The 57044-nt window shown below is 44.4% G+C and carries 61 protein-coding genes, 1 tRNA gene and 1 riboswitch (1 of these 63 running past the window's edge); of the genes, 15 read left to right on the top strand and 47 right to left on the bottom strand.

Annotation, left to right across the window (positions count from 1 at the left end; genetic code table 11):
* The 5 genes from CSV64_RS07780 to CSV64_RS07755 form a co-directional block, all read right to left on the bottom strand.
* Window positions 1-684: the 5' portion of an acyl-CoA dehydrogenase gene (locus CSV64_RS07780; protein ID WP_083034930.1), read on the bottom strand. 456 nt of this gene lie to the left of the window's left edge; the window shows 684 of its 1140 coding nt (coding positions 1-684); the start codon lies at window positions 682-684; its stop codon lies off the left edge, out of view.
* A gap of 316 nt (window positions 685-1000) precedes the next feature.
* On the bottom strand, window positions 1001-2137 hold the full coding sequence (locus tag CSV64_RS07770) for an acyl-CoA dehydrogenase (protein WP_099634599.1): 1137 nt from the start codon (window positions 2135-2137) through the stop codon (window positions 1001-1003).
* Between the two features lie 32 nt (window positions 2138-2169).
* Window positions 2170-3021: a 3-hydroxybutyryl-CoA dehydrogenase gene (locus CSV64_RS07765; RefSeq protein WP_099634600.1), complete on the bottom strand. Its 852-nt coding sequence runs from the start codon at window positions 3019-3021 to the stop codon at window positions 2170-2172.
* Window positions 3022-3036: 15 nt separating this feature from the next.
* The gene (locus tag CSV64_RS07760) at window positions 3037-4227 is read right to left on the bottom strand and encodes an acetyl-CoA C-acetyltransferase (RefSeq protein ID WP_099634601.1); all 1191 of its coding nucleotides are present in this window, start codon (window positions 4225-4227) and stop codon (window positions 3037-3039) included.
* Window positions 4228-4383: 156 nt separating this feature from the next.
* Complete coding sequence (locus CSV64_RS07755; RefSeq protein ID WP_099634602.1) at window positions 4384-6648, bottom strand: (Fe-S)-binding protein; 2265 nt, start codon at window positions 6646-6648, stop codon at window positions 4384-4386.
* 408 nt (window positions 6649-7056) lie between these two features.
* Here CSV64_RS07755 and CSV64_RS07750 point away from each other — a divergent pair, with 408 nt between their 5' ends.
* Entirely contained in the window at window positions 7057-8256 is a 1200-nt protein-coding gene (locus tag CSV64_RS07750) for an iron-containing alcohol dehydrogenase (RefSeq protein WP_099634603.1), read from the top strand.
* A 55-nt stretch (window positions 8257-8311) separates the two neighbouring features.
* Here the strand turns inward: CSV64_RS07750 and CSV64_RS16645 are convergent, their stop codons facing one another.
* From CSV64_RS16645 to CSV64_RS07680, 14 genes are all read right to left on the bottom strand, one after another.
* Window positions 8312-8668 carry a hypothetical protein gene (locus CSV64_RS16645; RefSeq protein WP_099634604.1) on the bottom strand — a complete coding sequence of 119 codons (357 nt, stop codon included), beginning with the start codon at window positions 8666-8668 and terminating at the stop codon, window positions 8312-8314.
* 97 nt (window positions 8669-8765) lie between these two features.
* Window positions 8766-9347 carry a cob(I)yrinic acid a,c-diamide adenosyltransferase gene (locus tag CSV64_RS07740; RefSeq protein WP_099634605.1) on the bottom strand — a complete coding sequence of 194 codons (582 nt, stop codon included), beginning with the start codon at window positions 9345-9347 and terminating at the stop codon, window positions 8766-8768.
* A gap of 1 nt (window position 9348) precedes the next feature.
* Window positions 9349-9732 carry a bifunctional adenosylcobinamide kinase/adenosylcobinamide-phosphate guanylyltransferase gene (locus tag CSV64_RS07735; protein ID WP_099634606.1) on the bottom strand — a complete coding sequence of 128 codons (384 nt, stop codon included), beginning with the start codon at window positions 9730-9732 and terminating at the stop codon, window positions 9349-9351.
* Entirely contained in the window at window positions 9684-10277 is a 594-nt protein-coding gene (locus CSV64_RS07730; protein ID WP_099634607.1) for a histidine phosphatase family protein, read from the bottom strand. The genes CSV64_RS07735 and CSV64_RS07730 overlap by 49 nt, the downstream gene beginning before the upstream one ends.
* Window positions 10238-11002, bottom strand: coding sequence for an adenosylcobinamide-GDP ribazoletransferase (gene cobS / locus CSV64_RS07725; RefSeq protein ID WP_099634608.1), 765 nt, complete (start codon window positions 11000-11002; stop codon window positions 10238-10240). Before cobS ends, CSV64_RS07730 begins: the two co-directional genes overlap by 40 nt.
* Before the next feature lie 12 nt (window positions 11003-11014).
* Window positions 11015-11833: a cobyric acid synthase gene (locus CSV64_RS07720; protein ID WP_099634609.1), complete on the bottom strand. Its 819-nt coding sequence runs from the start codon at window positions 11831-11833 to the stop codon at window positions 11015-11017.
* Window positions 11830-12402, bottom strand: a complete 573-nt coding sequence (locus tag CSV64_RS07715) for a bifunctional adenosylcobinamide kinase/adenosylcobinamide-phosphate guanylyltransferase (protein WP_099634610.1) — start codon at window positions 12400-12402, stop codon at window positions 11830-11832. Before CSV64_RS07715 ends, CSV64_RS07720 begins: the two co-directional genes overlap by 4 nt.
* Window positions 12384-13457 carry a threonine-phosphate decarboxylase CobD gene (cobD, locus tag CSV64_RS07710; protein ID WP_099634611.1) on the bottom strand — a complete coding sequence of 358 codons (1074 nt, stop codon included), beginning with the start codon at window positions 13455-13457 and terminating at the stop codon, window positions 12384-12386. The genes CSV64_RS07715 and cobD overlap by 19 nt, the downstream gene beginning before the upstream one ends.
* Window positions 13444-14397, bottom strand: a complete 954-nt coding sequence (gene cbiB / locus CSV64_RS07705) for an adenosylcobinamide-phosphate synthase CbiB (protein ID WP_099634656.1) — start codon at window positions 14395-14397, stop codon at window positions 13444-13446. Before cbiB ends, cobD begins: the two co-directional genes overlap by 14 nt.
* Window positions 14397-15869 (bottom strand): adenosylcobinamide amidohydrolase, encoded by a 1473-nt coding sequence (locus tag CSV64_RS07700; protein WP_099634612.1) that lies wholly within the window; start codon window positions 15867-15869, stop codon window positions 14397-14399. Before CSV64_RS07700 ends, cbiB begins: the two co-directional genes overlap by 1 nt.
* A 2-nt stretch (window positions 15870-15871) precedes the next feature.
* Complete coding sequence (locus CSV64_RS07695) at window positions 15872-16864, bottom strand: FecCD family ABC transporter permease (RefSeq protein WP_099634613.1); 993 nt, start codon at window positions 16862-16864, stop codon at window positions 15872-15874.
* Window positions 16857-17843 (bottom strand): ABC transporter substrate-binding protein, encoded by a 987-nt coding sequence (locus CSV64_RS07690; RefSeq protein WP_099634614.1) that lies wholly within the window; start codon window positions 17841-17843, stop codon window positions 16857-16859. The genes CSV64_RS07695 and CSV64_RS07690 overlap by 8 nt, the downstream gene beginning before the upstream one ends.
* A 140-nt stretch (window positions 17844-17983) precedes the next feature.
* Window positions 17984-18110, bottom strand: a riboswitch (cobalamin riboswitch).
* Window positions 18111-18774: 664 nt separating this feature from the next.
* Window positions 18775-20442: an arginine--tRNA ligase gene (argS, locus tag CSV64_RS07685; RefSeq protein WP_099634615.1), complete on the bottom strand. Its 1668-nt coding sequence runs from the start codon at window positions 20440-20442 to the stop codon at window positions 18775-18777.
* Entirely contained in the window at window positions 20439-20855 is a 417-nt protein-coding gene (locus CSV64_RS07680; RefSeq protein WP_099634616.1) for a YwiB family protein, read from the bottom strand. Before CSV64_RS07680 ends, argS begins: the two co-directional genes overlap by 4 nt.
* Before the next feature lie 158 nt (window positions 20856-21013).
* Here CSV64_RS07680 and CSV64_RS07675 point away from each other — a divergent pair, with 158 nt between their 5' ends.
* Window positions 21014-23068 carry a transglycosylase domain-containing protein gene (locus CSV64_RS07675; RefSeq protein WP_099634617.1) on the top strand — a complete coding sequence of 685 codons (2055 nt, stop codon included), beginning with the start codon at window positions 21014-21016 and terminating at the stop codon, window positions 23066-23068.
* Between the two features lie 175 nt (window positions 23069-23243).
* On the opposite strand, the gene CSV64_RS16540 is transcribed toward CSV64_RS07675, so the two are convergent.
* Together CSV64_RS16540 and CSV64_RS07670 are read right to left on the bottom strand one after the other, a co-directional pair.
* Window positions 23244-23465 carry a hypothetical protein gene (locus tag CSV64_RS16540; RefSeq protein WP_143565203.1) on the bottom strand — a complete coding sequence of 74 codons (222 nt, stop codon included), beginning with the start codon at window positions 23463-23465 and terminating at the stop codon, window positions 23244-23246.
* A 264-nt stretch (window positions 23466-23729) separates the two neighbouring features.
* On the bottom strand, window positions 23730-24248 hold the full coding sequence (locus tag CSV64_RS07670; protein ID WP_099634618.1) for a YwhD family protein: 519 nt from the start codon (window positions 24246-24248) through the stop codon (window positions 23730-23732).
* 67 nt (window positions 24249-24315) lie between these two features.
* On the opposite strand from CSV64_RS07670, the gene CSV64_RS07665 reads away from it, so the two are divergent.
* Entirely contained in the window at window positions 24316-24501 is a 186-nt protein-coding gene (locus CSV64_RS07665; protein ID WP_099634619.1) for a 2-hydroxymuconate tautomerase, read from the top strand.
* A 48-nt stretch (window positions 24502-24549) separates the two neighbouring features.
* Here CSV64_RS07665 and CSV64_RS07660 read toward each other — a convergent pair whose 3' ends face one another.
* Window positions 24550-25056, bottom strand: coding sequence for a YwgA family protein (locus CSV64_RS07660; protein ID WP_099634620.1), 507 nt, complete (start codon window positions 25054-25056; stop codon window positions 24550-24552).
* Window positions 25057-25073: 17 nt separating this feature from the next.
* The gene (locus CSV64_RS07655; protein ID WP_099634621.1) at window positions 25074-26363 is read right to left on the bottom strand and encodes an HD domain-containing protein; all 1290 of its coding nucleotides are present in this window, start codon (window positions 26361-26363) and stop codon (window positions 25074-25076) included.
* A gap of 713 nt (window positions 26364-27076) precedes the next feature.
* On the opposite strand from CSV64_RS07655, the gene CSV64_RS07650 reads away from it, so the two are divergent.
* Window positions 27077-27715 (top strand): RsfA family transcriptional regulator, encoded by a 639-nt coding sequence (locus CSV64_RS07650; protein ID WP_099634622.1) that lies wholly within the window; start codon window positions 27077-27079, stop codon window positions 27713-27715.
* Window positions 27716-27734: 19 nt separating this feature from the next.
* On the opposite strand, the gene lipL is transcribed toward CSV64_RS07650, so the two are convergent.
* Window positions 27735-28571 (bottom strand): octanoyl-[GcvH]:protein N-octanoyltransferase, encoded by an 837-nt coding sequence (gene lipL, locus CSV64_RS07645; RefSeq protein ID WP_099634623.1) that lies wholly within the window; start codon window positions 28569-28571, stop codon window positions 27735-27737.
* A gap of 66 nt (window positions 28572-28637) precedes the next feature.
* A complete protein-coding gene (gene pta, locus CSV64_RS07640; RefSeq protein WP_099634624.1) occupies window positions 28638-29609 on the bottom strand; it encodes a phosphate acetyltransferase in 972 nt (323 codons plus the stop codon).
* A gap of 216 nt (window positions 29610-29825) precedes the next feature.
* Here pta and hemQ point away from each other — a divergent pair, with 216 nt between their 5' ends.
* The gene (gene hemQ / locus CSV64_RS07635; protein ID WP_099634625.1) at window positions 29826-30575 is read left to right on the top strand and encodes a hydrogen peroxide-dependent heme synthase; all 750 of its coding nucleotides are present in this window, start codon (window positions 29826-29828) and stop codon (window positions 30573-30575) included.
* Window positions 30576-31273: 698 nt separating this feature from the next.
* Entirely contained in the window at window positions 31274-31618 is a 345-nt protein-coding gene (gene gerQ / locus CSV64_RS07625) for a spore coat protein GerQ (RefSeq protein WP_099634627.1), read from the top strand.
* 38 nt (window positions 31619-31656) lie between these two features.
* On the opposite strand, the gene CSV64_RS07620 is transcribed toward gerQ, so the two are convergent.
* From CSV64_RS07620 to CSV64_RS07600, 5 genes are all read right to left on the bottom strand, one after another.
* Window positions 31657-32037 carry a DUF423 domain-containing protein gene (locus CSV64_RS07620; protein ID WP_099634628.1) on the bottom strand — a complete coding sequence of 127 codons (381 nt, stop codon included), beginning with the start codon at window positions 32035-32037 and terminating at the stop codon, window positions 31657-31659.
* Between the two features lie 98 nt (window positions 32038-32135).
* Window positions 32136-32399: a YwdI family protein gene (locus CSV64_RS07615; protein WP_099634629.1), complete on the bottom strand. Its 264-nt coding sequence runs from the start codon at window positions 32397-32399 to the stop codon at window positions 32136-32138.
* Window positions 32396-32572 (bottom strand): uracil-DNA glycosylase, encoded by a 177-nt coding sequence (locus CSV64_RS16845; protein WP_099634630.1) that lies wholly within the window; start codon window positions 32570-32572, stop codon window positions 32396-32398. The genes CSV64_RS07615 and CSV64_RS16845 overlap by 4 nt, the downstream gene beginning before the upstream one ends.
* A 23-nt stretch (window positions 32573-32595) precedes the next feature.
* Window positions 32596-33273 carry a uracil-DNA glycosylase gene (locus CSV64_RS07605; RefSeq protein WP_099634631.1) on the bottom strand — a complete coding sequence of 226 codons (678 nt, stop codon included), beginning with the start codon at window positions 33271-33273 and terminating at the stop codon, window positions 32596-32598.
* 5 nt (window positions 33274-33278) lie between these two features.
* On the bottom strand, window positions 33279-34034 hold the full coding sequence (locus tag CSV64_RS07600; RefSeq protein WP_099634632.1) for a DUF4230 domain-containing protein: 756 nt from the start codon (window positions 34032-34034) through the stop codon (window positions 33279-33281).
* A gap of 195 nt (window positions 34035-34229) precedes the next feature.
* Here CSV64_RS07600 and thiD point away from each other — a divergent pair, with 195 nt between their 5' ends.
* The 3 genes from thiD to bshB2 all read left to right on the top strand — a co-directional run bounded on the left by thiD (window position 34230) and on the right by bshB2 (window position 36219).
* On the top strand, window positions 34230-35063 hold the full coding sequence (gene thiD, locus CSV64_RS07595; protein ID WP_099634633.1) for a bifunctional hydroxymethylpyrimidine kinase/phosphomethylpyrimidine kinase: 834 nt from the start codon (window positions 34230-34232) through the stop codon (window positions 35061-35063).
* 117 nt (window positions 35064-35180) lie between these two features.
* A complete protein-coding gene (locus tag CSV64_RS07590) occupies window positions 35181-35531 on the top strand; it encodes a YojF family protein (protein WP_099634634.1) in 351 nt (116 codons plus the stop codon).
* 13 nt (window positions 35532-35544) lie between these two features.
* Window positions 35545-36219 carry a bacillithiol biosynthesis deacetylase BshB2 gene (bshB2, locus tag CSV64_RS07585; protein WP_099634635.1) on the top strand — a complete coding sequence of 225 codons (675 nt, stop codon included), beginning with the start codon at window positions 35545-35547 and terminating at the stop codon, window positions 36217-36219.
* A 41-nt stretch (window positions 36220-36260) separates the two neighbouring features.
* Here the strand turns inward: bshB2 and CSV64_RS07580 are convergent, their stop codons facing one another.
* The 5 genes from CSV64_RS07580 to CSV64_RS07560 all read right to left on the bottom strand — a co-directional run bounded on the left by CSV64_RS07580 (window position 36261) and on the right by CSV64_RS07560 (window position 41769).
* Complete coding sequence (locus tag CSV64_RS07580; protein ID WP_143565204.1) at window positions 36261-37370, bottom strand: hypothetical protein; 1110 nt, start codon at window positions 37368-37370, stop codon at window positions 36261-36263.
* Window positions 37371-37415: 45 nt separating this feature from the next.
* A complete protein-coding gene (locus CSV64_RS07575; protein WP_099634637.1) occupies window positions 37416-38063 on the bottom strand; it encodes a YczE/YyaS/YitT family protein in 648 nt (215 codons plus the stop codon).
* A 76-nt stretch (window positions 38064-38139) separates the two neighbouring features.
* On the bottom strand, window positions 38140-38628 hold the full coding sequence (gene ybaK, locus CSV64_RS07570; protein ID WP_099634638.1) for a Cys-tRNA(Pro) deacylase: 489 nt from the start codon (window positions 38626-38628) through the stop codon (window positions 38140-38142).
* A gap of 113 nt (window positions 38629-38741) precedes the next feature.
* Window positions 38742-39311, bottom strand: coding sequence for a hypothetical protein (locus CSV64_RS07565; RefSeq protein WP_099634639.1), 570 nt, complete (start codon window positions 39309-39311; stop codon window positions 38742-38744).
* A gap of 526 nt (window positions 39312-39837) precedes the next feature.
* Window positions 39838-41769: a cation:proton antiporter gene (locus CSV64_RS07560; RefSeq protein WP_233190453.1), complete on the bottom strand. Its 1932-nt coding sequence runs from the start codon at window positions 41767-41769 to the stop codon at window positions 39838-39840.
* 112 nt (window positions 41770-41881) lie between these two features.
* On the opposite strand from CSV64_RS07560, the gene CSV64_RS07555 reads away from it, so the two are divergent.
* Window positions 41882-42919 carry a glycosyltransferase family protein gene (locus CSV64_RS07555; protein WP_099634640.1) on the top strand — a complete coding sequence of 346 codons (1038 nt, stop codon included), beginning with the start codon at window positions 41882-41884 and terminating at the stop codon, window positions 42917-42919.
* A gap of 29 nt (window positions 42920-42948) precedes the next feature.
* Window positions 42949-43137 (top strand): SE1832 family protein, encoded by a 189-nt coding sequence (locus CSV64_RS07550; protein ID WP_085428085.1) that lies wholly within the window; start codon window positions 42949-42951, stop codon window positions 43135-43137.
* Between the two features lie 545 nt (window positions 43138-43682).
* Here the strand turns inward: CSV64_RS07550 and CSV64_RS07545 are convergent.
* Together CSV64_RS07545 and CSV64_RS07540 are read right to left on the bottom strand one after the other, a co-directional pair.
* On the bottom strand, window positions 43683-44228 hold the full coding sequence (locus CSV64_RS07545) for an RNA polymerase sigma factor (RefSeq protein ID WP_099634641.1): 546 nt from the start codon (window positions 44226-44228) through the stop codon (window positions 43683-43685).
* A 114-nt stretch (window positions 44229-44342) separates the two neighbouring features.
* Window positions 44343-45593 carry a hemolysin family protein gene (locus CSV64_RS07540; RefSeq protein ID WP_099634642.1) on the bottom strand — a complete coding sequence of 417 codons (1251 nt, stop codon included), beginning with the start codon at window positions 45591-45593 and terminating at the stop codon, window positions 44343-44345.
* Window positions 45594-45837: 244 nt separating this feature from the next.
* Here CSV64_RS07540 and CSV64_RS07535 point away from each other — a divergent pair, with 244 nt between their 5' ends.
* On the top strand, window positions 45838-47220 hold the full coding sequence (locus tag CSV64_RS07535; protein ID WP_099634643.1) for a dipeptidase: 1383 nt from the start codon (window positions 45838-45840) through the stop codon (window positions 47218-47220).
* Window positions 47221-47859: 639 nt separating this feature from the next.
* Here CSV64_RS07535 and CSV64_RS07530 read toward each other — a convergent pair.
* From CSV64_RS07530 to CSV64_RS07505, 6 genes are all read right to left on the bottom strand, one after another.
* Window positions 47860-48456: a nitroreductase family protein gene (locus tag CSV64_RS07530; protein ID WP_099634644.1), complete on the bottom strand. Its 597-nt coding sequence runs from the start codon at window positions 48454-48456 to the stop codon at window positions 47860-47862.
* A gap of 104 nt (window positions 48457-48560) precedes the next feature.
* On the bottom strand, window positions 48561-49046 hold the full coding sequence (locus CSV64_RS07525) for an amidase domain-containing protein (RefSeq protein ID WP_233190454.1): 486 nt from the start codon (window positions 49044-49046) through the stop codon (window positions 48561-48563).
* Window positions 49047-49091: 45 nt separating this feature from the next.
* Window positions 49092-49820 carry an amino acid ABC transporter ATP-binding protein gene (locus tag CSV64_RS07520; protein WP_099634646.1) on the bottom strand — a complete coding sequence of 243 codons (729 nt, stop codon included), beginning with the start codon at window positions 49818-49820 and terminating at the stop codon, window positions 49092-49094.
* Between the two features lie 25 nt (window positions 49821-49845).
* Window positions 49846-50514: an amino acid ABC transporter permease gene (locus CSV64_RS07515; protein ID WP_099634647.1), complete on the bottom strand. Its 669-nt coding sequence runs from the start codon at window positions 50512-50514 to the stop codon at window positions 49846-49848.
* Between the two features lies 1 nt (window position 50515).
* Window positions 50516-51337 carry a transporter substrate-binding domain-containing protein gene (locus tag CSV64_RS07510; protein WP_099634648.1) on the bottom strand — a complete coding sequence of 274 codons (822 nt, stop codon included), beginning with the start codon at window positions 51335-51337 and terminating at the stop codon, window positions 50516-50518.
* A gap of 302 nt (window positions 51338-51639) precedes the next feature.
* Window positions 51640-51712 (bottom strand) — tRNA-Ala (locus CSV64_RS07505).
* A 73-nt stretch (window positions 51713-51785) separates the two neighbouring features.
* Between CSV64_RS07505 and CSV64_RS07500 the strand changes: the two genes are divergently transcribed.
* Complete coding sequence (locus tag CSV64_RS07500) at window positions 51786-52802, top strand: DUF2804 domain-containing protein (protein WP_099634649.1); 1017 nt, start codon at window positions 51786-51788, stop codon at window positions 52800-52802.
* Window positions 52803-52904: 102 nt separating this feature from the next.
* Window positions 52905-53360 (top strand): YusW family protein, encoded by a 456-nt coding sequence (locus CSV64_RS07495; RefSeq protein ID WP_099634650.1) that lies wholly within the window; start codon window positions 52905-52907, stop codon window positions 53358-53360.
* Between the two features lie 360 nt (window positions 53361-53720).
* Here CSV64_RS07495 and CSV64_RS07490 read toward each other — a convergent pair whose 3' ends face one another.
* The 4 genes from CSV64_RS07490 to CSV64_RS16640 form a co-directional block, all read right to left on the bottom strand.
* Window positions 53721-54251: an SF0329 family protein gene (locus tag CSV64_RS07490; RefSeq protein WP_099634651.1), complete on the bottom strand. Its 531-nt coding sequence runs from the start codon at window positions 54249-54251 to the stop codon at window positions 53721-53723.
* Window positions 54252-54422: 171 nt separating this feature from the next.
* On the bottom strand, window positions 54423-54863 hold the full coding sequence (locus tag CSV64_RS07485) for a terpene synthase (RefSeq protein ID WP_099634652.1): 441 nt from the start codon (window positions 54861-54863) through the stop codon (window positions 54423-54425).
* A gap of 437 nt (window positions 54864-55300) precedes the next feature.
* The gene (locus CSV64_RS07480) at window positions 55301-55537 is read right to left on the bottom strand and encodes a hypothetical protein (protein WP_099634653.1); all 237 of its coding nucleotides are present in this window, start codon (window positions 55535-55537) and stop codon (window positions 55301-55303) included.
* Between the two features lie 154 nt (window positions 55538-55691).
* The gene (locus tag CSV64_RS16640) at window positions 55692-55835 is read right to left on the bottom strand and encodes a hypothetical protein (protein ID WP_158233035.1); all 144 of its coding nucleotides are present in this window, start codon (window positions 55833-55835) and stop codon (window positions 55692-55694) included.
* Window positions 55836-56039: 204 nt separating this feature from the next.
* On the opposite strand from CSV64_RS16640, the gene CSV64_RS07475 reads away from it, so the two are divergent.
* The gene (locus CSV64_RS07475; protein ID WP_099634654.1) at window positions 56040-56543 is read left to right on the top strand and encodes a DUF2798 domain-containing protein; all 504 of its coding nucleotides are present in this window, start codon (window positions 56040-56042) and stop codon (window positions 56541-56543) included.
* The last annotated feature ends 501 nt before the right edge of the window (window positions 56544-57044 follow it).

Below are 57044 nucleotides of genomic sequence, written 5' to 3'. Positions count from 1 at the left end.
TTCTTCTCCAAGAAGATTTTCTTTCGGTACGCGACAGTTATCTAGTACGACTTCCGTTGTTGGAGATGAACGAATGCCCATCTTCTTCTCTTTCTTACCTACAGAGAATCCTTCGAATGTGCTTTCTACAATGAATGCGCTTGTTCCTTTATGTTTGGATTCCGGATCCGTTACAGCGAAGACAATATATGTGTCAGCAATTCCGCCATTTGTGATGAAGATTTTCGAGCCGTTTAGCACGTAGTCGTCACCGTCAAGCTTTGCTGTAGTTTTCATGCCGCCTGCGTCTGATCCTGAGCCTGCCTCTGTTAAACAGTATGCCCCCATCTTTGAACCTTCTGCAAGTGGACGTAAGTATTTTTGTTTTTGTTCTTCGTTGCCGTATTTGAATAGTGGCCATCCTGCTAGAGATGTGTGTGCAGACAAGACGACGCCTGTAGATGCGCAGACACGGGATAGTTCTTCTACTGCGATGACGTAGGCTAGGAAGTCGCTGCCGATGCCGCCGTATTCTTCTGGCCATGGAATGCCTGTGAGTCCGAGTTCGGCCATCTTGTGGAAGATGTCCATGTCGAATGTTTCGTCTTCGTCTCGTTGTGCTGCTGTTGGTGCTACCTCTTTTTGTGCAAAGTCGCGTACCATTTTTCTGATCATTTCATGTTCTTCTGATAATTTAAAGTCCATTGTTCTCCCACCCTTTTGTTTGTTTGATTAATGAATGAAATTGCTAAAGCTTAAGTTAGGCTTGTGGTTTGGGGATTGGAGTTCCAGACAGGGACGCTTTCCGGAGGGCGTGGCTTGAGCCGCTTCCCTCACTGCGTTCAGTCCAGGGTCTCAAGGCGCACGCTGATCCTCCCGGAGTCGCCCTGTCTTCCACTCCAATCCCTACTTATAACTTGTTGAAGCAAACTTACATCATTAAATTATTAAGTTGTTGTGAATCACTCACAGCCGTAGTTTGTGCTAACCGCGCCATGCGCTCCCCTAAGCGCTTCTACCTTTAGTTTGTGAGGTGTTTGGCGATGACTACTTTTTGAATTTCGCTTGTGCCTTCGTAGATTTGGCATACTTTGGCGTCGCGGAAGTAGCGTTCTACTGGGTAGTCTTTGGTATAGCCGTAACCGCCGAATACTTGGACGGCTTCTATGGAGTTGTCTACGGCTGCTTGAGATGCAAATAGTTTGGCCATGGAGGCTTCTTTGCCGCATGGTTTGCCTTCTGAACGTAGCCACGCTGCGCGGTAGACTAGTAGTCGGGCCGCTTCTGTTGCGGTGGCCATGTCGGCTAGTTTGAAGCCTATTCCTTGGTTAGCTGCGATTGGTTTGCCGAATTGTTCGCGTTCTTTTGCATAGGCAACTGAGGCTTCGAGTGAGGCTTCTGCTATGCCTAGTGCTTGAGCCGCGATACCGATTCGGCCAACGTCGAGGTTGGCCATGGCGATTTTGAAGCCGCCTTCTTCTTCACCCAATCTATTTTCCACTGGCACTTTCATATTGTCGAAGCTGAGCGCGACGGTTCGTGAGCCGTGAAGGCCCATTTTCTTTTCGTCTTTGCCTATGGATAATCCCGGCGTATCTCGGTCGACGATGAATGCAGTGATACCATACGTTCCTTTTTCAGGAGCCGTGTTAGCAAAGACGATGTAGACGTCCGCTTCCCCGCCATTTGTAATGAACATTTTGGAGCCGTTGATCACGTAATGGTCGTCGACTCGCTTCGCTTTCGTTTTCAATGAACCTGCGTCTGAACCGGACGATGCTTCTGTCAGACAGAATGCACCGAGGTATTCACCGGATGCCATTTTCGGCAAGTACCGATTTTTTTGTTCATCCGTACCGAAGTAAAGGATTGGATTCATTCCAACAGAAGTATGGACAGACAACACGACGCCCATGACGGCGCTGACTTTCGATAGTTCGTGAATCGCGATGATATATGACAGGAAGTCCATCTCTGAACCTCCATATTGTTCAGGCGCTGTAATTCCCATCAATCCAAGTTCGCCCATTTTCTCTAGTAGTTCACGTGGAAACTCCCCATCTTCCATCCGGGGTATCCAAGGCTCGATCTCGTTCTTTGCAAAGTCACGAACCATTTGGCGCATCATTTGTTGTTCTTCTGTTAATGTAAAATCCATCCTTTTCACCTCTTGCTTTCAACTTAATTCATTTATTCGTATGAATAAAAACCGCGGCCTGTTTTCTTGCCGTACCAACCTGCTTTGACGTATTTACGCAACAACGGGCATGGACGATATTTCGAGTCGCCGAATCCTTCATACAATGTTTCCATAATGTACAGACATGTATCGAGTCCAATGAAATCTGCTAGTTGCAGAGGACCCATTGGATGATTCATTCCCATTTTCATGACGTCGTCAATCGCTTCTTTCGTTGCGACCCCTTCGTATAATGTGAAGATGGCTTCGTTGATCATCGGCATCAAGACGCGGTTCGCAACAAATCCTGGTGCGTCATTCACTTCAACTGGTGTTTTATTGAGTTTCTTCGTCATCTCTTCAACTGCTTCGTAGACATCATCATCTGTCGCGAGTCCGCGGATGACTTCGACAAGCTTCATGACCGGTACTGGATTCATGAAGTGCATGCCGATCACTTTTCCTGGACGTTTAGTCGCTGCACCGATTTCCGTGATGGGTAACGAAGATGTGTTCGTTGCCAAAATCGTATGTTCTGGTGTGATTTCATCTAGCTCTGCGAAGATTTTCGTTTTGATTGCCATATTTTCAACTGCCGCTTCGATGACGATGTCGGCATCTTTGGCATTTTGCATATCTAGTGATTTCGTGAAACGACCTAGGACTGCTTGTTTCTCTTCCTCTGTCATGCGTCCTTTTTCCACGTTGCGTTCTAAGTTCTTTGTGATGACTGCAAAACCTCGGTCGTATGCTTCTTCATTGAGATCATGAAGGGTTACTTGATAGCCTGCCTGCGCGCAGACTTGAGCAATTCCTCCGCCCATTTGCCCTGCACCGATCACGAATACTTTTTCAATTGTCATCTGGAATGCCCCCGGTCAGTTAGTTTTTGGTACTTCGATCATGATCGCATCGCCTTGGCCGCCACCTGAACAGATTGCTGCGATCCCGATTCCACCACCGCGACGATTTAATTCATTCGCCAGTGTCAGAACGACACGCGCTCCACTTGCACCGATCGGGTGTCCTAGTGCAACTGCGCCACCATTGACGTTGACTTTTTCTTCGTCTAGTCCAGCGATTTGTGAGCTTGCAAGCGCAACGACTGCAAATGCTTCATTGATTTCATATAGATCGATGTCGTCTGCCGTTTTTCCTGTTTTCTCAAGTAACGCCTTGATGACATGACCTGGTGTTTCAGGGAATCGTTCCGGTTCGATAGCTACTTCCGCGTGACCTAGAATAATAGCAAGCGGTTCTTTGCCTTGCTTCTTCGCTTCCTCTTCATTCATTAACACCACAGCACATGCACCGTCGTTGATGCCGGGTGCGTTTCCTGCTGTGACACTTCCGTCTTTACCGAAAGCCGGACGGAGTTTCGCCAACGCTTCAAGTGAGCTGCCTCTACGTGGGCCTTCATCTTCTGTCACAACGATTGGATCACCTTTACGTTGTGGAACGCTAACGCCAACGATTTCTTCTGCGAACAATCCGTTATCGATCGCTGCAAGCGCGCGCTCATGACTACGTAGTGACCATTCATCCTGCGTTTCACGGCTTACAGAAAAGTCATTTGCTGTACTGTTTCCGTATGTGCCCATGTGGACATTGCCTTCAGAGAATGAACACGTCAGTCCATCATAAATCATGCCATCAACCAATGTGCTATCGCCCATTTTCAAGCCTGAACGGACATTTGCGTAATACGGTGCGTTAGTCATTGATTCCATCCCACCAGCGACGATCGTTGTCTCATCCCCAAGACGGATCAGCTGATCAGCTAGTGTGATACTGCGCATTCCGGAAGCGCATACTTTGTTAATCGTTTCAGTTTTGACGCCATACGGAATGCCGCCTTTGACAGCTGCTTGACGTGAAGGAATCTGGCCTTGCCCTGCTTGTAAAACAGTCCCCATGATGACTTCGTCCACTTGATCACCTTGTACGCCAGCACGTGCCAACGCTTCTTTGATAGCAATACCGCCTAGATCACTTGCTGTTTTCGATTGCAATGCCCCGCTTAATTTCCCAAATGGTGTTCTAGCACCTTGTAAAATCACTGTTCTCATTTTCCCATTCCCCCTAGTAGTTTACTGACTGAACGCTCGCTCGATATCTTACTACTAAATAAGAGGGTGCATAGCCCCTCTTATTTATAGTTCATTCAATTGTTAGCGCTTTAGATATCTTAATTGTACGGTATTGACACGATATTCGCAATAATTTTAATTCTGTTTTCCGTCGTCGTTTTTCGGTGTTTCATCCTCTGTTTCAACCGTTACAGCTAACTCAGGCTCTGACATCACTTCTTCCGACTCTACTACTTGTTCCACAACTACTGTTTCTTCTATCACTTCTTCTACTTCAGGTTCAGCGATCGTTTGGTGTTCGCCAAAGATCGAGCGTTCTAATAGTTCAGCAATATCGTATGTGCCGACTTGTTCTTCGACTTCAACAGCTTTCGTTCCGTCTGATAACATCGTCAAGCAATACGGACAGCCAGATGAAATGATTCCCGGGCTGACTTCAAGCGCTTGTTCAGTTCGTGCGACGTTGACGCGCTGGCCTGCGTCTTCTTCCATCCACATCATACCGCCACCCGCTCCACAGCACATGCCGTCTTCGCGGTTACGTTCCATTTCTACCAACTGAACGCCTGGAATCGCTTTAAGGATTTCTCTTGGCTGATCGTAGACATCGTTGTAGCGGCCTAAGTAACATGAATCGTGGAACGTGATCACTTCATCGATTGCATGTTTCGGTACTAGTTTGCCTGACATAACCAGTTCGTGAAGCAACTCGGTATGGTGTTTTACGATGACTTGCAGACCGAAATCTGGGTATTCATTTTTGAAGATATTGTATGCGTGCGGATCAATCGTAACAATTTTTGAAACATCCGCTTTTTCAAATTCGGCGATATTCGCTGTTGCGAGCTCTTGGAATAAGAATTCATTTCCTAGACGACGTGGTGTATCTCCGGAGTTCTTCTCTTTGTTACCAAGAATCGCGAAGCTTACCCCTGCTTCATTCAATAAATGTGCGAACGATAAAGCGATTTTCTGTGAGCGGTTATCAAACGCGCCCATAGAACCAACCCATAGTAAGTATTCGAAGTCTTCTCCAGCTTTCTTCGCTTCTTTCACTGTTGGGATGTGCAAGTCTGGACGTGCATCTCTCCAGTTTTCTTTCTCTTTACGGTTAAGGCCCCATGGATTACCTTGACGTTCGATGTTTGTCATCGCGCGCTGTGCATCCGGATCCATCTTCCCTTCCGTCATCACAAGATAACGACGAAGGTCGATAATTTTATCTACGTGTTCATTCATTACCGGACACTGGTCTTCACAGTTACGGCACGTCGTACATGCCCAGATCTCTTCTTCTGTGATGACATCGCCGATCAATGAAGGATTGTATAGTTCATCCATTGTCATTCCTTCTGCCGTAGCAGCGAGCGCCAATTGATTTCCTTGTGAGTTTTTAAACATGAGTTGAGGTACCCACGGCTGTTGCTTCGTCATGATTGCTCCTGTGTTTGTCAGGTGGTCACGAAGTTTCGTGATCAAGTCCATCGGTGACAGCATTTTACCTGTACCTGTTGCCGGACACATATTCGTACAGCGTCCACATTCTACACATGCATAGAAGTCGATCATTTGCGCTTGTGTGAAGTCGGTGATCTTGCCTACACCAAGTGGCGGCATATCTTCTTCGTCTTCAATTTCTTCCAGCGCCTCAAAATCGATAGGCTTCAAACGACCAGCGTGATCCAAGCGATGGAAATACACGTTTGCTGGACCTGCGATCAAGTGCGCGTGCTTAGATTGTGGTACATACACCAGGAACGTCAGCAATGTCAGTAAGTGCACCCACCAGCCGATAAAGAATATCGTGACGGCTACGCCTGTCGGAACACCGCTAAATACCGTTGCGATGATCGATGCCATTGGCTCTGTCCATGTTGTGCCTTCATTATGCCAAATCATGTTCGCGCCGTTTGCGACTAGTGTGGAGAGCATGAGGAGTCCAATGAATATAAGAACTAAACCTGATTTCCAGCCGCGCTTTAGACGAACTAGCTTTTCCATGTAGCGACGGTAGAATGCCCATACAACCGCTACTAGGATGACGAATACGACAATCTCTTGGAAGAATGTAAATGCCGGATACAACGGGCCAAGTGGCAGATGTGATCCCGGTTTTAAGCCTTTCCAGATGAGGTCGATTGCCCCAAATTGAACGAGTAGGAAACCATAGAAGAACATGACGTGGATGGCCCCACTCTTTTTATCTTTCAATAGTTTCTTTTGTCCAAATACGTACACCCAAATTTTCTTCAGACGCGCTTTGACGTCGTTATCGAATTCTTCTTTTCTCCCCAGTCGGATGAATTCGTAGCGAGTTTTTAATAAGTATAGGAATAGACCAAAGCCGTATACGACGACTGCTACAAATAAAATCCAGTTTGCGATGAGTAGTATATTCATCTCTTATTCCCCTTCCATTTCTTCTACTTGAGATTCCCTTTGAGAAACCGCTTTCAATTATATTCTATGTATAGTGTAATAATGAATGATCATTCAGTCAACTGTTTTTGAAAGTTTATTTTTTATTTTCTAACTATGGTTGAAAGGTCTTTTTGTCAAGCAATCATTTATTTATTGTAATAATTCACTCATCTAAAGCTGCTAGTATAGGCTTTATCGAACTGCTGATTTAATTTCTGACTCTAGATTAGATGTAAAATTGTTCTACATTCATGAAAATTTACCCAAGATACATTTAGTATATCATTATTGAATAAATTAGAATATTCTTATTTTATTATAGTAAATATAGTCATTTCATGATAACGTTTTCATAATGTGTTGCTAGCATTGGAAAGGGGTTTTACTATGTATCGATTATATGCGCGCTCAGTTCAAAAAGGGTTCAAAGTCGGAATGAATTTTTTACCTTGGAGAGAGCCTGAGCTGTTAGTCGGGCCTGGTAGTTTGGAAGGCCTTGCAGGAAAAGTGAAAAGTCTTGGAATACGTAGTGTGCTCATTATTACAGATCGCGAAATTGCCAAACTCGGCTTACTCGACGTCATGCTAGTCGGGCTCAATTCACTCGGCATTAACTACTTAGTGTATGACCAAACTGTCGCGAATCCTACGATCATCAACATTGAAGAAGCACGTGGTTTGTACGTAGCGAATGATTGCGAAGCACTCATTGCGTTCGGTGGCGGTTCCCCGATTGATTGCGCAAAAGCGGTGGGTGCCAGAATTGCGAGACCCGAGAAACAAATTCCTGAAATGAAAGGTTTATTCCATGTGCGCAAGCGAATCCCCACGTTGTTCACCGTACCGACGACGGCAGGAACCGGAAGTGAAGCGACGCTAGCTGCAGTCGTGACGAACAGTGAGACGCATGAGAAGTATGCAATCAGTGATACGTCGTTGATCCCCCACTACGCTGTGCTCGATCCATTGTTAACGATGAAATTGCCGCCAGCGATTACGGCGGCTACTGGAATCGATGCGTTAACCCATGCAGTCGAAGCATATATTGGCAACAGTAATACGAAAGAAACGTGGAACGATAGCCGTGAAGTCGTACGACTCGTGTTCTCCAATTTATATGAAGCCTATCGCAATGGAGATAATTTGACTGCGCGAACGAATATGCAACGCGCTTCTTATTTAGCCGGCAAAGCATTTACAAGGGCGTATGTCGGCAATGTCCATGCCATTGCACACACGCTGGGCGGATTTTATAATGTGCCGCACGGATTAGCGAATGCGATTATTTTGCCGCACGTACTCGAGTATTACGGCGAATGTGTGTATGAACCACTTTCTGAGTTGGCTGATTTAATTGGTATTACCAGTCATTCGGATACGAAGCCCATGAAAGCAGAGAAGTTCATCGAGGAAATTCGGGCGTTGAATCATGCGATGAATATTCCCGAGCAGGTGGATGGGATTATGGGTGAAGATATTCCACTGATGGTGAAACGCGCGTCAGCGGAAGCGAATCCATTGTATCCTGTGCCGAAGATTTTGAGCAAGCGGGAGTTTACAGAGTTGTATGAGGTGATTCGGGGTTGATGGGGTTGTGTGGATGTGCGGGGCGATTGAGCGGATACGCGGGTGTATTGAGCGCTTAGACCTTGACATTGAGCGGAGACGCGGACGTGTTGAGCGCTTTGGCCTCGACATTGAGCGGATTCGCGGACGCATTGAGCGCTTGGGCCTCGACATTGAGCGGATTCGCAGACACTTTGAGCGCTTTGGCCTCGACATTGAGCGGATTCGCGGACGCATTGAGCGCTTGGGCCTCGACATTGAGCGGACACGCAGACACTTTGAGCGCTTTGGCCTCGACATTGAGCGGACACGCAGACACTTTGAGCGCTTTGGCCTCGACATTGAGCGGACACGCAGAAACATTGAGCGCTTGGGCCTCGACATTGAGCGGACACGCAGAAACTTTGAGCGCTTGGGCCTCGACATTGAGCACTTAAGCCTCAACATTGAGCGGATACGCGGACACTTTGAGCACCACACCACAAAAAAACAGGGCCCCTAGTCCAACCAGGGGCCCTGTTTACCTATGATCACTTCTCTTTTTTCTCATTCGTGCGGAATACTTTTGCACTGCGGACATATTCATTGTCTGAAATACCTAGTCGAGCGTTGACGATGCGTGCCGCTACGAATAAGTAGTCCGATAGACGGTTCAAGTAGCGTCCAACAACCGGTGATACGTCGTCTGCTGCGTTCATCAGTGTGACGGTTACGCGTTCAGCGCGGCGTGTGACAGTGCGCGCGATGTGCAATGTCGCAGCTGCTGGTGAGCCACCCGGTAGGATGAAGCGTTCTAGTTCAGGCGCTTCTTCCATTAGCTTATCGATTCGGTTTTCAAGAACTGTGACAGGTTCTTCGTCGAGCTTGTAGTGACGCTCTTTCATGACGTTCGCTAAGTCACCGCCACCATCGAACAATTCATTTTGAATCGTTTCAAGATCAGTTAGGATATCTGCAAACTTTTCACCGTCAAGTTCCGTCATAGCTTTACCGATGAATGAATTCAGTTCATCGATTGTGCCGTATGCTTCGACGCGCAAGTCATCTTTTGCGACGCGTCCACCAATTAAACTTGTCGTTCCTTTATCGCCAGTCTTCGTATAGATTTTCATTTCACTTCACTCCTTTGATTGTGTGAGGTATACCATACCAAATTCTTGTGACAGTTGTTGCTTCTGTGAATAATTGCTGGTATAAACGGCCACAGCGATCGCGAAGTTCTCTTTGCTGTGCATCAAACGGGACAATACCCCGCCCAATTTCCGTCAAAATAAAGACGGTGTTCGGTCCGCTGATTTCGTGTACTGCGTTGCTAGCTTCTGATTCTGTTATGTCTGTAGTCATCAGCCACTCATCTAAATCGGTAATGATGAGTGATTCACCGGGTTTAGCGGTTGCTGCTGTATCCATTGTACAGAAACTTGCCGCCGAATCGCCAATCCAACGTCTCACATAGTCCGTTTTGCCGTTATAGGCACCGCCGATAAAGACGTGCATGGCTTCCCCTCCTTGAATTCTTCTTCGCTAGCCCATTCGAGTTGCCAGATGGAGCCGTTCGTTACGTCCCAGTCCCAAAATGAATATTGGTCTTGTGTGAATGTATCGAGCACTACTCGAATCACGCCGCCATGCGTCACGACGACCGCTTCATTCGGTAGTTCAGCTAATGCATCCAGCACCCGTGACTTAACTTGTTGCAATGTTTCTCCATTACGCGGTGGTGTGTTCCACGAATCATCTAGCCAGTTGCGATAGTCGGGGTCATTTTTCAATTGATCATATGTCCGCTCTTCAAAGTCGCCGAAATTACATTCCCGCCAGCGCGGATCAGCCGTAAAGTCTATTTGCGGAAAATAAATGGCCGCTGTTTGACGCGTTCTGATCAAATCACTTCCCACTACATGTTGGACAGCTACTGGAAATTCAATGGCCTCGCCTTCTAGAGAAACCAATTCGCTATCCGTCCACCCACAATAGATCTTCTGTGCATTCGCCGTCGTCTTTAAATGCCGAACGAGAAATATACGATAAGGACGAGCCATAAAAGCACCTCCATTCCTTCAATGAATGCTCCACATAGATCCCCAGTGACACCGCCAAAATGTTTGATCGTCCAGCGATGATAAAGCCAGATCGACAAGCAGATGACGAGTAGCATGATGGGGATTAATACTATGGAGCGTAATTGAATACTTAACAAAACAATCGTCACTAGGCTGATCGCACTCGATGCAACAAGCATCCGCCCCGGCAAGAAATGTTGTTTGAAATAGTACGCAATGCCACTCGGTTTGGCAGTTTTCGTTACTGTATAATATCCTACTAAAGCCGCGCGAGAGAGAATCGGCACTGCCATAAGCAACGCCCAGCCGTTTACAAGCTGTAAAATTTCAATGAATAAACCGATTTTCAAACAGAGTAAAACGAGTAACGACAACGTGCCGAATGCCCCGAGTCGCGGGTCATCCATGATGGTCAGACGTTTTTCACGATCTTGATAGGAAAAGAATGCATCGCCAAGATCGGCAAAACCGTCTACATGCAAGCCGCCAGTGGCAATGAGTCCCGCTAGCAAAATGAATACCGCCGCAAGGAAACTATTGAAATCACTCGTAATATAGGCAACGCCCGCTAGTAGTAGACCGATTCCCCCGCCGACGAACGGCAGGGCGATGTACATGCCAGATACTTCTTTTTTTCCTAGCGGTAGCTCCTTATGAACAGGTAGCGATGTGAAAAATTGGAGCGCTAATAAAATGCTATTCATCTTCTCGCTCCTTTACGCCAAAATAGATTGAATGAATGGCCAGTCGATATGCCTCTTAACGTGAGCCGCCCATTGTTCGTAGACATCGATACCTTCCGTTGCAGGAAGCGTGGCACGATCGACGTCTTCTTCTGGAATTCCATGGTTTTCTAAGACAGGAATGACACCCACAACCGGAATCCCCGTGTAGTTTTCAATAAATTTCACGCCATCTTCAAAATAAGAAGCGTCGCCGTAAAATTTATTGATGAGTATCCCTTTGACACGCTGACGTCTTTCTTCTGAGAGTAATTGAAGCGTGCCAATAATCGATGCAAAAGCACCACCTTTAGAAATGTCCGCGACTAGAATGACAGGCACATCTGCCAATTCCGCAACGCGCATATTCGTCAGTTCACGATCCATCAAATTTACTTCCGCAGTACTCCCCGCTCCTTCGATAATTAGCGTGTCGTAGTGATCGGACAAGTAATTTAACGCTTGTTGGATTGTTTCAAGACCTTTGTCGAACCACTCTTCACGAAAAGTTTCCCCATCAATCGTTTCAAGCGGTACGCCCATCAATAGAACTTCAGCCTGCAAGTGTTCTTTCGGCTTCATCAAAATAGGATTCATTTCAACAATCGGTTGCGTGCGAGCTGCTTGTGCTTGCTGGAATTGGGATCGACTGATTTCACGTCCGTCTGCTAGTGTTTCGGAGAATCCGGACATGTTTTGTGATTTGAAAGGCGCTACATGCACGCCTTCATTCGCAAGTAGTCGGCATAACGCAGTACAAATCATCGTTTTACCAACATCTGATGCAGTACCAACGACCATTAATCCGTTCATATACGTTCCCCTTTCCAGACGATCGGAATGCCGTGATCCATTTCAATCGCACGGTCTGCAAACTCCACGATTCGTTGATGAAGTGTACCGATTGTTCGGCGGTATATTTCCGTCTCTTCTTCGTATTGCGGCCACTCATCGAGGACTTCATTGGAAACGATGACTAGATGGGAGACGATTTCTTTCATTTGCGTAATCGTACGAAGTAATTTTTCCTGCTTTTGTTCTAAACAGCCCGAACGCGAAACGCAAGGTGTCCCTTCTTCGTATCCTTCATACATTTCATTGGCGAGCCATGTAGTGAGGCAATCCCATAAAACGAGATCGCCTGGCTTTAGAAACGGTAACACTTCATGGAGATTTTTCGGTTGCTCGATTGTGTGCCAATTCGCCTGTCGTCGATCTTCTTTATGTTGCTCTATCCGTTGTTTCATCTCTTCATCGGACGCTACACCGGATGCGATATAGACGAGACGACCTGCTGGCTGATTCGTCAGCAGACGTTCCGCATAAGCACTCTTTCCACTGCGCGCACCGCCACTGATAAACGTTACTGTCGCTTGAACCATTGATCCATCGCCTCCCGCAGTGTTGCCATCATGGGTTCGGACTTCATGCCAATCCGTAACCAGCGCCCGTCCATCCCGCGGAAGTTTTCCGAATGGCGCAGGACGATGCCTTGTTTCAATAAATCTTTATACAGCTTCTTCGCATCTGACAGGGGCTTCATGACGACATAGTTTGCTGAAGAATCGAGGACTTCACAGCCATGTACGCGTAAAAACTGGGTCATTTTCAAGCGTTCTGTTTGCGCATGCAAAATCGCCTGTTGACGATACGCCTCTTCCTGCAGACATAGTACACCGATTTCAGCGGCAAGCCCGTTGACATGCCAATGGGAAGCTTTTTGTTTAAGTGTTTCGATTCGTTCAGGATGTGCGATGAGATACCCTAGACGGATACCAGGAATCGCGTACATCTTTGTCATCGAGCGGACAATTAACAAATTCGGATAGTTCGCGACTTGCGGAATACAGGACTTTGATTCATCGACGAAATCAATGAACGCTTCGTCTAACACAACATCTGTCGAACTACTATTAGCTGCTTTTATAATCGTTAGTAGCGCATCTTTTGTAGGCAAATAGCCTGTCGGGTTATTAGGTGTGCAAATATAGATTGCATCCGCTTCAGGTAATGCCTCCAGAATCTGACGCATAGGCAATTGAAAACCTTCTGATTCAACAGCTTGAAGCGACACGACTTCTGCACCGTTTACTTCAAGCGTGGCGCGATATTCAGAAAAAGTCGGGTCAATTAAGAGGACTCGTTTCCCTCGGTAGGTCCCTGCCAATAAAGATAATATTTCTGCCGCACCATTGCCGACAAGCATTTGTTGTTCGTCTACTTGATGATAGTCGGAAACTGCCGAACGAAACGGCTGACCGTCCGGGTCTGGATAACTGTTGAGCGTCGAAATTAGAGTAGGCCATGCTTCCACTACAGACGGTGGAGGTCCTGCTGGATTACAATTTTCACTGAAATCGAGCACTTCATCAGGCATCGTGATATTCATTGATGCATACAATCGTTTGCTGTTTGCACCGTGTTCAGGCAAGCGCATAGAAAATCCCTCCTAATACTGTGCCGAGTGACCAGAAAGTCCAAGACACGACTTGCATTTGATACGTAGCGGAACGGATATGTTCTTTATTCGCAATGACTGCCGGACCAAGTACCGCTCGTTCCGACACTATTCCGCGATATGTACTGCTGCCGCCTAACTGGATATTGAGTTGCCAAGCCGTTGCTGCTTCCAGATAGCCGCTGTTCGGGCTCATATGCTTTTTGGCATCGCCTAACCAACCACTAATTCGCTGTTTAAATGCATGTCCACCTTCATTCGGAGTGAACAGTAAAATGAGTAACCCTGTAATCCTTGAAGGTATCCAGTTAAAGAGATCATCCATATGAGCCGAAACTTTTCCAAATTCACGGTAACGCTCATCTTTATAGCCGATCATAGAATCGAGAGTATTGACTGCTTTATATAGCCAGAGACCCGGTGCTCCGAGCAAGAATGCCCAAAATAATGGAGCTGTGATCCCGTCCGACGTATTTTCCGAGACCGTTTCAATCGTAGCACGGGATATTTCACTTTCATCGAGCTTCTTCGTATCCCTGCCGACAATCCAACTGAGTTTCTCACGTGCTTCGCTCAGGTCTCCTGATTTTAATGGCTCATAGACTACTAGTGCCGCATCACGCAAACTCTTTTGCGCAAGTCCTGCCGCAATGAGTAGCGCTTCGATTGCGATGCCTGCGAACAGATGCAGACGATACGCGATACTGACGAGCCAGATGACGAGAAGAAACGTCGTCAGGCAAATAAGCAACCATACAACTGCACCTTTTACAGTACGCATACGGCCTTTGTTCAATAGTTTTGTTAAATTACTAATTGTCGTACCTAGCCACTTGACTGGATGTGGCCAGTTCGGAGGATCGCCAATGAGTCGGTCGAGTACCATGCCGATCGCGATCGCAATAAAATGTGCAGGGATCATCGGTGCCCACCTACTGCTAATCGATATGAATGAATAGCTCGCACCGTACAATCATAAACCCCTTTACCGATCAACTTCCCGAGTTGTGTTATCGGTCCAGCGTAGGGCAAGTGTTCTCCTTGCTGTGTAGACGCAATCAGCAGGCTGTCTGTTGAAGTACCTGTAGCGACCGTGCCGGATTCCGGATCCTTCACTTGCTCATCTTGCAATGCTTTCACTTTCGCTTCTGTTGCGGTGATCAATGCTTGGACGAAAGCTTCTTCACTTAATTCTCCATTAATGAAGACCCATGTATTGATCGTTCCTATGTAAGGAATATCTTCACGCTGCCAGGACTTCGAAACGTCCACTGCGTTTCCAACACCTGCTGTCACCGCCACGACAATCGAGCCGAATTCTCCTTCGTATTCCTCCACTTCAACATGCTCCGGACTAACGGCAGTCATCATGGCGACGGTATCTGTCAGATGATAACCTAGCGCACGCAAGTAATCCGTGTTCTCTTTTTGTACATCATCGATCATATAATCCGCACGCACACCACGATTGACGAACGTCCGGTACCAGCCAAGTCCTGCATTATGAACTGCGGAAGAAATCGTCTTCAGTGGTTGGCTTGATTGCAACAATACATGATCTTGCTGAATCGAAACGTCTGCTTTTTTTACACAAAACCGTTCTACCTTTTCTTGCAAGTTCGGCAATAGCGTCATTTGAGGCTTCGGCATTTCAGGATGGGGCTGTGTTTTGACGCGCGCGTTGTACACATGATGGATTTCTTGCTCGAGTACGACATCTTGCGGCGTGCCAATGGATGCTACTTCCCCGTTCTTCAACAGCAACAAACGATCACAATAGAGAGCAGCCAGATTGATGTCGTGAAATACTGAGATGACCGTGATCCCCTTCTGTCTGGCTTGATTGCGTATCGTATCGAGCAATTGCTGCTGATGCGCGATATCGAGATGGTTCGTTGGTTCATCTAATAATAAAATAGGTGCTTGCTGGGCGAGTGCCTGCGCAACGAATACGCGTTGTTGCTCGCCTCCTGATAATAATTCAATCGCGGTATTTTCATATCGCGTGACACCTGTATGGTTCATCGCTTCCTGCACTGCTTGCTCGTCCAACTCCGACCAACTCGAGAAAATCCCCGATTGATACGGGTAACGACCAAGTGCGACGGTGTCTTTAACGCTATGGGAAAAGGCATGCGCATGAAGCTGTGGCAAGACGGCCACTTGTTGTGCGAACTGCTTCTGGGTATAGGCGCCAGAAGGTTTACCTGCAATCATCACTTTACCGCTTTGTTTCGGCAAAATCCCCGAGATGATTTTCAGTAACGTAGATTTCCCGCTACCATTCGGCCCTAAAATCCCGAGAACTTCTCCTTTTTCCACGTGGAACGACACATTTCGCACAATCGGTTCCTTGCCGTAGCCTCCCGATAAATTGTCCACTTGCAACATCTTCACATCGCTCCTTTTCTACGTTGTTTGTAAAAGATATAGGCAAACACCGGAGCGCCAATGAATGCTGTAATGACACCGACCGGTAATTCAGCCGGTGAAATAATAGTTCGTGCTACGAGATCGCAAATGATCAATAACGATGCCCCGTTAAATAATGATAAAGGCAGTACGTGACGGTGATCTGAGCCCCATAACATGCGTGTCATATGAGGGACAACTAGGCCGACGAAGCCGATTGTTCCAGATACAGCAACAGCAGAACCTGTTAATACCGATCCACCTAGCAAAATCATCAATTTACGCTGTTTGACATTAACTCCGAGATGATGTGCACGTTCTTCACCGAATAATAAAGCGTTCAATTCGCGGCGATTGAGCCACAGCATGAATGAGCCGATAATGAAAAACGGTAGGACCATTACAATATAATTCCATCCACGCATCGATACGCTACCGAGCAACCAACCGACAATCTGACGGAGTTCTTCTTGCGTTAGCGCGATCATTAGCGACAGCACGGAGCCGAGAAATGAACCAAAAATAATTCCTGTTAAAATAATCGTCTCCATTTTCATGGACCGGTCGACCAGTCGAGCAAAACCGATTACTAGAAACATCGTCAATGCGGCACCAATCATACTAAATACAGGTAAGGTGAATGCGCCAAGAACCGGTAACGAAATACCAAAAAAGAGTGTGATCACGGCGCCGACAGAGGCACCGGATGACACTCCGAGGGTGTAAGGATCAGCTAATGGGTTTTTCAATAGCCCTTGGAAAGCGGCTCCTGAAATAGCCAGTGATGCGCCGACGATTCCTGCCAGCAACACACGCGGCATACGGATCTTCCACAAAATATTACTTGCAGTCGCATCCGATTGATTCCATAGCGTCTCTATTGGTATTTTTACTGTACCGATCGATACGCCGAGCCAGATCGCCACAAGCAAAGTGGCAATCGACACGACATAGGCGAGAGCGGTTTTATTCACCGAATACCTCAGGATAGACTGCTTTCGCAAACAGCTCTAATCCATCAGCCAAACGTGGACCTGTACGGCTTGTGATATCTTCATCCAGTTGAATGACTTGATCTTCTTTGATCGCAGTCACCGCATCAAACCCGTCACGCGTTTTAATATTTTCTACGACGTTCGGAATATAGCTATACATAGCCAAAATCACATCCGGATTTTCATCGACAATCGTTTCAGGGCTGATCATAATCCAGCCTTCTTCTGTGACGATGTTTTCAGCGTGGATCATATCCAAGAATTGCTGAGGGAATGTTCCTGTTCCTGGTGTATAGATTTCAGGTGCATCAGAGTTTTCAACAAACACGCGCTTCTTGTCTGTGATGTCTGCTGCTTTCTTTTCGATATCCGCAATTTTTGTCTTCATATCTTCAACGATTTGATTCGCTTCCACATTTTTGTCCATGACTTGACCAATCAGTTCAATCGTTTCATATGTCTCATCAAAAGTTCCTGCATTCGGTACGACGATTACCGGGATGCCTGCGTCACGAATTTGTTTCAAACCTTCTTCATTCGAACCCATCATCATTTCATGTGCGAATACCGCTTCTGGCTGCAATGAAATGACTTTTTCTACGTTGACCGTAAAGTCCCCTACTGTATCAAGCTCCGTGACTTCTTCAGGAAAATCATCATTTTCTGTTACTGCGATAACTTGATCGCCTGCATCAATACCGAATAAAATTTCCGTGTTGCTTGGAATTAATGAAATGACAGTTTCCGGCGCTTGCTCAAATGTAATTTCTTCGCCCGTTGCATCTGTCAACGTGTATGGATAACTCGTTGTATCCGTTGATTGTTGTTCTGTTTTCGATTCTTCGCCAGACTGATTTTCATCTGCCGGTGTTTCTTCTTTTTTACTGTCGCTTCCGCATGCTGCGAGTAGTAGTACCGCGAGCATTGCTGTCAGCATCAGTTGCCAAAACTTCTTCATGTGTGTTCCTCCTCTAATATATGTGGTGCATTACGCAAGCCGCAGACATGAAAAAAGCCTCCGATAGTTCGAAGGATTAAGTGGGATGAAATCAGCGCATGATTTCTTCCACTGTACCTATCCTCGTAGGTTGCTGCGGAACTTCATTTTCTAAAAAGGCAGGTGACCTGACTTGTGCATGGCACTTACAGTGGCGGGACCGCATCGGATTTGAACCGATTTCGCATTTCATCTCAAGTTTCGAGAACCTTTTCAGAAGATATGTAATTATGACTTATTATAGCGATAATAGCGGTGGTTGTACAGGGGATAGGGAGAGATTGAAACGTGTTTGGGAGTAAGGCTCCAGCAGGGGGACGCTTTCCTGAGGGGCCGCGATGAGCCAACCAGTTCATTGCACTCTCTTTGGTTGTCTCATCTTTCGACCTGATCCTCTGGGAGTCGCCCCCTGCTTCCGCCTCACTCCCTACTTTTTGTTGTGTTGACAGGTTTAACCGCTTTTAAGTTGTTGATGCGTCTAGGGTCATTGGAACTTTTTGGACATATTCATTTTTTCAACAAGATAAGTACGCAACGCATCAATTACATCCCCTTCTCGATATGACAAGAAAACACGAGGTGTGCCCTTGAACTTCACTTTCACACTCAAGAAAGGACACCAGTGAAGCGAAGTGAGAGCCGTTACGGAGGACGGCTTTTGCGAGTAAAAGCGAAGCGTTAGGAGCACATCTTTGTACTTGAGGCGGCGACTCGGGGAGGATCCGTTCGACAGGCTAGACAACCGAAGGAAGCACAGCGACCTGGTTGGCTTGCCGCGAGCCCTCCCGAACGCGTCCGCCTGGAACGCAGCGAAACGTTGCTCTTCCACTTCCCTTCAAAAAGCGATAACAAAAAAGCCAAGCAGTAAACCCGCTTGGCTACTTTCGATATATTACATTCTTTCAGGTGCTTCGACGCCTACCAATTTCAACGCGTTGGCAATCGTCGTTTTCGTTGCCGTAATTAAAGCCAAGCGTGCTTCGGAAAGATCCTTGTTCTCAGGATCCAACACTTTGTTCGCATTATAGAAGCTATGGAAGCTGGCCGCTAGCTCTTGAATATACGTCGTCACACGGTGTGGTGCGCGCATGCGAGCTGAGTCGCTAATTAGTTTCGGGAAGTCTCCGAGTTTCTTTAGTAGCTCTAGCTCTTTCTCGTCTTGCAATAGCGTGACGTTTTCTGTTGATGCTTCTACGTTCTGCTCTTTCGCCTGACGCAAAATCGAGCAAATACGCGCGTGCGCATATTGTGCATAGTAGACAGGGTTTTCATTGGATTTGGATACTGCCAAATCTAAATCGAAGTCCATTTGTGCATCGCCTGAGCGCATCGCGAAGAAATAACGTACAGCGTCTAGGCCGACTTCTTCTACAAGTTCACGTAGTGTGACCGCTTTTCCTGTGCGCTTGCTCATCTTGAACTTTTCTCCGTCTTTATAAAGCTGAACCATTTGCGCCACTTCTACTTCAAGCGTATCGCGGTCATAGCCAAGTGCCTGGATTGCCGCTTTCATACGTGGAATATATCCGTGGTGGTCTGCTCCCCAAATATTGATGAGTTTATCGAATCCGCGACTCAATTTATCTTGGTGATAGGCGATGTCTGGTGTTAAATACGTAAATGAACCGTCTTGTTTGATCAGTACACGGTCTTTGTCGTCGCCAAATGTAGTGGAACGGAACCAAGTAGCACCGTCTTCTTCATAGACGTGACCATTTTCACGAAGTTTATTGAGCGCGACTTCGATCTTGCCATTGTTATATAAAGACGTTTCCGAGAACCAGTGATCGAAATGAACGCGGAAGTCCGTTAAGTCTTTCTTTAGTTTATCCAATTCGATATTCAAGCCGTGTTCGCGGAAAAATGCCAGTCGCTCTTCTTCTGGAACATCGACATACTTGTCGCCGTATTGTTCGACGAGGCCTTTTGCGATCGTGATAATGTCTGCACCACGATAGCCATCTTCAGGCATTTCTTTTTCTAATCCAAGCGCTTCGAAATACCGAACGTCAATAGATAACGCTAAGTTATTTATTTGATTACCCGCATCATTGATGTAGTATTCGCGCGCTACGTCATAGCCAGCTTTGTCGAGAATATTACATAATGAATCTCCAAGGGAAGCGCCGCGTGCGTGCCCTAAGTGCAAGTCTCCTGTTGGATTCGCTGAGACGAATTCAACTTGGATTTTCTGTTGCTGTCCGCTGTCTGAACGTCCGTAGTCTGCTCCTTGGTCCAGGACAGATTTCACGATATCTCCAAGACTGTCTGTTTTCAAACGGATATTGAGGAAACCAGGTCCAGCAATTTCAATGGAGTCGATTGCGGTGTTCGTCGTATCCAAGTTCTCTAGAATACTTTCCGCGATCGCACGTGGTGGTTTTTTTGCTAGTTTCGTCAACTGCATAGCAATGTTCGCTGCATAGTCGCCGTTCTCTTTACTTCTTGGTGATTCCAGTTTGATTTCTGGAATATCTGCACCTTCGACTAGTTGTGCTTTTTCAATCGCTTGGTGCAATGCTTCTTTAATCTCATGTTGAATCTGCTCTACTGCATTCATTGTGTTACCTCCGAGTAGGTTATTGTCAAATGGTATTTCCCTAATAAACTGTCGTCTGAATGTAAGTCGTACGCTACCGTAAAGCGTCCAGGTACCCACTCCAGTTGATTCGTACGAACGGCTAAATCCATAACCGCAGGGCCATTTCCGTATGTGCCAAAACGAACATCGTCTTGTCTGAACGGCAATCGCATCTGCACGCCGCCCTTACGCATGATGAAAGCATCTTCGGCATGTAATTTCACGGTCGTTCGAACTGCTGGCATTCCTTCTAATCGTTCTTCAAACAATAAGTAGGCCTGCCCTTTTTTCTCAATGATTTCTCCAGTCGCTTGCATCGTATGCGTTTCTGCTTGCTGTTCTGGATGTTGAATAACGGAACGGAGCTGAACTTGCATTTTTGGCGCTTCCATTCGTTCACCGCCTTAAGTAAATAGATTCACTCATTATACACTTCTTCCGGCACCAGTTTCAATGTTACACGTCTAAACTTTTCCTGTGAGCCGTTTAATCCGGCCATAACCGTCCCATACTGTCAAAAGATACTGAATGGAACGGGATGTGATGAGCAATGAAACGTACCGATTATATAAAGTCCACCAATCGAAAAAAGTGGAAAAAGATTGCATTATCCCTGTCGATCACGTCCATAGCCGCGATCGTAACGGTCTTAATCGCCCTTCGAATATATGCTCAAGTACTTGGCGCTCCTTCATTGAGCGTACCAAAGGCTTCATTGTTCCTCGATCATAGCGGGCATCAGATCGGGGATCATTTTTCACAACATAGACGTTATTGGATGAAGCTATCCGATATGTCCCCTTTTCTTTCGGACGCTTTCGTAGCAACCGAAGATAAGCAATTTTATTCGCATAATGGATTTGATTATAAACGAATTGCGGGTGCAGTTCTGAAAGACGTAAAAACGATGAGTAAGGCGCAAGGTGCGAGTACGATTACTATGCAATATGCGCGGAATTTGTATTTGACGCACGAAAAGTCTTGGACACGGAAAATCCATGAGGCGCTGTTTGCCTATCGACTGGAAATTTTCTATGACAAGGATACGATTTTGGAAGGTTATTTAAATACTGTCTACTTTGGCCATGGAATGTACGGCGTGGAAGCGGCTAGTCGATTTTATTTCTCCAAAGCCGCGAAAGAGCTGACATTGGAAGAAGCCGCTACGATTGCAGCTATCGCAAAAGGACCTTCCATTTATTCACCTCTAGATAACCCAGAGAATTCACGCAACCGCCAACTTCTCGTACTCGATCAAATGGAGGAATATGATTATATTTCAACTGCGCAAAAGGAACGCGCGGTGGAAGAACGTATCGTATTGCAGACAGAGAGTTGGAAAGACATGAAGCAAGTGGCACCTTACTTTTTGGATGCTGCGTGGCAACAGGCGGAAGACATCCTTGCTTCGAAAGGCCGAGTACCTGCGGAAGGTGGCTGGCAAATCCGAACGACGTTGAATCAGCAGCACCAACAAGCAGCTGAACAAGCCATCCAACAAGCAATGCCTGCAAATGATCTGCAAGTTGGATTCATTTCCATGGCTGCAGACACCGGATTTGTCACGTCGATGGTCGGCGGAGTAGATTTTGGCGATAGTTCCTTTAACCGTGTGACTCAAGCGAAACGTCAGCCAGGATCTGCAATGAAGCCGATTCTCTATGCAGCAGCGCTGGAAAAAGGGATGACCCCCTTAACGTTCATGACAGCCGAAAAGACGCTGTTTACGTATGATGATGGTCGTTCGACCTATGAGCCGAGCAATATTAACGGAGAGTTTGCGGCGAAACCGATTTCATTAGCACAAGCAATTGCGATTTCGGATAATATTTACGCAGTCAAAACGCTTGAGCAAGTCGGTTACAAGCCGTATACGAAAATGGCGCAGCGACTTGGCATTGATGTCGCATTTCCTGAATCCCCTGCGGTCGCGCTTGGAACTTCCGATGTGACACTGTTCGAGATGACGACAGCATATAACCGCATTGCGTCAAAAGGAAAACAAGTCGAGCCTCAAATGATTCTATCGATTACAGATGCGAACGGAAAACTGATCTATGAGCATCCTTCGAAGAAACCGAAGCAAGCAATGTCGGAACAAGACGCGTTTGTGCTGACGCATTTAATGACTGGAATGTTTGACCCTGTCTTCAATGATTATTTAACTTCTACAGGTTTGTCGATGCGCCCAAAACAAACGCGGCCCTACGCGGCAAAGTCTGGAACGACGATATCGGATCAGTATTTGATTGGATTCTCGCCCACATTAACAGCGGGCATCTGGACAGGCTTCGATCGCGGCAAACAACTGGAGGATTTAGAAGATAAAACAGTCTCGAAAAAAGTCTGGATTGATTTCATGGAGGCTGCGCATGAAGGAACGGCGCCACAACCATTCCTTCCCCCTTCCGGCGTGCAAAGCGTCGTTGTCGATATCGAAACTGGCGGAATTGCGGTCAATGAATGCACGAAGCAGCGATTGGTCTATGTGAAGGATAAAGATGTTCCGAAAAAGTTATGTACGGATCGCTCGTTGAGAGAACAAAATTCAGGAGAAGAGCAAAATTCTAAAATGGATTTGTTCCCGTTTTCGTTTTTTGAGTAATGTGGAGTGATTTGGTTTTTTCGAGTTATGAGCGGGTAAGCGGCGGGATTGATCGCATAACCCGTAATTATGAGCGGATACAGACCAAGATAGAGCGGACATTTCTCCTCATAGAGCGGTCGTGCATTAACAATGAGCGAGTGCACGAAATATTGAGCGCATAGGCAATTGAGCACTAGAGGCAGACGACAATGAGCGGAAGGCTGCTTGCATAGAGCGGATAGCCGTCCCGATTGAGCGGATAACGACGAACTATGAGCACGTTGCCAGGGTGATTGAGCGGATTCGTCTCGAGATAGAGCGCTTGACCACTCGCATTGAGCAAACAGCCGTCGCGATTGAGCGAATAGACACGAACTATAAGCGCCACAAATAAAGTGAATCCAAAAATCCCCATTAAAAAAGCCTCGTTCTCCGTATCCGCGGAGAGCGAGGCTTTTTGACCGTTATGCAGGGATCGAATGAATCCGCACTGCTTGGGTTTGTGGTTTCATCAAACGACTGTCTACATAGCGGGTGTCCTAGATTACAGCGCAAAGCTGTATGTTTAGTTTACTTCCTTTGTTGCAGACATTCAACCTCAAAGAGGACGTAATCCAAATTGTCATATTTTTGACGTATTTGACGAGATTTGTACTTTTCAATGATGTTCTTTTAGGTCTTACTCCGTACGCAAACCTTCGTGTAATTCAGGTGTACTACGTTCCCACAGTTCTGCGTTATGCGACTTCAGAAAGTCTTTAAGAATTTTTTTCGAACGATCGTCCATATCGTCTACGATAATTTGACGTTTCAATGATTTGTCCATGCGGTTGACGTGGTCAGCAAGTAGCTTATAGCCACGTCTCTTTTCACGGTTAACTACCATTTCACAAGCCGTAATTCCTGCATAATACGGGCCTTCTTCACGATAATCAATGGTCACCCAAACTAACCAGTACGGCTTTCCACCTTCAGAATCTTTGCGGTCCTTGGTGAACTTAATACCTCGCTCCGTATCACTTCGAGCATGCATAGCACCCATTTCCACTTGTGCTGTACCTGCTTCTACATCAATGATCACAGGTGAAATGTTTTCTAGCGACAACGAACCTATGCCAAACCCTTTATGTCCATCTGTGGGATCATTTTTTATTATTGTAAAGCCTAACTTCGGTTTTGAGTTTTGCTCACTTGCCATGTAAATCGCCCTCCATCTCTGTTATTATATGTACTATACCTGAATTTTCTGCTAAGGAGGAAATGAAATGCCATACGTCACAGTAAAAATGCTTGAAGGCCGCACTGACGACCAAAAACGTGCACTATGTGAAAAAGTTACGCAAGCCGTTGTGGAAACGACTGGTGCTACTACTGATAGCGTAACAGTTTTCATTGAAGAAATGCCAAAAAACCACCTTTTTAAGGATGGGAAACTTATGAGTGAACAGTAAAATCAGCAAAAGGATTCTCATCGCGAGAATCCTTTTTACTTGATCCATTTAGCTGACTGAACTCACTTGCATCTCCTCGATGAAGGCAAAAGCTTGTTCCATTTCCTGATCAGTAAAGTTCAGTTTGTTTTTCACGATACGTACTTTAGCAATTTGATCCTCTTTGTCGAGCTGATCGAAAAACAGTAATGTAGAGACCAATTCCAAAAAGCGTGACGACTTCTCATTCAATCGCTCGATACATTTTGGCAACTGTTCTTTCGGTGCTTCTGCTGTCGCAAGGAATTTCGACCCTTCATCCGTCACTTGATAGCAATATTGCTTATACGAACCCTTGTCCTCGAAACGTTCAGCCAAAAAGCCCATTTCACACAATTCTTCCACTCGCAATGTCAGTTCTTCCGAATAAGGACCATACATATGAAGTTCGTATTTCTCAGCAAACGGGAAATTCATTTTTTTCAATATATAAACCATCTTCTGCATTTTCTTACGGCCATTTACTTCATTCGCCAACGATATAAACTGAACGATTTTTGCATGCTCTTGCAGCAAGTCCCGCAACCCCTCTCTTAACCTCTTAACAATTCCAAAATCTTCTCATGCAACGGGTTTCCATCTATCAATAAATCTTCCGGATAATAAATTTTATGGTCTGTTCTGCGTTTGCCTGATATCGCTTCGACTACATCAGACATGCGCGACAGTTCACGTAAATCGCCATTTTCTAGTTGTAAATAAATCGGCACACGCTCATTCTCTTCACCTGGACGATAAAAGTCGTACGGTAAGTCAGATGAAGAATCCGTCACTAAATAATAGTCAGGATCGAGCCCTACTTCTTTGAATAATGTAATAAGTTCACCAAATTTCATGTACTGCACTGCAGGATCGAATTCGGCATATTGAAATAGCCGTCTGTTCACGAAGCGATCACATAAATCCGCTAAAATCGTATCGTCCTCTTCCATCCATAGCTGGAAATACGTCAATAACACGCCCTCATCAAGAGCTATGTACTCTTTCAATTTGAACTCTTGTGCGAAGAACGAAATGAAATGCATAGGTTCTTGCTTAAATGCATACCCAGTTTCAAATAAATGTTTCGCTCTGTGTAAAATTTTGATCAAGATCACTTCTGCACTTCGCGACACGGGGTGGAAATACACTTGCCAGTACATTTGATAGCGACTCATAATATAGTCTTCCACCGCGTGCATACCGCTCTGCTTGATGACGACTTGATCTTCGGTCGGACGCATGACACGCAAAATCCGTTCCATGTCGAAATGGCCATAGGAAACACCAGTGTAATACGCATCGCGCTGAAGATAATCCATACGGTCTGCGTCGATCTGACTGGAAATCAAGCTGACGACCAATTTATCAGGATACGTTTTGTCGATGACATCTGCCACTTTTTGAGGAAAATCTGGCGACACACGACGCAGCACTTCATGGACTTCTGTCTGTTCCAATAAAATTTGCTGGGTGAATTGTTCGTGATCCAGATTGAACACTTTTTCAAATGCATGGGAAAACGGACCGTGTCCCAGATCATGCAATAGCGCTGCACAAAGAGCGACGAGTCGCTGTTCTTCGTCCCATTCTTCACGCCCACTGAAGCCGTCGTCGAGAATTCGTCTAACGATTTCATAGACACCGAGCGAATGCTGGAAGCGGCTATGTTCTGCACCGTGGAACACTAGGTACGTGGTGCCGAGCTGGCGAATCCTACGCAATCGCTGGAATTCGCGCGTGTTGACCAGGTCCCATATTACGCGATCCCGAACGTGTATGTAGCGGTGCACGGGGTCTTTAAACACTTTCTCTTCGGACAGTTTTTCATTTTGGTACGCCATGTCGTCACCTCATCCTTCATTCGTTCCAGTATAACAAAAAACGACGGAACGTGACATAGTACTCTATGACGGATTTTAAACAGGATTGTGTATGGAATTTCAAATTTAGGATAGTGATTTAGTATCTACAAGGGGATTGCTGCTGGCTTAAGTTCAAATGCGAGTAGCTTAAGAATAAAAGGTGAATTTGTGAGTGCGAGGGGATGGAAGCTCCAGCCGACGGACGCTTTCCCATGGGCCTGCGGGAGTCGCCGTCAGCTTCCGCTTCCATCCTACTTATTGAGTTGAGGTACTTATATCACTCATTGTAGGTAATGTGTGAACTATTGTTACGACTAAACTTATTCAATTTCAAAATAGATTACAAACCTAACTTCAATGCACAACAAAATGTATCACCTACTCGCATTGCAAGGGATTGGCGCGTAGGAGGGGCGACTCCCAGAGGATCAGCCCGACAGGAGAGACAACCAAGGGAGCTTGCGACTGGTTGGCTCGCCGCGGGCCCTCAGGAAAGCGTCCCCTCCGTAGCGCAAATCCCCACCCCTACCCCCTACCAGCCTCACACCGCTAACTTTACTTAACTCCCACTCACCCAAAAAACCTGCCCACTTTATTACCATCTTGATAGAATTTTGTGACTCTCTGAATAAAAGACTCATTTCGTGGTCATAATGGCAGTAGAAAGAGAGTACAAGACAGGAGGCATGGAGATGGTGAAAGTTAGACAAGACGCATGGTTAGAACAGGACGATGAATTATTGGCAGAGACGGTGCTACGACATGTAAGAGAAGGAAGTACACAGTTAGGTGCATTTGAGGAAGTAGGCGACGCACTGAATCGAACAGCAGCAGCTTGCGGGTTTAGATGGAATGCAGTCGTGCGAAGAGACTACGAGAGTGAACTCTCCGAAGCGAAGAAAGAGAGAAAGCAAACGTTACGTGTGCTAGGTACAGATTTTAAAAGACGTAACCAGCAAATGTACAACCCTGAGACAGGTGCAGATGGTCAAGAAAAAATACAGGTTCCGTTATCAGCCCTATCCCTCGACACGGTCATTGCGTATTTGATTCGCATGCATCATAACGGCGGTGCGGATACGGATGCACTTCGTTGGAGACAGACGGCGAAAACGGCGACAGAACAAATGAAATCGCTAGAAACGCAACTTGAAGATCTGAAAAAAGAGAACCGTACGTTGAAAGAAGATTATGAGCAATTCGTTCAAATCATGAATCGCGCACGTCGGTTAATCGCTTTAAATGAAGAAAGTGAGCACGTCGCACCGTTATTCAAAATGGAACCGAATGGAAATCTAATCACATCAAAAGAGCCGCCAATCAATAACTGATTGGCAGCTTTTTTTCGTCTTATGATAGCATCTTTTGATTGCGTTCAAAGACGCGTTGTAAATAAAACCCGTACAATTCCATTTCCTCGTCTGTTAATCCACCGTGTTGCACATCTTCTGTCAACGAACGTAATAATATTTGCAGACGAATAACGACTTCATTTACCGTCAAATGCGTATCGAGAATTTCCGATAACGACGCCATCGTATCCGGCTGGATCACAGGGTAGCTGAATTTTGTCGGCTGCCCTTGTAAGCCCTTCTCGTAGACTTCACGAATGATTTCCGCTCGTTTTGAACCACTGCCTTCAATGCATAAATACACTTGTACAGCGACTCCTTGGCGCAGACGTCGCTGAGAGATCCCCGCGAACTTCTTGCCATCGACACTTAAATCATACGATCCAGGACAATAAGATCCAACAATTTCATAAGCTTCTATCCGTTCGCCTAGTTCAGGGAATAATAGCTGTACTAGTGATAGCATCGCTTCATAGCCTACTGGAATATCAATCGAGGACTTTTGTTCGGAAAAGATTAAGGAAATATTTAATATCCCTTCATCTAGAACAACTGCCAGACCGCCTGAGTTCCGAACAATTGACTGATAACCGTGTTGCTCGATTCCTTCCATCGCTTGTTGAATGAACGGCATGCGATGATCTTGAATACCTAACACGATAGTCTTGTCATGTACCCACGTCCTAACGACAGGGGCGCTTCGTTGCTGGCCAACTAATTGGCATAACGCATCATCCATGGCGAAGGATTCAAGCGCAGAACGATTACGCGCGGAAATGGATTCGTCGATGAAACGCCATGCTGGTTGATTCAATAAATGTTTATCTTGTGACATGTCTAGCTCTCCTATGGTGGTTGATCTGGATTATATGTAGACGGTTCACAAACTTCGAACCTTCGATTATAGGCTCTGGGCAGCTGTGATGATAGACAGTTTGTACACGTCTTCTGCGGAACAGCCGCGTGACAAATCGTTAACAGGCCCATTGAGACCTTGAAGAATCGGCCCAATCGCTTCGTAGCCACCTAGACGTTCTGTCAATTTATAGCCAATGTTCCCTGCGTCCAATGTCGGGAAAATAAAGACATTTGCGTCGCCTTTGATGACAGATTCCGGAGCTTTTTTCGCTGCCACACTTGGTACGTAGGCTGCGTCAAATTGGAATTCTCCATCAATCAATAGTTCAGGTGCCAGTTCTTTTGCAATTCTAGCCGCCTCCACTACTTTTTCCGTCTCTTCTGTCACAGCAGACCCTTTAGTAGAGAATGAAAGCATCGCAACGCGCGGATCAATTCCGAATGCTTTTGCAGTTTTTGTACTTTCCACAGCGATTTCAGCCAATTCTTTAGCTGATGGATTCACAGTAATAGCACAGTCTGCAAAAATCAGACGCTCTTCTTCTTTCATCATAATGAAAGCACCGCTTGTTTTTGAAATACCAGGCTTCGTCTTGATGATCTGCAATGCTGGACGAACTGTATCTGCCGTCGAATGTGCAGCTCCACTCACTAAACCGTCTACACGTCCTGTATAGATTAGCATAGTTCCGAAATAGTTTACATCTTTCAATTGCTCGCGTGCTTGCTCGATTGTTGCTTTTCCTGCACGACGTTCCACGAATTTCTCCGCCAGTTCTTCAAAATAGGAAGCGTTTGCAGGATCGATCAACTTAATTTCAGAAATATCGAAGCCGCCATCTTTTGCTGCTTTATTTACTGCTTCTTCGTTCCCTAATAAAACTGGTGTAATAATCCCCTCTTGTTGAAGATGTACAGCTGCTTCTAGTATTCTAACGTCTTCCCCTTCAGGTAAGACAATCGTCTTTCCTTTCCCTTCCAACGTTTTACGAATACCTTCAAAAAGATCTGCCATGTGCCATTCCCACCCTTTGTTATATTTTCCTATTCATCATACCTGAAAAGTTAGATGAATACACTAAGAATTCCGAAGTTTTCAGACAACTGTCACCTAGATACTTAATTTCATAATTGGCGATGGGTAGTCTTACCTTATTCCTTAACGAGTAAAGACTGTTTATGATACACTTGAAATAGAAACTACTTTGATTTAAAAGGAGACTGAATTCAAGTGAACGAAGCAGCTATTACATTAGACGGTTGGTATGTACTTCACGATTTTCGCACGATGGACTGGCCTTCTTGGAAAATGATTTCAAAAGAAGAGCGCCAGGCAGCAGTCAATGAATTCCTAACATTTTTGGAGCGTATGCAAGAAGCGGATGATGCTAAAACAGGCAGTCATGCGTTTTATACAGTAATTGGTCAAAAAGCAGACTTCATGCTAATGACATTACGTCCTACAATGGATGAACTTCATCAGCTGGAAGCAGAATTCAATAAGTTAACGATCGCGGATTACACAATCCCTGCGTATTCTTATGTGTCGGTAGTTGAATTATCGAATTACCTAGCAGGTGAATCTGACGAAGATCCATACCAGAACCCATATGTACGCGGACGTTTGTATCCTGAATTACCACGTAGCCAATACGTTTGTTTCTATCCAATGGACAAGAAACGCGAAGGCGAAGACAACTGGTACATGCTCGACATGGACAACCGCAAGAGTTTAATGCGCAGCCACGGCATGATTGGCCGAGGATATGCAGGTAAAGTGAAGCAAATCATTTCCGGTTCTGTCGGTTTTGATGATTATGAGTGGGGCGTCACGTTGTTCTCAGATGACATGTTGCAGTTCAAAAAGCTCATCTATGAAATGCGTTTTGACGAAGTCAGCGCACGCTACGGCGTATTCGGCTCGTTCTTCATCGGTACAATTTTGGACGCTGACAAGCGCGAAGCATTTTTCGAAGTTTAATACGTAAGACTGAAGCCGCGAATGAAACACTTCGCGGCTTTTTTGTTGCGAAGAAAGAGGACAAATAGGGCTAGTGGTTCGGGATTGAAGCTCCAGCTGGGAACGTTTTCCGGAGGGCGTGGCTTACTCAAATTCAACCTATAAAAGTGCATGCTCTTAACGCTACGGCTCTCGCTGATCCTCCCGGGAGTCGCCTCAGCTTCCTCTTCAATCCTACTTATATGGTGGATTCAGCTTATATGAGCGCTTGCCGACTCAGTATGAGCGCTTGAACAGATTGTTGAGCGTTTGCGACAGTTCAATGCGCAACAAGAAGTATTACCCACTTGCAATGAAGAGATTGGAGCGAAGCGTTAGGAGCACATCTTTGCACTAGCGAACTAGGAAGCTTACCGCGGGCCCTCCCGAACGCGTCCGCCTGGAACGCAACGTAACGGTAACTTCTCCGCCGTGCCTCAACCTCCCCCTCTTCAAAAACTCCATTCATACCCAACAGCCTTCCAACATAAGATACAACCAAGGGGGTTTTGCTTTAGCTTTCATCGCGAAAACAAAAAAGAGGATACATGCGCTTGCTCGTCTTACACAGACTGAAGAACGTCTGAAACGACCAGACTACTTCAAAACGCAACGCACCTTTCCCTCGCCCAACAAGACTGCCCGCGAGTAAAACTAACAGATCTGGAGAGGATGTTGAAATGGTTCAATATTATTGGAATCCCGGTTACGCCCAGCAACAAATGGTCCCGCCACAAACAAATGTACAGGGGAACGCACCAAATACGCCTTTTAGAGAGCAGTCGTACATCGAGAATATTTTACGGCTTAACAGAGGAAAACCCGGTGTCTTTCATTTCTCATTTGAACATGCGGTAGAAGCAGGCAAGAATACGAAGTCTGTTACGGGTATGGTAGAAGCTGCAGGACGCGATCACGTCATCCTCAGCGAAACGAATACAGGACGACGCTATTTATTCCCTATGATCTACTTCGATTATGCGGAGTTCCCAGAGGAATTAAATTACTTCGACCAAACGCCATAAGAAAAAACCGCTCATCATGTGTGAGCGGTTTTCCTTTGTTATCTTCCGAATTTTACCGCGGCAATGATCAACATGATCCAGCCTGCGATGAATGCAACGCCGCCAATCGGTGTAATGGCGCCGAGGATTCCGATTCCAGATAAGCTGAGTACATACAGACTTCCGGAGAAAATCACGATACCGGCCAAAATTAAATAGCCAGCCCATGATAGTTGTGTTGATGGTCCAAGCAATGTGCTGCTCATCAAAATACCAATGGCGAGCAAGGCAATCGCATGAAACATCTGATATTGTACCGCGGTTTCCCAGACGGCTAAGTAATGTTCGGACAGGCGATCTTTCAATGCGTGTGCACCAAATGCTCCAAATGCAACTGCGATCGCGGCGTTAATAGCTCCTGCGATAATAAAAAACGGCATGATTATTCCTTCTTTCTAACGAATCTTGTCTATCTATTTTCAGTCTACCATATTCTAACACGTAGAAATGACAGGTGTTTGAACGGTTTGTGGCGCTATTAGAAATCAAACAATGACTCTCCATTGGCATCCGCTTCCTGCAGTGGTTGCTCGTTTAGCGACGTAATCGGTGTCGCATGAACAGAGCTCATTTGCATGGCTTGCGGGATGGACGGTGTAGAGGGTCTTTCATCATTGAGCATGACATTACATAACGTTCGCACAGCATAGATGGCTTCTCTTTGTGCCGCTTCATCCTGCGTTTGTTTCGCCAAGCGTACTTGTTGTTCGATTTCACTAAGCAATTGTGTAACTGTGATCATCGTATTTTCATCCCCTTTTTCGGTTCGAATTTCATACACTCCATACCAGACGAGCGTTTAACCACTATAGACGGCAACATTTTCGTCTTGAATCCATATGCCTTGCAGCCCCGCGGACTTACGGGATCCCATGTTGTATAAAAGAATATACAGTCGAAGCAATTGACGGCCATCGTCACACTTCCTCTCTACTTATTCACTCGGTAGTTTTTGCCCAATTAATCGGCTCTCTTCCCCACTCTCGTAAATAATCATTCGTTTTAGTAAACGGCTTACTGCCAAAAAATCCTCTAGACGCACTGAATGGACTCGGATGTGGTGATTCGATAATCGCATGGCGTCTGCGGTTGATCAATGCCGTTTTTTCCTGCGCATGTCTCCCCCATAAAATGAAGACAACTGGCGCTCTGCGCATCGACAGTTTACGAATAACTTCGTCCGTAAAGCGTTCCCAACCTTTCCCACGATGCGATGCCGGTGCTCCTTCGCGCACAGTCAGTACAGTATTCAATAATAATACACCTTGTTCGGCCCATCCTGTCAACATTCCTTCAGTGGGAACATCCATCCCGATATCCGATGACAGTTCTTTAAAGATATTGCGTAAACTTGGTGGTACCTTGACGCCAGGCTGGACAGAAAAACTCATACCATGTGCTTGATTTGGCCCATGATACGGGTCCTGGCCTAATATCACGACGTTGACATCCTGAAAAGGTGTCAGTTTAAACGCTGTCCACATATCGGTCATTTGCGGATAAATGATGTGATTTGTATATTCCCCACGCAAGAACGTACGCAATTCCTGATAATACGGTTTGTCGAATTCATCTTTTAGTATGTGATCCCAATCATTTCGAAATTCTGCTACCATATGCATCACTCCTTAAATTCAATATCCAGTCGATAGCCTGCGAAGGAAAACATATCTTTCAGCGTTTTTACGGCACTCTGTTCAGCGGATTCCAGCACGCCTTGTTCGGACGCCTCTTTTAAAACCAGCTTTTTGGCTTCATTCGCTAGCTCATAGCCTTCCTTTATATCTGCTTTTCCACGGAATAGTCCTTCTACAGAATAGACTTCTACTTTATCGAAATACAATTCTGCCCCGCCGAGGAATTCAGCTTTCGGGATTGTCAGCTCAATACGTTTTTCTTCTTCGTCCACCCGCATATCTTGCTCGGTGATTTTACTTAAATCAATCCCCGCTTTAACGGAACCAGGAATGATTACTAATAAATTCCGCTTCGTTCCAGGAAAATTGACACCGATGCTTTGGCCAAATAATTCATTGTCGGTGCGTTTGACGAGCACTTTCGTATAAGCTTCCGCTGTTGTTAGTTGTTGAAGCTCTTGGACACGCTCAACAAAAGCCGTTTTTTGTTCTGTAAAAGTAGAGCCCAGTTGCATTAAATAAAAACCTGCGATTGGTAAGGTTATAAGTGCGGCGACCATAATCAAAAGTAATAAAATATAGGTTTTTCTCCACGAAGACCATAAAGTGAAAGCGAGTTCGAAAAGTCCTCCCCTACGCTTCCGTTTAGTCTTTTTTCGTCCAGCGAATGTTACGGCTGCTTGCGCATCAGCCTCCGTTATTTCCTTATTCCCTCTCTTAGACGATTCATGCTTACTCATGGCTCACACCCTCTCGTTTAATCAAACACTCGGTTTCTATTTGTACGTTCTGTCGAATAATAGGTTTCATTAGCAAAACCAGTACGTATTACAAGCTTTCTAGACTTTCATCATACCCGAGTTGTTTGTATTTCGACAATTAGTTGTATACTATAAGTAACAAGAAATTTTAGTAAGCGAAGGAGACGTTTTATTATGGCATTGAAGAAAACATTGACGATTGCAGGCTCGGATACTTCAGGCGGTGCGGGTATTCAAGCGGATTTGAAAACTTTTCAAGAACACGGTACGTATGGCATGACAGCAGTAACAGTAGTTGTCACGATGGATCCCGATCAGAATTGGTCACATAATGTCTATTCATTGCCAATCGACGTCGTGAAAGCACAATTGAAAACGGCGTTATCTACTGGCATCGATGCTATCAAAACAGGCATGTTGAGCACGGAAGAAATCATTCAGACAGCAGGTCAGGCAATTGATGAATCCGGTTTGGATCATGTAGTCATCGACCCCGTCATGGTGTGTAAAGGGGAAGATGAAGTATTGAATCCTGGGAATACGGATGCGATGATTAAATATCTCGTGCCAAAAGCAGAAATCGTCACGCCGAATTTATTTGAAGCGGGACAATTAGCTTCTATGAAAACACCGAAGACCATTGACGATATGAAAGTAGCGGCACAAAAAATTCATGAACTGGGTGCACGTAATGTCGTGATCAAAGGCGGCAAACAACTCGAACATGAGGAAGCGGTAGATTTATTCTACGACGGATTGACGTTTACGTTACTGAAAGCAGAAAGATCCGATACGTATCATAATCATGGGGCAGGCTGTACGTTTGCAGCAGCTATTACAGCAAATTTGGCGAATGGGTTGGCAATCAAAGACGCGGTCATTGAAGCGAAGCAGTTTGTCACAGCGGCTATTGCGCATGGCTGGAAGCTCAATGAGTATGTAGGACCTGTCATGCACGGTGCGAAAAATCAGTTCGACGTGCCGCAAGTTGAGCTGCAGGAAGTATAATGAATTGCTTACAAGTCAGGTGTATTCCTGACTTTTTTGTGAGCCGTCTAATCGCATTCAAACGGCAATATCTATATAATATTAAATAGAAAGATTGCACGATTTAGGAGGATGAGTATGGAAACTGTTGACGTGACACATTTACAGGAGTTACTGGACTCCTTTGCCAATAAAGATGTCTACATACATTTGGAAACGACAAATGGATCGTATGCTTCTCATTTCCAAGAAGGATTTTTTAATGCGGGCGCGTTTATTCGTAATGTCATCATCCGCTATGAACTGGGAAAAGTGGCAGGCGAATCCCCTCACCGCATCGGTCTGAAATTGCCGAGTGGCTGGATTTACGCACAAGGAATCACGCACTATACACTTGACGAACATAATCGTTTACTGATGGCGGGGCTTGGACCGGACGGAAAACTAGCGGTTGCGCTTGAGATCAGTGAAACGCCATTTGCTTATTAAGAAGGGAGATTTTTTGATGTTGCAAAAAGAACGACACGTACTCGTTGTATTCCCTCATCCTGATGATGAATCCTTCGGCATTGCCGGTACAATTGCAGAATATATTGAAATGGGCGTACCCGTTACCTACGCTTGCTTGACACTTGGCGAAATGGGACGGAATCTTGGAAATCCTCCTTTCGCAAACCGTGAAACCCTACCGCAAATCCGGAAACAAGAGTTGCTGGATGCGTGTGATGCGATGGGATTGACAGATTTACGAATGATGGGACTTCGCGACAAAACGATAGAATTTGAAGATCCAGAGAAACTCGTTAAAATGATGACCGATCTCATTGAAGAATTAACTCCTTCTTTAGTTATCTCATTCCACCCGACGCTTGCTGTACATCCCGACCACAACGCAACAGGCGTAGCCGTGATTGAAGCAATGAGCCGTATGCCAGAAGCGAATCGACCGGTACTGTACATGAAAGCATTCGATAATGATACATTGAACCAACTCGGTGAGCCGCATGTTGTACACCAAACACCGAATGTAGCAGATAAAAAGATTGCCGCATTACGCGCACATGCCTCTCAGACAGTTTGGATGCTACCTGACATGGAAAAACGATGGGCTGCAAATGACAAAGATGCACTTGACTGGTTGTATAACGAAGCCTTTTATATTCATAAATTCAACTAAAAAACCGCAGAGTCTGCGGTTTTTTTGTGTTTTATACGCCATTACTTTTCTTCAAATGCTTTAATAAAGGCATAGAGATCTTGTAATTTCTTCTCAAATACTTCTACGTTTAACGCACGGTCCATTTGGATTCTTGCGCTATTTTGTGATTGCACAGCGACTTTCATCTGACTGCCCGCTTCCCCAATCACTGCTTGATAACGGCGTCGAATATCATCGATTTGCTTTTCTGCTTCTTCATCTTCTGCGCATAACGGCACGATATCTACTAATTCGTCGCGTGGACTTTCTGCATCGTAAGCATGAGGTTGCGTCGAATCAAACAGACACACCGATAGCTCCGGAAATAGGACTAAGTCGATACTTGCTGGATCCAGTCCGCACCAACCGTATAGCACATCTAGACCCCGTCGCTGTGCTTCGTCTCCTAGCGCACGCATCATCGTCGACTTACCTGTGCCCGGTAATCCCTTGATTAGAAAGCGACGTTTCGTACGTTTCGTGATCGACGGGATGAAGTCATGTGCGCTACCAGCTGATAATGAACCGACAATGCGATGCGAGACGTGAGCTGATTTGGTTAACTCAATGGTCTTAAATATTTCTCGCTTTAATTCTTCCGTAATCTCCTCGTGGCGAGGCCAATCCATGCGAGCGATATTGACTGCTTCCCATTCGTCATGGATTGCTTTGGCTCGTTTTAACTCTTTCAACGACTGACCGAAATGCGTTCGCTCTTCTTTCAACAACACACTCACTTCGTCATGCCGTCCAAGTAATTGATCTTGATGATAGACATCATAGAAGCAAAAGACTTTATGTCGCTTACCAAGATCTGTCGGTTCGAATGAAACCGGATGGGATGCTTGCAAGATCAACAGTTCCAGTCCTTTAATAAAAAGCGCATCGGTTTTATCCACATGTCCAGGATTCATGAAGCGATCTACACTATAGCCCCTGTTGACGAAATAGACCGCCAAGTCATTGAGTACTTGCGATAAGGAATGGGTAGGCAAACACTTCAAAAATATCGTCTTCTTTGATTCCGCGAGCAACTCTTCGTATTTATGCTGCACGCCTTGTCCTGTATAAGCCGTTCCCATATATTCTGTTATATGTCCGTATATAATGACCACCCTTTCTTTCTTCATTTCATCATATGTTTAGGCAAATAAAAAAAGCACAGCCGAGTGGGCTTATGCTCCTTTATAGTGTAATAAAACTTTTTCATCCGTTTGATGCGTGATTTTCAGTAACATTCTCTTGCATTGCGGCAAAGCAATTTGAATAATTTGACCAGAGAATAGGACGACAACCAATGTACCGATCCCTACAGGTCCGCCCAGTAAGAAACCGATCAGTGTGGCTATGGCTTCTATCGTAGTTCGTACCAATCGAAGGCTCCAGCCGAACTTTTCAACAAATAACAACATCAAGCTATCACGAGGTCCAGCCCCAAGATTCGGCGATACGTATATTCCCACCCCATAAGATAGGACAAATACACCGATAATGAAACAAATAATCTGCAAAGTCAACGAAGTGACATCAGGTATAAGCCAGTTGAAAAAGTCGATAAATAATCCGATGACCAACATATTAAGCCATGTACCCCATCTTGGCCATTCCCTCAAAATAATCGACGTGACCGAAATGATAACAAAACCCGATATAATACTCCACGACCCTATCGTCAATCCGAAGTTTTGATATAAACCGAGATGGAGCACGTCCCAAGGAGCAATTCCAAGCCGCTGACCTTTGATCATCAACGAGATGCCAAGCGACATGATCATCATGCCACCGATGAAAAATATCCATCGCCAAGCTAATAAATTACGCATATACATTCTTCTTTCTTCTAATCGTCAGTGTCTTCATTGATCCATTGTAACAGAAATCGACAAAGTTGCTATGGACTTACTTTACGAGATCACTAAATTGTGCTTTTGCGACTTGCGCCAAATCTTGTGGCGCTAATTTCATTTGCAAACCGACTTTGCCTGCACTCACATAAACATAATCGAGCGTTTCAGCTTGTTGGTCAATGAATGTCGGCAACTCCCGTTTCATGCCAATTGGTGAACAACCGCCACGGACATAGCCCGTTTCTTTCGTCAATTCTTTCATTGGAAGCATTTCAACCTTTTTAAAGCCTGCCGTTTTGGCTGCCTTTTTCAAGTCTAGCTCGTCTGAAACAGGAATGATAAAAACGAGTAGGTCTGTTTTGCTCGCCATGGCAACGAGTGTTTTATAAACGGTAGAGACCGGTTCATTCGTTTTAATCGCAACCGAAACACCATCATTATGTCCGTCATCCGTTTGATAGCTACGGATTTCAAATGGAATCTCTTCGCTTTCGATCAGGCGAATTGCATTGGTTTTCGGTAACTTACTCTTCTTTGACATATGTGTGACTCCCTTTCTCTTCGTTTGGATAGAAAGCTAACCGATTAGATATCATCGAAAAAGCCCATTCACTGGGGTCCAGCAAAACGGGCTTCGTTTTCAACCGAATCAGATCAAACGCTGACATTCATTTGTGGCTGATCCATCTCGTATTGATTCATTCTAGCTTGATTTTGTATTGGATAGATGGAAAATGCATGGCTATATTGCTGTTGCATACGATTCGTTCTGTCATTCGCTGCGGTGCTGTCGACTGTACCCATTTGATCACGAATCGTTTTGGCGCGATTATGTAATGCTAATTGAAGTTCAGCTTGTGTTATTTTCGCTGATGCATTACTAGCTAGCTGATAATCCGCAGTCGTTGGCGGTGATTCAGAGTATGCCTCTTTGCGGACTTTACGCAAGAGATCGATCGTTTCATCTAAATTATTGCCGAGCGGAATTGAAATATTTTTTATCTGGCCTGCGCCAAGTTTTTGGAAATCTTGTTGCGTTTCATCAGACTTTTCAATCGGTTGTGTGTTTCCACGTAACAATGCGGCTAGATCGCCTTTGGTCTTTTGGACTTGTTCACGGAATTCCGTTTGGCGTTCATAGGCGTTTTCGGCATTCTTTCTACGGACCGCGTCATACCGCTGTAGTTGTTCGGCGGCGCTCGCAAACCCTATTACAGCATTCATGGTATCACCTCCGAATAGATATTTTCGACATATGTATCTAGTATGATTAGTTTACGCAGTAGCGCGCGAAGTGCCAATCCAACAAAAGATTGGATTCGCTCAAATTGTTGATTTCATTTTGTCCGATAGGTACGCATTTCATACCAGATGGATATGTAAGGCGGGTGGTATTTACTAGTTTTTGTTATGGGAATATGTGTAGTATAGATACCCTTTTTTCTATATGAACAAACAACGCTACTGGCTAGTTTCAGAGTGCACGGGATTGGAGCTCCAGCTGGTGACGCGTTCCGGAGGGCGTGGCTTGAGACTCCCGCAGTCGCCCCAGCTTCCTCTTCAACCCTACATTCATCATGGAAGTAATAGATCTGCCACTATAGACAGTGCATGAATAAGCAAAGCCCTTGAACTTGGTTAAGTTCAAGGGCTTGTCAAATTCACACAAAGAAACAATCACAATCTCAACTTCAATGAACACCGATAAATGTCACTTAACACGAGTACCTTACTTTATATTTCAAACCACTCAATCTTTCACAATCTTCGGTGGTGTTTCGCCTGGTATCGCTGGTTTTTCATTCGGTGTATCTTCTAAGAACTTCGTTTCGACGACTTCTTTTGGCACAGTCGCTTTGCCGTTCTTTTCTTCCAGTCGGTCAATTGTACGTTCGATTGTTTTATTCAACGTCGACAACGCTACGATTGTATCCCCTGTTTGTGCTTTTAGTTCTTTCTCTGCCGTGTAGAATTCCATTTCTCCATTTGCCCGTATGATGTACAACAAGATCGATTGGTCATCGCGTTCTCGTAAGTACTGCGTGTAGCTGTATTGTTTCGTCAGCAACGTCTTACGGAATACGTGCCCTTGGTTGATACGTTCGTCGAGTTCATGGATGGACAAGTTCGGCGTGAACAAGAATTGCCCTGTTGCCAGATTAAACTGTTGACCTGCACTTCGTTTATGTGTGGTCGTCTGGAAGAGTAAGTCCCGTCCTAGATCCGGTGTGAAATCGGCGCAGACATGCGAGTTATAAGAATCTGTCTTGGTCATCGCCAAAATATAACGATATGGCGTCAAGTCTAAATGATAGCCTGTATGCTCGGATAAAATATCCCCCATATACGTTGGCACACTGAGCTTACGTGCATTGGACAGACCGCCCCATGAGCCCTCCATAACTAAAACTTTATGACCGGCGTTACTAATATTCTTCGCAAGTTCTGCTACAAACCTTGTACTTCCGATCAGTACTACACCGGATTCTTCCGGCGTGGCCAAATTGAGTTTCTTTGCGAGCCAACCAATTGAAAAACCATGTACGACAACAGTCGCAAACACGAGTGCGAATGTCAAAGCGGTTAACAGCTCCGCATCTTTATAACCATTCTCAAGCAATATCGTCGCGAAATAGCCTGAGACGGTTAGCGCTACAATACCACGTGGCGCAATCCACCCGATGAGTGTTTTTTCACGATTCGTCAAATCCGTACCGATTGTTGATACCCATATCGACAGAGGTCTGACGACAAATAGCATCGCGAGTACATATAGAATAATTTTAGGATTCAAAATTTCAATCAAGATATGCGGGTCTAAAGACGCCGTCAACATGACGAAAATTCCTGAGATGAGCAATACCGAAATATTCTCCTTAAAATTGCGGATATCTTCTAATGTAGTCAAGTGCATATTAGCCATCGTCATCCCCATCGCTGTAACAGCCAATAACCCCGTCTCATGCATAATCTCATCAGATAATACGAAGACAAATAACACAAGGCCGAATAAAATCGGAGCTTTCAAATACTCCGGTACCCAACCTTTTTCAAATGCTGTACCTAGAATCCGGCTCGTTCCCCAACCTAGAAGTACGGAGAACAACGAAGCACCAACGAACAACAACATCGCTTTGGCTGTTACTTCACTATTGATGAACTTGATGACTTCAAATGCAAATACTGCTAGAAGGGCGCCGAATGGATCGACGACAATTCCTTCCCACTTCAATATGGCGGCTGCACGGGGTTTTAACCGTGCTTGTCTAAGAAGAGGTAAAATCACAGTAGGACCTGTGACGATAAATAGTCCTCCAATGATGAATGCCACTTCCCATGACAATCCTGCGATATAGTGAGCTGCAAGTGAACCTGCAATCCACGCGATAAACGCACCGAACGTTACGATTCTCGCAACGGGACGTCCAAATCCTTTAATTTCTTTAAAATCAAGGTTCAAACTGCCTTCAAATAATATAATAGCCACTGCGAATGTAATGATGGGTGAATATAAATCTCCCATGGATTGTTGCGGATTGATCAAACCAAAAATCGGTCCAACTAATAGCCCCGCAATTGCCATCACGACAATCGCCGGCATCCTCGTACGCCAAGCTATCCATTGCGATGCTACGCCAATTAACACGACCAACATCAAATCCATAATCAATGAATTGAACATTAGGTTGATCGCCTCCTTCCCTCTTCCAAGCCTTTCCGAATCGCTTTCTTCCCATTGTAATAAACTATTCCGGTTTTTCATAGGGTAAGAGGAACGAGCAGATTCAGAAAGGGTGGTTCCTATCGAAAAACAAGTCCAAAAAACAATCGTGATCTATCTTTCCATAACTGAAGGTAAGGGAAGTTATCCTTTACGCCGTGCACTAATACTGGCAAACACGCTAAAAAGTGAAGCACAAATCATTTTTTTATACGATCAAGAAACACTAGTTCCAAGCGAACAATTCCCATGCCATAAAGTAATCGGTCCTTCTTCATTCATTAAATTAATAGGCAAACTTCAGCCTGATCTTTTGATTCGCGACAGTGGTCCAAGCTATAAGGAAGAAATGACCAAAATTCATGAACTAGTGCCTAGTATTCTACATTTCGATGATTTTGGTGATGGCGGACAATTCGCAGACTGGGTGATTCAGACGCTGTATCCGGAAACTCAAGAACTGAATGACGACCACTATATCGTGGGGCCTCAGACGTTCATGGCAGACGCTTCACTAGAATCTTTTCGGCATGCCGGTTTAAAGAGAAAATCCCCGTCTTCTTCGCAACTTGTCATTTCATTCGGTGATGAAGATCCGGGCAATCTCACGTTTCGTGCGTTACGGCATTTAAAGCAATTGCAAATTCCTTTATCTGTTATGGTGCTACTAGGAAAGAATTATAAACATGATGTGAGTGAAATCCAAATGATGGCATTGAGCCGACCGAACACAAAAGTCGTCCAAGCCCCAGACAACCGTGCAGAGTTGTTCTCACAAGCCGATATGGTTCTGTGCGATGCGGGCTATACGCCTTATGAAATAGCTGTTATTGGTGTACCTTGTATTGTACTTGCCCAAAACGAGTTCGAATCAAACCTTGGTTTTCCAACCGAACGAAACGGCTTTACCCACCTCGGCCTTGGCCGTAAAGTGACCCAGTCGAACTTACTAAACGCGATCATGGAACCGTTACTGCATGACGCACGCAAGGAACGCGCGATCAAAAAGCAGTTGCAGATCGATGTCGGTACGAGTAACGAAAAGGTAATTGAGGCGATCCGTTACTTGCTAGAGTTTCCTAAACGCACCAGACAGAATATGTTACACTAAAGGAAAACATATGATAGGAGTTTTCCCTTATGACAAAGGATCAGTTGGAGCAAGAGATCGCGGAGCTGAAGATGGACTACATCAGCTTGCAGGGCGATATGGAGAAGTTGGAGTCGACGGGTCATGTGAAGATGATCGAGAACGCAGAGCTACGCCTTTCTAGAATGGAAGAGCGCCTCGCAGATTTGAATAAGCAGCTTGCTGAAGCGACGAATTAAACACGAACAACCTCTATCAGGTATTGCTGATGGAGGTTGTTTTTGGAGTTTAGAATTAGTAAGGCTGGCGGTTGTGTTGGGGTGGGGATTTGCGCTCTAGGCGGACGCTTTCCCATGGGCTCTCGGTGAGCCAACCAGGTCGCAAGCTCCCTTTTGGTTGTCTCTCCTTTCGAGCTGATCCATCGGGAGTCGCCGCCTGCCGCTCCAATCCCTTGCAATGCGAGAGGAAAATACTTTTTGAAGTCCAGTAAACATAGGATTGTAAGTAGTTCTAAAGTGGAACTATACTTGAATTTAAAATAAGTTCAAAACAACACGGAGTTATACACTATCGGCAATGAGTGAGTGAACTACCTCCAACCACTCTCTACCTAGGATTGAAGCGGAAGATGGCGACGACTCCCGCAGGCCCATGGGAAAGCGTCCGCCAGCTGGAGCTTCCATCCCCTCGTACTCACAAACTCACTACCCATGAAGGAAATGTTCCCGACCTTGAACTTCATCCCTTCTTCCTCCATTAAAAAAAGCCCACAGCAAGTGTGAGCTTAAGCCATTACATATTCATGGGCTGCTTCGTCTTGTACGAGCAACTCCTTCAAATACTTCTTCGCGCGGAACAAGCGAGACTTCACAGTACCGATCGATACGCTCATCAATCCTGCAATCTCCACTAACGAATATTGATTCACATAGAAATACTCAATCGTCTTGCGGTAAATACCGTCCAACTCGCCAATTTTTTGTTGCACAAGCTCGGAAATATCACTCTGCTCCATCAATTCGGCAGGAGTTTTCGCATTACTGGGAACCAAATCCAAGATCGGAACGTCTAATGTATCAGGTTGATTCATTACGTATTGACTGTGACGTACATTTTTTCTGTAACGATCGCGGAATGTGTTCATACAAATTGTCGTCAACCAAGCCTTCATGCGGTTAACTTCACTCATTTCACCGCGGTAGCGCACTACTTTTACCCATACGTCTTGCATGAGATCTTCTGCTTCTTCTTTATTGCGAGTCAATTTTAGACATAAGTGATATATATAGCGTCCATATTCTTCGTATAATGCGTTTAAGTCGTTTTTCATAATAAGTAGCCTCCGTTTTGTAACTGGTACCCTTATTATCACCGACAAACACATTCCGAACTATCGCTTTCTCTTTCAGTAACCTTACAATTGTGTAAGGTTACTTGACACATCCTACGCTTCTATGACTTCTTCTTTTGGTTCCAACTTCGTAATCTTTAGGCGCAAAATACGCGTCCTGTCCATTTCTTCAATCTCAAACAACAACGAGTTATAATTGAATTTTTCGCCTTCTTCTGGAATATGACCTACTTCCTGAAAAACAAATCCACCGATAGTATCGTGATCTGTTGGCAACTCTATGTCGAGTAGTTCAATAACGTCTTCGATCTCTAACCGTCCTTGACAGACTAAATGATTTTCTTCTTTTTCGAAAACCATTGACTCTTCTTCAACATCTGTTTCGTCTTCTATATCTTGCCCAATCATTTCTTCAATAATATCTTCCTGCGTCACGATTCCAAGTGTCCCACCGTATTCATCTAGCACAATCGCCATATGTTTCTTTTGCGTCAACATACGTTTAAATACAAGTTCTACACTTGCTGTCTGCACGACGAACAAAGGCTGGCGATCAATGACATCCGCAAATGACCGCTCAGGAAACATCGACCACTCGATTAACATTTTCGAATAAAAAATACCGACCACTTTGTCGATACTCTCTTCGTATACCGGATAGCGAGTGTAGAAATACTGCAATACGACGTCACGTACATCTTCGTACGTCGAATCCATCGATAGTGAAATAATATCTGTACGGTGTGTTTCCATTACATCGCTAACATCTTTATCGCGGAAATCTAGCATACCCTTTAGACGGATTGATTCATCTTGACCGAATGTACCTTCTGTCGACGCAATGTCTACCATGGAACGCACATCTTCTTTTGTTAAAGTGGCTTCCGTCACCGTTCCTTTAGAAATTAAGCGAACGAAGAAATTGGTAAACAACGATAAAACCAACGTCAATGGAATCAATAACTTCACGAGCACCGAAATAGGTGGCGCTACAATATACGCAATTCGATCCGCAAATGTTGCAGCAATCGTTTTCGGCAATACTTCACCGAATATAATCAAAATAACCGTTAAGATCCCGGTCAGTAATCCAATACTCAATCCTTTATCGATTGCAATCATCGTCACAATCGTCGGCATTAGAATATTTACAACATTATTTCCAATTAGGATAGCCGTAATCATACGGTCCGGCTTGGAAATTAACTTTCTCAATTTTATCGATTTAATGTCTCCCTGATCTGCTCGCAATTGAACTTTCATTCGATTGATAGCGGTCAGAGCTGTTTCACTTCCCGATAAAAAGAAGGACAAAATCAAACATAGTCCCAGTGCAATAAACAATTGCGTCTCCTCCAACGTTTCTCCATTTATTTGTCATCATTCATCGTATATTATTGCCATGAATCCAACATTTCTTATTGCGTAAGTATATCATACATATAAACTGAATCGTTAATGCAACATACAGATAGGACGTATACTTTTATCATTCGGTTCCCTTATCCGTAAGCGTTTAAACCTTATACCATCACGAATTTCTGCTATACTGTGAAATAGAAAATATCCAAAGAAAAGAGGGCTTACTATGACTTCATTGCAATCATTGGACCAATATTTCACAAACAACCGTGACCGCCACTTGGAAGAGTTAACGAGCTTCCTGGCAATTCCAAGCATCAGCGCACTTTCCGAACATCAATCGGATATGCAAAAAGCAGCGGATTGGTTGTCGAATGAATTCGAAAATATCGGCTTGGAGAACGTGTCGATTGAAAAAACGGCTGGACAACCCGTTGTGTATGCAGACTGGTTGCATGCTGAGGGGCAGCCGACCATCCTGATCTACGGCCACTACGACGTGCAACCTGTTGATCCGCTTCACTTATGGGAAACACCTCCATTTGAAGCAACAATCCGTGATAATAAATTATATGCACGCGGAGCAAGCGATGATAAAGGGCAAGTGTTTATGCATAGTAAAGCGATCGAGGCATTAATGAATGTTGAAGGCAAACTTCCTGTTAACGTCAAGCTTATTATTGAAGGCGAAGAAGAGATCGGTAGCCCGAGTTTGGAGGAATATATCCAAAATAATCAAGACAAACTAGCGGCAGATTTCATCGTCATTTCTGATACAGGCATGTACGGACCTGGACAACCCGCAATTTGCTACGGTCTGCGCGGATTAGCCGGCGTACAAATCGATGTGAAAGGCCCTAAAGGCGACTTGCACTCCGGACTATACGGTGGTGGCGTTCAAAACCCAATCCACGCACTCGTCGAAATACTAGCTTCATTCCGTGATGCTGAAGGAACGATTGCGATCGATGGATTCTATGATCAAGTTCGCGACCTAACTGAAGAAGAACGCGCAGGTTGGGCAGCTCTCGACTTCGATAAAGAAGCAGTAAAAAAAGAAGTCGGTGTCAAAGAATTAACTGGCGAGCCAGGCTACACGTACACGGAACGCACATGGGCACGTCCTACACTTGAGATCAACGGAGTATTCGGTGGTTTTTCAGGAGAAGGTATTAAAACCGTCCTCCCTTCCGAAGCAGGAGCAAAAATCACATGTCGTCTAGTCCCAGATCAAGAGCCGGATGAAATCGTAGAAAAACTACGCGCGCACATTGCGAAACACGAACCAGTTGGCTGTGAAGTCACGGTAACTGAATTTGATAAAGGTAAACCTTACCTAACTCCATACGACCACGAAGTCATCCAAGCGGCTGGCAGAGCGTATGAGCAAGTATATGGCGTACCTACCGTCTATACACGCGGTGGTGGCTCGATCCCGATCGTTGCAGCGTTCGATGAAATCCTTAACATCCCCGTCGTATTGATGGGCTTTGGACTGGATACAGAAAACTTCCACGCTCCGAATGAACATTTCCACTTGGAAAATTTCGATAAAGGACTACGTGTCATCGGTAGTTATTATGGAGAGATTGAAAAGCTTGGGTTGTGATTGATTAATTGTGATTGATGAGCGGCTACGTTGATGGATTGAGCGTTCGCGGGGTTGTATTGAGCGCTCGAACGTGGCGGTTGAGCGTTTACGTTGATGGATTGAGCGCTCGCCGTGCTAGATAGAGCGTTCGACCGGATGGAGTGAGCGCGTGCCGTGCTAGATAGAGCGTTCGACCGGATGGAGTGAGCGCGTGCGGTGCTAGATAGAGCGTTTGACCGGATGGATTGAGCGCTTGCCGTGCTAGGTAGAGCGTTCGACCGGATGGAGTAAGCGCGTGCGTGCCGGATAGTGCGTTTGACCGGATGGATTGAGCGCTCGCCGTGCTAGATAGAGCGTTCGACCGGATGGATTGAGCGCTTGCCGTGCTAGATAGAGCGTTCGACCGGATGGAGTGAGCGCGTGCGGTGCTAGATAGAGCGTTTGACCGGATGGATTGAGCGCTTGCCGTGCTAGATAGAGCGTTCGACCGGATGGAGTAAGCGCGTGCGTGCCGGATAGTGCGTTTGCGGGGTCTTGATAGAGCCCCCTTCTTCTTCTTCATCCATTCAAAAAAAACAGGCTGCCCTACAAAGGGGTGGCCTGTTTTTCATTTCATTTCACTAGTATATCTACTTGAAGAGCAGTAATTTCCCGCTCTCAAGATTCCTCTTCTTCGTCGTCACTACTGCCAAAGTACGTAATGATTTCCTCTACTGGCTTACGCGGTGGGGCTTTTGGTGATGTATCGAAATAGCCGAACTGCAACATGCTGATGATGCGCTCGCCTGACTCTATACCTAGACGCTCGCGGAATTTCGGGTTGTCGATGAATGGAGGAGTCTTCCAACATGTACCGATTCCTTTATCCCAAGCAAGCAATTGGATATTCTGAATCAGTATGCTCGCTGCTGCATAATCCTCCAGCCGCTCTTTTTGGCGTACATCTTCAGGTACGATGACGAATACAGCTGCACTGGCAGTCGAGAACTTCTTCATTTGTTTTTCGAGATCCTCGTCAGAAAGCTGTTTCCAATTTGCTACACCGAACTCCTTCAAGACGTCCAAAAGCTCTTCATACTGTTCACCTGTTGCTACGATCAATCGCCAAGGGTTACGGTTTCCGTGGTTTGGGGCCCAAACAGCGTCTTCTATAATTTCTGGGATGATCTCTGGTTCGATCGGTTGTCCGTTAAAATTCTTAATAGAGCGCCGTGTAACAATGGCCTCTCTTACCGATAATGCTTGTTCATTCACACTCAACCTTCTCCTTTGCACTAAGTATCTGTTTTTCATTATACCCTAACTTAGTAGTCTGTTGCTAGAGGCTATGAGAAACACTTTGATGCAGAACTGGATAATTATGAGAAGTGATCATTAATTTTGAAGAAGATATACTTCGCATTTGGCGAATAAGCATAGGAGTCTTTATAATCCCACGTGCGATGATACGCGTTATACGTATGGGCATTGACGAGTGGATTTTCCCCGTCCATGGCAGTTACGATCGTCGTATGGTCAAAACGGCCGTCTCCATGGAAGTCATACGTAATAATATCGCCAATCTGTAATTCTTGGGGAGTTTTTACTTGAGTTGCAGTCAGCCCTTTTGTAGAAGTTGCCAAGTACCAGCGCAGCGAGTGAGCGACGGTAAAGCTGAAGCTCCACGTACCTTTACGCATCCACCAACCCTTTTCTCGGTTTGGTTGTCCGTGCATCGGTGCTCCACCTGCTAACAGACATTGTGAAATGAAATTCGTGCAGTCATCTTCAAAACTTGGGAAGGCAGGGTTTCTGCTGTTCCACCAATTATCTGCATAGTCTACTGCCGCTTGTCGATTGTACAAAAAAATCCCTCCTTGCCATATCATATGACAACGAGGGACGTTCAATTAATGATGTAATACTTTTGATAAAAAATTTTGGGCACGTTCAGAATCGGGATTGGTGAAGAACTTGGCAGGTGTTGCTTGTTCCACGACTTTGCCATCAGCCATAAAGATGATCTCGTCACAAATTTCTTTGGCGAAGCCCATTTCATGCGTCACGACGACCATCGTCATACCACTTTCAGCAAGTTTACGGATTGCATCGAGAACTTCCGTAACCATCTCAGGATCGAGTGCGGATGTCGGCTCATCGAAAAGCATGACTTGTGGATCCATAGCGAGCGCACGCGCTATGGCGACACGTTGTTGCTGCCCGCCAGATAATCGGTTTGGATACGCGTCGAATTTATCGCCAAGACCGAGTGAAGTCAGCAACTCCTTCCCTCGCTCCTCCGCCGCACTTTTGCTTAGTCCTTTTACATTGATCGGCGCAAGTGTAACGTTTTGCAACGCCGTCAGGAAAGGATAGAGATTAAAGCTTTGGAAAACGAATCCGATTTCAGAACGCGCTTTATTAATATTCACTTTTTTATCGTGGATGGAAACGCCGTCTACTACTATTTCTCCGTCATCGATCGGCTCGAGCGCATTGATCGTGCGAATTAGTGTAGACTTTCCTGCTCCACTTGGGCCTATAATGGCCACTACGTTTGATTTAGGTACTTCAAGCGAGACATCCGTCAGCACTTGGTTCATACCGAATGTTTTATTCACATGTTTTATGGAAATCATATCTGGCACTCCTTCACATCAAGCTTCATGAATTTTCTCTCGCTAATAACTTTTGTTCGATCGCACGAATGATCATGGATAACGTGAACGTCATGGCAAAGTAAACGAAACCTATGAAAGTCCATACTTCAATGGAACGCATACTAGTGGCAACGAGGTTCTTCGCATTCAACGTCAATTCCGTTGCACCGATAACCGAGATCAAAGATGAATCTTTAATTAGCATGATGAATTGTGAAGCAAGTGGCGGTAGAACTCGTCGGAATGCTTGTGGCAAGACGATCAAGCGCATTGCCTGCCAGTAGGTCATACCTGACGAACGGGCCGCTTCCATCTGCCCTCTTGGCACACCTTGTATTCCTGAACGAACGATTTCTGCAATGAATGCTGCGGTAAAGACAGCTAGACCAATAATCGATGCCCAATAGGAACCGAGTTTCAAAAATTGACCAAGTACAAAGAAAATCCAAATCAATAGTACTAACAACGGTACACCGCGCATGACTTCTACATAGGCTGAGGAAAGAATACGGATAAATCCATTGCGGGAAATCCGGCCCATTCCGATGATAATACCGAGCGGAATAGCCAGCAATAATGCGATTGCTGAAATTTCGAGTGTTTTCAGCGCCCCTTGAATAAAGATATCCATATTTTGCGATATTACACTGAAGTCATATTCATAGCCACCCATATTATTCGCCCGAAACCTTATCTAGCCAGTCGCTTTCCTCAAACCAGCGACTTCTTGATTCCAATTCTTCCGGGCTATCCACATAGCTATGCAAGAACGAGTTCAACCATTGAATCGTTTCAAAATCATTTTTCTTCACTGCAATCCCTAGGTTTTCTGCGGACAACAAACCTTCGAGCTGGTGAACTTCCCCTTCATGCTCTAAGCGCCATACCGCAATAGCAGGTTCATCATAAACGACTGCATCCGCTTGACCTGAACCCATTGTTGTAGCTGCCAACGGGAAATCTTCATAATCTACAACTTCCGCATTTTTGAACTGTGACTTCGCAAGCAACGCGCCCGTAGTTCCGATACCTACAGCAATTTTATTGCCCTTGACGTCAAGTTCTTCCCATGACTTGATCCCTTTGCTCGCAGCCGGTACCATGATTGCCTGACCTGTTTTATAGTAAGGATTGGACATGCTAATGGACAGTGCACGGTCTCCACGGATCGTCATACCTGCGATGACCATATCCACTTCACCTATTTGCAAAGCTGGTCCTAATCCATCAAATGCAAATTGCTTAAATTCTACTTCCGTATCTAACGCTTCACCTACCGCGTTGGCTAGGTCGATATCGTAGCCGACAAACCCGCCTTCAATACTTTTCATTTCAAAAGGGAAATAACCTGGTGCAATTCCAACTACTAATTTTTTGTTGTCTTTAATATTCTTCAACGTGGATTTCTCTGTTGACCCTGCTCCTCCGTCGTTACTACTACATCCCGCAACGACCAATACTAGGATTAGTAATAGTGCTGTAAACATCTTCTTCATACATTTCCCCTTCTCTCTCTTCACTAGTATAAATATTCTAAATTAATACAATTATAAGATACTGACTAACAACTGTCTACAAGTATATGTATACGTTTGCTTGCATACTACATATATTGGACAAGATCTTATAATGGTTACTTCCTATATCATTTAATATACGTTATAATGAATAATTATACAATAGTAAATAGTTTCATTCTGCATGGTAAAGGGGAATATAGTAAGAAATAGTATCCTTTCCAATAAGAAAAGCGACAGTTCTTAGAGATTTCTCTCAAGAACTGCCGCTACTATCTTTATGGAGCATAGGGGGCTCGAACCCCTGACCTTTGCACTGCCAGCGCAACGCTCTCCCAGCTGAGCTAATGCCCCTCATATCTGATACAATATAGAGTATATCAACTGTTCGTTTAAAAGACAATAGGCAAGAAAGGTGGTTAACGTCATGCAACATGAAGAAAAGGAGTTGTCTGAAATTGTATCTCTGTGTGACTCCAAGGGGCTTCTGAATCCTGAATCAATAGGATACGCACGCAGCCCTTTAGTGAGAAGCAATCTAAGAGGACAGTTTATGAAAAAGAAGCGTTGGAATAATTGGTGCATTTACGGGGAAGACGTTTTATTGACTGCCTCGATTGTACACTTGGATCATAAAGTTATTTGTCTAGTTTACATACTCAACTATGAAACACAGCGATTCTATGAAAAACATGTAACCCTACCTTTTGGAAGACGTATAAAAATGCCTGAAGAGGCACTCGAAAGTATTAAGTTTGTGCATGACGATATTACGATTCAACTCGTCCACATGCAAGGTGAAACGCATTTATCCGTTATCATTCCTGATTTCGATAATGAAGTCTTGCATGCGGATTTGCATATTATTCATCCCGAGAAAGATGAATCTTTGAATGTGGTCATCCCGAAAAGTCGAGACTCATTCCATTTCACCTCCAAACACTCTATTATGCCAACTGGCGGATATGTACGAGTTGGTGATCGACGCTATGATTTCAATCCGTATTATAGTTTCGCGGTCCACGATTATGGTCGTGGTGTGTGGCATGCCCGAACGAATTGGGACTGGGCAATGGCCTCTCAACGTACAAGCGGTAAACGCGTCGGTTTAAATTTTGGTGGTAGTTGGACAGATGGTACAGGGCTAACGGAAAATGCTGTCTTTGTGGAAGGCACGATGCATAAATTTCATGAGGATGTAGTATTTAAAAGCAATAAAGCAGACCCGAAAAGTGCTTGGAAGATCCAAACGAAGTTTTCAGATGATATCCAATTGACGTTTAAACCATTCTTCCAATGCCCAACGCTTGATCACTATCTCGTCAGGAAAATGTCAATTACCCAACATGTCGGCTATTATCACGGAAGAGTTCGACTACCAAGCGGACAAGTCTTACCGATTCGACAGATGCTCGGTTCGATCTTAGAGCGCAAGTATCACTAATTACCCTTCTCTCCTACCTACAAAGAGATCCGCTTTTTTGTTTAAGTTTACTGTTTTAAGGTGATAATACAAGTAGTATACACTTTAGAAAGGGTGGCGCTTATGTCAGTAATGCGAATATTATCTATTGCAGGAGTTTCATCTATTTTACTTCTCGGAGGTTGCGGGTCAAAAGACAAGGCACCGGACAATGATGCTGCGGTTAGCATTGAAGACGAGGGTGAAGGCAGTACAATGAACACGGGTGACGGGTACGGTTTCACGGATTTCGATTTAACGATCAAGAAAGACGGCAAGAAAATTGAAACGGATTATGAGGATGTAAAGCCTGGTGACGCAGAGTATGTCAACGAGTTCCAGGAAGTGGATCTCGAAGGTAATGAAGCGATTGACGATATGCATAAGATGTTTATGGAGATTTTGATTGATAGTGGAACGACTAAAGATGAAGCGATTGATCGCATTTTACAGTGGTACGGTCTTGATGGGTATGACGAGTTTAAGTTGGATGTAGAGTTTGCAGATGACAAAACTCTTCATATTGATGAGAAGAAGTAATAGCTGTTACAAAATGCAGAATAAAGCGGACCGTTAATTCGTATATGAATTAGCGGTTTTTTGCATGTCTTTTTAATAATGGCTTAGTGTAAATAAAGTAAGTTGTACTAACCGAGTTAATTTGTAAGTCCTACGATCCCACTACTAATTGACAGTTGGGATTCGAACCCGTTGATCTACGTTGCAGCCGGACGCGTTCCGGAGGGCGGGCGGTGAACCACACTCCTCGCTTCGCTCGCTAGGTGTTTCACCTGTCCCACTGATCCTCCCGGAGTCGCCGGCTTCCACTCCGATCAACTAAGCGACTACGAATAAACCATGTTCCACAATCGCGCCCGATTCCAGAATAACCAAGACTTCTTAATCGAAACTTACCCCTTCGGCATCACACCTCAATTTGAAAAAGTATTTAATACTTTCATGCTCACTTTCAATAGAGCTATTGAGTTTCTGTAATGTCCTTTTTCCTACTCGTCTGTCAATTAAAGTAAGGATCTTTGTAACAACATCATGTGACCTTAAAGATGCTTCTATTGGAGAGTTCAAGAACTCTTCTAATGCATCAAAAAAATCATATTGCGCTAGGATTCCTTCTGCTTTAATTACTTCATGAGCTTGCAATCCAACACCCAAATTTAACTTTTGGTCATCGATATCATATTCAATATTTTGTTTTTCCCTAATATCACAGTCTTTTCTATACATTGTTCTTTCGGCAGTAATTGTACACATACTTAATATTTCTTTTTTATCAACTGTAATAACAGCCCTTCCCAACTGGTCATGGGCTTTGCGATAATTAATAATATGAAAGTCAATCCGACCTTTTAATGAATCACAGGTGAAACTTTTTAATTGTTTTTTTACTTTACTCCATTTCGGACTATACATTTTTTTACCCCTATATCTTATAAATTTTACTTCGGCTTGTTTAACAATCTATAGCCCTATTGTTGAACGGGTGCAAATCCTTATTCCAGAATTGCACCCGTTTGCATTGGTGTCGGTGACCAAAGGACTTGATAGTTTCAGTTGGAATTTGTTAATCGTGTCTTCCATGGATTAGTCTTGAGATAAATGCAACCAACTTTCAGTATTGATTTCTCGGATTCTGTATGAAGATCCCACGACCTCCAACATCCTTTGATAAGTTTCAGTATTGCAAATGTCGTCTGCATACTCGTATAATTTTACATCTACATATTCTTGTATAATGTAATTTGTAAAAGAACTATTGTTAACTAATAACCCGAAAAACTCTCTTAACATAACGGAATCATCTCTTTTTAAAGGCTCATCACTTAAAAAGTAAATTCTAAACACATTAACTATTTCATTTAAGTCTTCTTCGTCTAAGAAACAAAGAGGATCTAGCTTTTTGTCTTCCTCTGTATAAGGTTTCCGAGTATCTTCGATGATGACATAAGCTAATGCTACATTATCTTTAAAAAAGCGAAAAATCTCTAAATCCCTTAACATTAATTTTCTAACAACTGAAATCATTTTCCACCTATCCTAATATAATTTTAGACCCTATATGCGAAATAAATAGCAAATTCATATTCAGCAAAATGGCCCTTTAAGGGCTTAATCCTTATTCAAGTATTGCACCCGATTGTTTATATCTATCAGTTTTTCATTTCTCAATATTTTATTTTGCATCCCTATTCTCTTTTCCACTTAATAAATATAAAAGTGCTAGAAAACCCACCAATAAAAGCACATTTACGGCAAATGGATACCCCTTCGAGTAATTTGTAATTATAAAATAGATTTCCAGCGGAATAAATAATAAACAACAGATAATGTATACTTTATTCTTCATCTACTACTAGCAACCCCAAACTTTATGCGTTGTACCTTTATTATAATATGGCCCATTTAACGGCATAACCTTTATTCCAGAATTGCCCCCGTTTGTGACGAAGTTATTAGCTTTATTAATCACTAAAGTTCTCAAATAGATTCTTTAATTCGCTTTCGTCATACAAAACGTCACCATCACTTATAAACTTTTCAATCTCCATTGAACCATCGTCCATAAATTCAACTTCCCAACGCTGACCTGGAACGGCAACCTCCACCATAATTGCCTCACTTCTGACCTTACTCAGTCTATAAAATATTTTTCTTTCCTCTAACTCATTGAGGAAATCATTTAGTTTTTGGGTCTCCATTAAAATCACTCCTTAGAAGCTATTTTCATCAGTTAAATGGCCCATTTGCGGAATAACTCTCAGACAAACGGGTCGATTTATCTGAGAGTTATTCCATACGTCCAATATACACGACTTCTTGACATAAGGTCTGACCTTGTTTTTTATATTTTGTTCAGTTGTTAAGAATACTACTTTCCTTTTTTCTGAAATCCATAATAACAATAGTTGCTTGTAGCTGGAGATTCGGATCATCGCTTGCCATTTCATCAATAATCAACTCTTCACCTTCATGGAAGAATTCAACTCCATTACTCAATAAGAAAAAACTGCGAATACTTACATACCCCGCCAGAAATAATGCAACTGTCTATTTCAATACATTATGTACAACTCTATTTTTTACGTCAAAATAACAGTTTAATTTAACATTGTCTAAAAAGGTTCACAAAAACGTCACTTACGTAAAAAAATCTAGGCATATATCATTATATTTAATCTCTATGCGAAAGGATGTTTTTATTTGCCTAGTAATAAAAAAGAAGGCATTATTTTCGGACTATTCATGTGTTTTGGAATGGTTCTGATTATGTCAGTTTACAACACAGCTTTACACGGATTTTCATCGTATACAGTAGGGAGTGCAGCGATTCAATTTGTCATAACATTTGTTGTCGCTTTTATCGCGGAGTCATTCGTTGAACCGAAAGCAAAAAAAATGGCATTATCACTACCATATGATAAATCGAAAAAAACCAACTTTATTGTGGCACTTGCTTTATGTATGGTCCCTATGATGGTTCTTATTATGTCAGTATATGGACTTATTTTAACGGCGTTCATGACAGGAATAGAAGGTTCAATTTTCACGGCATACCTTAAAACAGTTGGTTTAAACATTATTGTGGCGATACCATCGCAGTTACTAATTGTTGGACCAATCTCACGTAGGCTATTAGTTAAATACATTAAACCATCGACAGAAAGGCCAAAATCAAAGCTGGTTCCAACACGTTTCAAGGGGTAAATCCCGAGGAACAATCAAAACGACCCTTACGGTCCTCTGGACGCCATATACAGCATTGAGTTGAATAAATATACCATTTTACCTAAACGATAAGCAGGTGAAAACAAATCACTCGTTTTTTTTGAATTTACCCATAAAATCAGCCAATGCTAAATGTAAAATATTCGATTTATTGAGACGTTCTGCTTCGCAAAACACCTTTAGTAGACATAACACCCGTTCACGGAAGTAGTTAATTCCATTACTTAATAAGAAAAGCTGCCATGAAAGGCAGCCGATTGTGGCATACTAATAGCCTTTATCAACGATATAAAATAGCTACATAGACACTTCCAAAACTAGCAGTATATTTAATATCAATCACTTCAATTTCAGGATAAGATTCAAGAAAGTTGTTTACTTTTTGATTAAATCCAATGCTTTACATAGCAGTAAAGGAGATGAACTTCAAAAAAAACCACCTACCCTTTTCATTTCATTATTCCACTAAGTGGCCCGATT

Origin of the sequence: Sporosarcina sp. P32b, from assembly GCF_002743335.1 — a bacterium.
GTDB lineage: Bacteria > Bacillota > Bacilli > Bacillales_A > Planococcaceae > Sporosarcina.
Note: the sequence above shows the minus strand (reverse complement) of the source record. Positions and strands in the feature narration are given on the sequence as shown.

Excerpts from the sequence above, each read along its gene's own strand:
- CSV64_RS07560 (WP_233190453.1), bottom strand. The coding sequence starts at position 41,769 with ATGTTCAATTCATTGATTATGGATTTGATGTTGGTCGTGTTAATTGGC.
- CSV64_RS07720 (WP_099634609.1), bottom strand. The coding sequence starts at position 11,833 with ATGAACGGATTAATGGTCGTTGGTACTGCATCAGATGTTGGTAAAACG.
- CSV64_RS07600 (WP_099634632.1), bottom strand. The coding sequence starts at position 34,034 with ATGAGTAAGCATGAATCGTCTAAGAGAGGGAATAAGGAAATAACGGAG.
- CSV64_RS07700 (WP_099634612.1), bottom strand. The coding sequence starts at position 15,869 with ATGTTGCAAGTGGACAATTTATCGGGAGGCTACGGCAAGGAACCGATT.
- CSV64_RS07605 (WP_099634631.1), bottom strand. The coding sequence starts at position 33,273 with ATGGTAGCAGAATTTCGAAATGATTGGGATCACATACTAAAAGATGAA.
- CSV64_RS07770 (WP_099634599.1), bottom strand. The coding sequence starts at position 2,137 with ATGGATTTTACATTAACAGAAGAACAACAAATGATGCGCCAAATGGTT.
- cobD (WP_099634611.1), bottom strand. The coding sequence starts at position 13,457 with ATGCGCTTGCCTGAACACGGTGCAAACAGCAAACGATTGTATGCATCA.
- CSV64_RS07735 (WP_099634606.1), bottom strand. The coding sequence starts at position 9,732 with ATGCACGTCTTTATCGGCGGTGCCTATAACGGCAAAACGGACTATGTG.
- CSV64_RS07690 (WP_099634614.1), bottom strand. The coding sequence starts at position 17,843 with ATGAAGAAGTTTTGGCAACTGATGCTGACAGCAATGCTCGCGGTACTA.
- CSV64_RS07520 (WP_099634646.1), bottom strand. The coding sequence starts at position 49,820 with ATGATTTCCATAAAACATGTGAATAAAACATTCGGTATGAACCAAGTG.
- CSV64_RS07750 (WP_099634603.1), top strand. The coding sequence starts at position 7,057 with ATGTATCGATTATATGCGCGCTCAGTTCAAAAAGGGTTCAAAGTCGGA.
- CSV64_RS07655 (WP_099634621.1), bottom strand. The coding sequence starts at position 26,363 with ATGGCGTACCAAAATGAAAAACTGTCCGAAGAGAAAGTGTTTAAAGAC.
- CSV64_RS07715 (WP_099634610.1), bottom strand. The coding sequence starts at position 12,402 with ATGGTTCAAGCGACAGTAACGTTTATCAGTGGCGGTGCGCGCAGTGGA.
- pta (WP_099634624.1), bottom strand. The coding sequence starts at position 29,609 with ATGGCAGATCTTTTTGAAGGTATTCGTAAAACGTTGGAAGGGAAAGGA.
- CSV64_RS07545 (WP_099634641.1), bottom strand. The coding sequence starts at position 44,228 with ATGAAAAACGACTTAAACGCATTATACGAAGAATATGGACGCTATATA.
- CSV64_RS07580 (WP_143565204.1), bottom strand. The coding sequence starts at position 37,370 with ATGAAGAAAGAAAGGGTGGTCATTATATACGGACATATAACAGAATAT.
- CSV64_RS07495 (WP_099634650.1), top strand. The coding sequence starts at position 52,905 with ATGTCAGTAATGCGAATATTATCTATTGCAGGAGTTTCATCTATTTTA.
- CSV64_RS07765 (WP_099634600.1), bottom strand. The coding sequence starts at position 3,021 with ATGACAATTGAAAAAGTATTCGTGATCGGTGCAGGGCAAATGGGCGGA.
- CSV64_RS16540 (WP_143565203.1), bottom strand. The coding sequence starts at position 23,465 with ATGGGGATTTTTGGATTCACTTTATTTGTGGCGCTTATAGTTCGTGTC.
- CSV64_RS07650 (WP_099634622.1), top strand. The coding sequence starts at position 27,077 with ATGGTGAAAGTTAGACAAGACGCATGGTTAGAACAGGACGATGAATTA.
- CSV64_RS07575 (WP_099634637.1), bottom strand. The coding sequence starts at position 38,063 with ATGCGTAATTTATTAGCTTGGCGATGGATATTTTTCATCGGTGGCATG.
- thiD (WP_099634633.1), top strand. The coding sequence starts at position 34,230 with ATGGCATTGAAGAAAACATTGACGATTGCAGGCTCGGATACTTCAGGC.
- CSV64_RS07535 (WP_099634643.1), top strand. The coding sequence starts at position 45,838 with ATGACTTCATTGCAATCATTGGACCAATATTTCACAAACAACCGTGAC.
- CSV64_RS07755 (WP_099634602.1), bottom strand. The coding sequence starts at position 6,648 with ATGAATATACTACTCATCGCAAACTGGATTTTATTTGTAGCAGTCGTC.
- CSV64_RS07760 (WP_099634601.1), bottom strand. The coding sequence starts at position 4,227 with ATGAGAACAGTGATTTTACAAGGTGCTAGAACACCATTTGGGAAATTA.
- CSV64_RS07550 (WP_085428085.1), top strand. The coding sequence starts at position 42,949 with ATGACAAAGGATCAGTTGGAGCAAGAGATCGCGGAGCTGAAGATGGAC.
- CSV64_RS07680 (WP_099634616.1), bottom strand. The coding sequence starts at position 20,855 with ATGGAAGCGCCAAAAATGCAAGTTCAGCTCCGTTCCGTTATTCAACAT.
- CSV64_RS07590 (WP_099634634.1), top strand. The coding sequence starts at position 35,181 with ATGGAAACTGTTGACGTGACACATTTACAGGAGTTACTGGACTCCTTT.
- CSV64_RS07740 (WP_099634605.1), bottom strand. The coding sequence starts at position 9,347 with ATGAAAATCTATACGAAGACTGGCGATAAAGGAACGACAAGTTTAATT.
- lipL (WP_099634623.1), bottom strand. The coding sequence starts at position 28,571 with ATGTCACAAGATAAACATTTATTGAATCAACCAGCATGGCGTTTCATC.
- CSV64_RS07665 (WP_099634619.1), top strand. The coding sequence starts at position 24,316 with ATGCCATACGTCACAGTAAAAATGCTTGAAGGCCGCACTGACGACCAA.
- CSV64_RS16845 (WP_099634630.1), bottom strand. The coding sequence starts at position 32,572 with ATGGCCGTCAATTGCTTCGACTGTATATTCTTTTATACAACATGGGAT.
- CSV64_RS07480 (WP_099634653.1), bottom strand. The coding sequence starts at position 55,537 with ATGGAGACCCAAAAACTAAATGATTTCCTCAATGAGTTAGAGGAAAGA.
- CSV64_RS07515 (WP_099634647.1), bottom strand. The coding sequence starts at position 50,514 with ATGGGTGGCTATGAATATGACTTCAGTGTAATATCGCAAAATATGGAT.
- CSV64_RS07565 (WP_099634639.1), bottom strand. The coding sequence starts at position 39,311 with ATGAATGCTGTAATAGGGTTTGCGAGCGCCGCCGAACAACTACAGCGG.
- CSV64_RS07670 (WP_099634618.1), bottom strand. The coding sequence starts at position 24,248 with ATGGCAAGTGAGCAAAACTCAAAACCGAAGTTAGGCTTTACAATAATA.
- CSV64_RS07500 (WP_099634649.1), top strand. The coding sequence starts at position 51,786 with ATGCAACATGAAGAAAAGGAGTTGTCTGAAATTGTATCTCTGTGTGAC.
- CSV64_RS07620 (WP_099634628.1), bottom strand. The coding sequence starts at position 32,037 with ATGCCGTTTTTTATTATCGCAGGAGCTATTAACGCCGCGATCGCAGTT.
- gerQ (WP_099634627.1), top strand. The coding sequence starts at position 31,274 with ATGGTTCAATATTATTGGAATCCCGGTTACGCCCAGCAACAAATGGTC.
- CSV64_RS07490 (WP_099634651.1), bottom strand. The coding sequence starts at position 54,251 with ATGTATAGTCCGAAATGGAGTAAAGTAAAAAAACAATTAAAAAGTTTC.
- CSV64_RS07510 (WP_099634648.1), bottom strand. The coding sequence starts at position 51,337 with ATGAAGAAGATGTTTACAGCACTATTACTAATCCTAGTATTGGTCGTT.
- ybaK (WP_099634638.1), bottom strand. The coding sequence starts at position 38,628 with ATGTCAAAGAAGAGTAAGTTACCGAAAACCAATGCAATTCGCCTGATC.
- argS (WP_099634615.1), bottom strand. The coding sequence starts at position 20,442 with ATGAATGCAGTAGAGCAGATTCAACATGAGATTAAAGAAGCATTGCAC.
- CSV64_RS07485 (WP_099634652.1), bottom strand. The coding sequence starts at position 54,863 with ATGATTTCAGTTGTTAGAAAATTAATGTTAAGGGATTTAGAGATTTTT.
- CSV64_RS07730 (WP_099634607.1), bottom strand. The coding sequence starts at position 10,277 with ATGGCTCGTCCTTATCGTATATTTCTCGTTCGGCATTTAAAGACGACG.
- CSV64_RS07675 (WP_099634617.1), top strand. The coding sequence starts at position 21,014 with ATGAAACGTACCGATTATATAAAGTCCACCAATCGAAAAAAGTGGAAA.
- CSV64_RS07615 (WP_099634629.1), bottom strand. The coding sequence starts at position 32,399 with ATGATCACAGTTACACAATTGCTTAGTGAAATCGAACAACAAGTACGC.
- cobS (WP_099634608.1), bottom strand. The coding sequence starts at position 11,002 with ATGAATAGCATTTTATTAGCGCTCCAATTTTTCACATCGCTACCTGTT.